This window comes from Methylomonas rapida (assembly GCF_024360925.2).
In the GTDB taxonomy this organism is placed as follows: domain Bacteria; phylum Pseudomonadota; class Gammaproteobacteria; order Methylococcales; family Methylomonadaceae; genus Methylomonas; species Methylomonas rapida.
On record NZ_CP113517.1, the window covers coordinates 3,740,413 to 3,798,083 of the forward strand.

The 57,671-nt window shown below is 53.4% G+C and carries 57 protein-coding genes (2 of these 57 only partly in view); 11 read left to right on the plus strand and 46 right to left on the minus strand.

Going from position 1 to position 57,671, the window contains the following annotated elements; genetic code table 11:
* Both NM686_RS17615 and NM686_RS17620 read left to right on the plus strand, forming a co-directional pair.
* A protein-coding gene (locus tag NM686_RS17615; RefSeq protein WP_255189161.1) for a CHASE domain-containing protein crosses the window boundary here: on the plus strand, positions 1-2,415 show its 3' portion. Its footprint begins 1,563 nt before the window's first position; 2,415 of the gene's 3,978 nt are visible here — the last part of the coding sequence; its start codon lies beyond the left edge, outside the window; its stop codon occupies positions 2,413-2,415.
* On the plus strand, positions 2,412-3,371 hold the full coding sequence (locus NM686_RS17620; RefSeq protein WP_255189162.1) for a diguanylate cyclase domain-containing protein: 960 nt from the start codon (positions 2,412-2,414) through the stop codon (positions 3,369-3,371). Before NM686_RS17615 ends, NM686_RS17620 begins: the two co-directional genes overlap by 4 nt.
* A gap of 241 nt (positions 3,372-3,612) precedes the next feature.
* Here NM686_RS17620 and NM686_RS17625 read toward each other — a convergent pair whose 3' ends face one another.
* The 15 genes from NM686_RS17625 to ade all read right to left on the minus strand — a co-directional run bounded on the left by NM686_RS17625 (position 3,613) and on the right by ade (position 23,108).
* Positions 3,613-4,023, minus strand: a complete 411-nt coding sequence (locus NM686_RS17625) for a bacteriohemerythrin (RefSeq protein WP_255189163.1) — start codon at positions 4,021-4,023, stop codon at positions 3,613-3,615.
* A 29-nt stretch (positions 4,024-4,052) separates the two neighbouring features.
* The gene (locus NM686_RS17630) at positions 4,053-7,523 is read right to left on the minus strand and encodes a hypothetical protein (RefSeq protein ID WP_269021878.1); all 3,471 of its coding nucleotides are present in this window, start codon (positions 7,521-7,523) and stop codon (positions 4,053-4,055) included.
* A gap of 139 nt (positions 7,524-7,662) precedes the next feature.
* A complete protein-coding gene (locus NM686_RS17635; RefSeq protein ID WP_255189165.1) occupies positions 7,663-7,833 on the minus strand; it encodes a hypothetical protein in 171 nt (56 codons plus the stop codon).
* A 2-nt stretch (positions 7,834-7,835) separates the two neighbouring features.
* Entirely contained in the window at positions 7,836-9,098 is a 1,263-nt protein-coding gene (locus tag NM686_RS17640; RefSeq protein WP_255189166.1) for a TIGR02270 family protein, read from the minus strand.
* A 161-nt stretch (positions 9,099-9,259) separates the two neighbouring features.
* Positions 9,260-10,156: a beta propeller repeat protein gene (locus tag NM686_RS17645; protein ID WP_255189167.1), complete on the minus strand. Its 897-nt coding sequence runs from the start codon at positions 10,154-10,156 to the stop codon at positions 9,260-9,262.
* A 36-nt stretch (positions 10,157-10,192) separates the two neighbouring features.
* Positions 10,193-11,275 (minus strand): PAAR-like domain-containing protein, encoded by a 1,083-nt coding sequence (locus NM686_RS17650; RefSeq protein WP_255189168.1) that lies wholly within the window; start codon positions 11,273-11,275, stop codon positions 10,193-10,195.
* Positions 11,275-12,315: a hypothetical protein gene (locus NM686_RS17655; RefSeq protein WP_255189169.1), complete on the minus strand. Its 1,041-nt coding sequence runs from the start codon at positions 12,313-12,315 to the stop codon at positions 11,275-11,277. The genes NM686_RS17650 and NM686_RS17655 overlap by 1 nt, the downstream gene beginning before the upstream one ends.
* Positions 12,312-13,421: a DUF2169 family type VI secretion system accessory protein gene (locus NM686_RS17660; RefSeq protein ID WP_255189170.1), complete on the minus strand. Its 1,110-nt coding sequence runs from the start codon at positions 13,419-13,421 to the stop codon at positions 12,312-12,314. Before NM686_RS17660 ends, NM686_RS17655 begins: the two co-directional genes overlap by 4 nt.
* 11 nt (positions 13,422-13,432) lie before the next feature.
* Entirely contained in the window at positions 13,433-13,906 is a 474-nt protein-coding gene (locus NM686_RS17665) for a DUF6484 domain-containing protein (RefSeq protein WP_255189171.1), read from the minus strand.
* A gap of 17 nt (positions 13,907-13,923) precedes the next feature.
* Entirely contained in the window at positions 13,924-16,113 is a 2,190-nt protein-coding gene (locus NM686_RS17670; RefSeq protein WP_255189172.1) for a type VI secretion system Vgr family protein, read from the minus strand.
* A gap of 242 nt (positions 16,114-16,355) precedes the next feature.
* Positions 16,356-17,306, minus strand: coding sequence for an XdhC family protein (locus tag NM686_RS17675; RefSeq protein WP_255189173.1), 951 nt, complete (start codon positions 17,304-17,306; stop codon positions 16,356-16,358).
* On the minus strand, positions 17,299-17,793 hold the full coding sequence (locus NM686_RS17680; RefSeq protein ID WP_255189174.1) for a hypothetical protein: 495 nt from the start codon (positions 17,791-17,793) through the stop codon (positions 17,299-17,301). The genes NM686_RS17675 and NM686_RS17680 overlap by 8 nt, the downstream gene beginning before the upstream one ends.
* Positions 17,768-20,035 (minus strand): xanthine dehydrogenase molybdopterin binding subunit, encoded by a 2,268-nt coding sequence (locus NM686_RS17685; RefSeq protein ID WP_255189175.1) that lies wholly within the window; start codon positions 20,033-20,035, stop codon positions 17,768-17,770. Before NM686_RS17685 ends, NM686_RS17680 begins: the two co-directional genes overlap by 26 nt.
* Positions 20,022-21,443, minus strand: a complete 1,422-nt coding sequence (locus tag NM686_RS17690; RefSeq protein WP_255189176.1) for an FAD binding domain-containing protein — start codon at positions 21,441-21,443, stop codon at positions 20,022-20,024. Before NM686_RS17690 ends, NM686_RS17685 begins: the two co-directional genes overlap by 14 nt.
* 3 nt (positions 21,444-21,446) lie before the next feature.
* Positions 21,447-23,108, minus strand: coding sequence for an adenine deaminase (gene ade, locus NM686_RS17695; RefSeq protein WP_255189177.1), 1,662 nt, complete (start codon positions 23,106-23,108; stop codon positions 21,447-21,449).
* Between the two features lie 214 nt (positions 23,109-23,322).
* Here ade and NM686_RS17700 point away from each other — a divergent pair, with 214 nt between their 5' ends.
* Positions 23,323-24,543 (plus strand): aspartate kinase, encoded by a 1,221-nt coding sequence (locus NM686_RS17700; protein ID WP_255189178.1) that lies wholly within the window; start codon positions 23,323-23,325, stop codon positions 24,541-24,543.
* Positions 24,544-24,606: 63 nt separating this feature from the next.
* Here NM686_RS17700 and NM686_RS17705 read toward each other — a convergent pair whose 3' ends face one another.
* The 9 genes from NM686_RS17705 to NM686_RS17745 form a co-directional block, all read right to left on the minus strand.
* Positions 24,607-25,407, minus strand: coding sequence for a Fic family protein (locus tag NM686_RS17705; RefSeq protein WP_255189179.1), 801 nt, complete (start codon positions 25,405-25,407; stop codon positions 24,607-24,609).
* A gap of 197 nt (positions 25,408-25,604) precedes the next feature.
* Entirely contained in the window at positions 25,605-26,714 is a 1,110-nt protein-coding gene (tgt, locus tag NM686_RS17710) for a tRNA guanosine(34) transglycosylase Tgt (RefSeq protein ID WP_255189180.1), read from the minus strand.
* A 32-nt stretch (positions 26,715-26,746) separates the two neighbouring features.
* Positions 26,747-27,259: a hypothetical protein gene (locus NM686_RS17715; RefSeq protein WP_255189181.1), complete on the minus strand. Its 513-nt coding sequence runs from the start codon at positions 27,257-27,259 to the stop codon at positions 26,747-26,749.
* 729 nt (positions 27,260-27,988) lie between these two features.
* Entirely contained in the window at positions 27,989-29,374 is a 1,386-nt protein-coding gene (locus NM686_RS17720; protein ID WP_255187523.1) for an IS4 family transposase, read from the minus strand.
* 167 nt (positions 29,375-29,541) lie between these two features.
* On the minus strand, positions 29,542-29,760 hold the full coding sequence (locus NM686_RS17725; RefSeq protein ID WP_255187821.1) for a hypothetical protein: 219 nt from the start codon (positions 29,758-29,760) through the stop codon (positions 29,542-29,544).
* 67 nt (positions 29,761-29,827) lie between these two features.
* Positions 29,828-30,058, minus strand: coding sequence for a hypothetical protein (locus NM686_RS17730; RefSeq protein WP_255187822.1), 231 nt, complete (start codon positions 30,056-30,058; stop codon positions 29,828-29,830).
* A complete protein-coding gene (locus NM686_RS17735) occupies positions 30,051-30,380 on the minus strand; it encodes a hypothetical protein (protein WP_255187823.1) in 330 nt (109 codons plus the stop codon). The genes NM686_RS17730 and NM686_RS17735 overlap by 8 nt, the downstream gene beginning before the upstream one ends.
* A 138-nt stretch (positions 30,381-30,518) precedes the next feature.
* Positions 30,519-30,680: a hypothetical protein gene (locus NM686_RS17740; protein ID WP_255187824.1), complete on the minus strand. Its 162-nt coding sequence runs from the start codon at positions 30,678-30,680 to the stop codon at positions 30,519-30,521.
* A 41-nt stretch (positions 30,681-30,721) separates the two neighbouring features.
* Entirely contained in the window at positions 30,722-30,988 is a 267-nt protein-coding gene (locus NM686_RS17745; protein WP_255187825.1) for a hypothetical protein, read from the minus strand.
* A 65-nt stretch (positions 30,989-31,053) separates the two neighbouring features.
* Here NM686_RS17745 and NM686_RS17750 point away from each other — a divergent pair, with 65 nt between their 5' ends.
* Positions 31,054-31,236, plus strand: a complete 183-nt coding sequence (locus tag NM686_RS17750; RefSeq protein ID WP_255188596.1) for a type II toxin-antitoxin system HicA family toxin — start codon at positions 31,054-31,056, stop codon at positions 31,234-31,236.
* Positions 31,237-31,255: 19 nt separating this feature from the next.
* The gene (locus NM686_RS17755; RefSeq protein WP_255187826.1) at positions 31,256-31,648 is read left to right on the plus strand and encodes a type II toxin-antitoxin system HicB family antitoxin; all 393 of its coding nucleotides are present in this window, start codon (positions 31,256-31,258) and stop codon (positions 31,646-31,648) included.
* Between the two features lie 24 nt (positions 31,649-31,672).
* On the opposite strand, the gene NM686_RS17760 is transcribed toward NM686_RS17755, so the two are convergent.
* Genes NM686_RS17760 through NM686_RS17790 form a run of 7 tightly spaced genes read right to left on the minus strand, consistent with a single transcriptional unit; the run spans position 31,673 to position 34,252 of the window.
* The gene (locus tag NM686_RS17760) at positions 31,673-31,969 is read right to left on the minus strand and encodes a helix-turn-helix domain-containing protein (RefSeq protein ID WP_255187827.1); all 297 of its coding nucleotides are present in this window, start codon (positions 31,967-31,969) and stop codon (positions 31,673-31,675) included.
* Between the two features lie 3 nt (positions 31,970-31,972).
* Positions 31,973-32,215, minus strand: a complete 243-nt coding sequence (locus NM686_RS17765) for a hypothetical protein (protein WP_255189182.1) — start codon at positions 32,213-32,215, stop codon at positions 31,973-31,975.
* Complete coding sequence (locus tag NM686_RS17770; RefSeq protein WP_255187829.1) at positions 32,190-32,396, minus strand: hypothetical protein; 207 nt, start codon at positions 32,394-32,396, stop codon at positions 32,190-32,192. The genes NM686_RS17765 and NM686_RS17770 overlap by 26 nt, the downstream gene beginning before the upstream one ends.
* On the minus strand, positions 32,393-32,941 hold the full coding sequence (locus NM686_RS17775) for a 3'-5' exonuclease (RefSeq protein ID WP_255187830.1): 549 nt from the start codon (positions 32,939-32,941) through the stop codon (positions 32,393-32,395). The genes NM686_RS17770 and NM686_RS17775 overlap by 4 nt, the downstream gene beginning before the upstream one ends.
* 2 nt (positions 32,942-32,943) lie before the next feature.
* Positions 32,944-33,129, minus strand: coding sequence for a hypothetical protein (locus tag NM686_RS17780; protein ID WP_255189183.1), 186 nt, complete (start codon positions 33,127-33,129; stop codon positions 32,944-32,946).
* A gap of 8 nt (positions 33,130-33,137) precedes the next feature.
* Positions 33,138-33,677 (minus strand): glycoside hydrolase family 108 protein, encoded by a 540-nt coding sequence (locus NM686_RS17785; protein WP_255189184.1) that lies wholly within the window; start codon positions 33,675-33,677, stop codon positions 33,138-33,140.
* On the minus strand, positions 33,674-34,252 hold the full coding sequence (locus tag NM686_RS17790) for a hypothetical protein (protein ID WP_255187833.1): 579 nt from the start codon (positions 34,250-34,252) through the stop codon (positions 33,674-33,676). Before NM686_RS17790 ends, NM686_RS17785 begins: the two co-directional genes overlap by 4 nt.
* Before the next feature lie 204 nt (positions 34,253-34,456).
* On the opposite strand from NM686_RS17790, the gene NM686_RS17795 reads away from it, so the two are divergent.
* Positions 34,457-35,842, plus strand: coding sequence for an IS4 family transposase (locus tag NM686_RS17795; RefSeq protein ID WP_255187523.1), 1,386 nt, complete (start codon positions 34,457-34,459; stop codon positions 35,840-35,842).
* A 214-nt stretch (positions 35,843-36,056) separates the two neighbouring features.
* Here the strand turns inward: NM686_RS17795 and NM686_RS17800 are convergent, their stop codons facing one another.
* The 5 genes from NM686_RS17800 to htpG all read right to left on the minus strand — a co-directional run bounded on the left by NM686_RS17800 (position 36,057) and on the right by htpG (position 40,960).
* Positions 36,057-36,476 carry a hypothetical protein gene (locus NM686_RS17800; protein WP_255189185.1) on the minus strand — a complete coding sequence of 140 codons (420 nt, stop codon included), beginning with the start codon at positions 36,474-36,476 and terminating at the stop codon, positions 36,057-36,059.
* A 162-nt stretch (positions 36,477-36,638) separates the two neighbouring features.
* Positions 36,639-37,385: an SDR family oxidoreductase gene (locus NM686_RS17805; protein ID WP_255189186.1), complete on the minus strand. Its 747-nt coding sequence runs from the start codon at positions 37,383-37,385 to the stop codon at positions 36,639-36,641.
* Between the two features lie 152 nt (positions 37,386-37,537).
* Entirely contained in the window at positions 37,538-37,828 is a 291-nt protein-coding gene (locus NM686_RS17810) for an REP-associated tyrosine transposase (protein ID WP_255189187.1), read from the minus strand.
* Positions 37,829-37,961: 133 nt separating this feature from the next.
* On the minus strand, positions 37,962-38,900 hold the full coding sequence (locus NM686_RS17815; RefSeq protein ID WP_255189188.1) for a DUF4268 domain-containing protein: 939 nt from the start codon (positions 38,898-38,900) through the stop codon (positions 37,962-37,964).
* A 125-nt stretch (positions 38,901-39,025) separates the two neighbouring features.
* On the minus strand, positions 39,026-40,960 hold the full coding sequence (gene htpG / locus NM686_RS17820) for a molecular chaperone HtpG (protein ID WP_255189189.1): 1,935 nt from the start codon (positions 40,958-40,960) through the stop codon (positions 39,026-39,028).
* A 270-nt stretch (positions 40,961-41,230) separates the two neighbouring features.
* Here htpG and NM686_RS17825 point away from each other — a divergent pair, with 270 nt between their 5' ends.
* Positions 41,231-41,830: a VPLPA-CTERM sorting domain-containing protein gene (locus NM686_RS17825; protein ID WP_255189190.1), complete on the plus strand. Its 600-nt coding sequence runs from the start codon at positions 41,231-41,233 to the stop codon at positions 41,828-41,830.
* 428 nt (positions 41,831-42,258) lie between these two features.
* On the opposite strand, the gene NM686_RS17830 is transcribed toward NM686_RS17825, so the two are convergent.
* Positions 42,259-44,379 (minus strand): RelA/SpoT family protein, encoded by a 2,121-nt coding sequence (locus tag NM686_RS17830; RefSeq protein WP_255189191.1) that lies wholly within the window; start codon positions 44,377-44,379, stop codon positions 42,259-42,261.
* A gap of 455 nt (positions 44,380-44,834) precedes the next feature.
* On the minus strand, positions 44,835-46,424 hold the full coding sequence (locus NM686_RS17835) for a lytic transglycosylase (protein ID WP_255189192.1): 1,590 nt from the start codon (positions 46,422-46,424) through the stop codon (positions 44,835-44,837).
* 86 nt (positions 46,425-46,510) lie between these two features.
* On the opposite strand from NM686_RS17835, the gene NM686_RS17840 reads away from it, so the two are divergent.
* The 4 genes from NM686_RS17840 to NM686_RS17855 are packed head-to-tail and all read left to right on the plus strand — an operon-like array spanning position 46,511 to position 48,263.
* The gene (locus NM686_RS17840) at positions 46,511-47,236 is read left to right on the plus strand and encodes a class I SAM-dependent methyltransferase (RefSeq protein ID WP_255189193.1); all 726 of its coding nucleotides are present in this window, start codon (positions 46,511-46,513) and stop codon (positions 47,234-47,236) included.
* Positions 47,229-47,672 carry a ribonuclease HI gene (gene rnhA, locus NM686_RS17845; RefSeq protein WP_255189194.1) on the plus strand — a complete coding sequence of 148 codons (444 nt, stop codon included), beginning with the start codon at positions 47,229-47,231 and terminating at the stop codon, positions 47,670-47,672. Before NM686_RS17840 ends, rnhA begins: the two co-directional genes overlap by 8 nt.
* A gap of 19 nt (positions 47,673-47,691) precedes the next feature.
* Positions 47,692-47,967, plus strand: coding sequence for a hypothetical protein (locus tag NM686_RS17850; RefSeq protein WP_255189195.1), 276 nt, complete (start codon positions 47,692-47,694; stop codon positions 47,965-47,967).
* The gene (locus NM686_RS17855; RefSeq protein WP_269021879.1) at positions 47,967-48,263 is read left to right on the plus strand and encodes a GIY-YIG nuclease family protein; all 297 of its coding nucleotides are present in this window, start codon (positions 47,967-47,969) and stop codon (positions 48,261-48,263) included. The genes NM686_RS17850 and NM686_RS17855 overlap by 1 nt, the downstream gene beginning before the upstream one ends.
* Positions 48,264-48,274: 11 nt before the next feature.
* Here the strand turns inward: NM686_RS17855 and NM686_RS17860 are convergent, their stop codons facing one another.
* The 8 genes from NM686_RS17860 to NM686_RS17895 all read right to left on the minus strand — a co-directional run.
* Positions 48,275-49,627, minus strand: a complete 1,353-nt coding sequence (locus NM686_RS17860; protein WP_255189197.1) for a tetratricopeptide repeat protein — start codon at positions 49,625-49,627, stop codon at positions 48,275-48,277.
* A 201-nt stretch (positions 49,628-49,828) separates the two neighbouring features.
* Complete coding sequence (locus NM686_RS17865) at positions 49,829-50,296, minus strand: papain-like cysteine protease family protein (RefSeq protein WP_255189198.1); 468 nt, start codon at positions 50,294-50,296, stop codon at positions 49,829-49,831.
* Between the two features lie 59 nt (positions 50,297-50,355).
* The gene (gene tssH / locus NM686_RS17870) at positions 50,356-53,061 is read right to left on the minus strand and encodes a type VI secretion system ATPase TssH (RefSeq protein WP_255189199.1); all 2,706 of its coding nucleotides are present in this window, start codon (positions 53,059-53,061) and stop codon (positions 50,356-50,358) included.
* 39 nt (positions 53,062-53,100) lie between these two features.
* Positions 53,101-54,165 carry a type VI secretion system baseplate subunit TssG gene (tssG, locus tag NM686_RS17875; protein WP_255189200.1) on the minus strand — a complete coding sequence of 355 codons (1,065 nt, stop codon included), beginning with the start codon at positions 54,163-54,165 and terminating at the stop codon, positions 53,101-53,103.
* The gene (tssF, locus tag NM686_RS17880) at positions 54,129-56,012 is read right to left on the minus strand and encodes a type VI secretion system baseplate subunit TssF (protein WP_255189201.1); all 1,884 of its coding nucleotides are present in this window, start codon (positions 56,010-56,012) and stop codon (positions 54,129-54,131) included. Before tssF ends, tssG begins: the two co-directional genes overlap by 37 nt.
* Positions 56,013-56,015: 3 nt before the next feature.
* Positions 56,016-56,519, minus strand: coding sequence for a type VI secretion system baseplate subunit TssE (tssE, locus tag NM686_RS17885; RefSeq protein WP_255189202.1), 504 nt, complete (start codon positions 56,517-56,519; stop codon positions 56,016-56,018).
* Positions 56,519-57,328, minus strand: a complete 810-nt coding sequence (locus NM686_RS17890) for a type VI secretion system accessory protein TagJ (RefSeq protein ID WP_255189203.1) — start codon at positions 57,326-57,328, stop codon at positions 56,519-56,521. Before NM686_RS17890 ends, tssE begins: the two co-directional genes overlap by 1 nt.
* 116 nt (positions 57,329-57,444) lie before the next feature.
* Positions 57,445-57,671 carry the end of an Hcp family type VI secretion system effector gene (locus NM686_RS17895; protein ID WP_255189204.1) on the minus strand. Its footprint extends 265 nt past the window's final position, so only the last 227 of its 492 coding nucleotides appear in the window; the start codon falls outside the window, past its right edge — the gene reads right to left on this strand; the stop codon is at positions 57,445-57,447.

A 57,671-nucleotide genomic window follows, 5' to 3' on the forward strand; every position in this document is an offset into this window, starting at 1 on the left:
AAAGCCGCTCAGCGCGAACAACTCTTCGTAGGCAAAAATGGGCGCACTTTCTGGGCGAGAGTCACGGCCCAATTATTGAGCCATTCCACGGAAGGGGATACCTTGATCGCCATCATCGAGGACATGACCCAGGAACGCGAAGCGACCGCCAGGCTCGCGGAACAAAAAGAATTGGCCGAAGCCGCCAGCCGCGCCAAAAGCGCCTTCGTCGCCAACATGAGCCACGAAATTCGCACGCCGATGAACGCCGTGCTCGGTTTGCTGCAGTTGCTGCAACACACCGACCTGAACCCACGCCAACTCGACTATACGCAAAAAATCAAGGCCGCCGCGCAGTCCCTACTGGCTATCTTGAATGACATCCTGGATTTTTCCAAAGTAGAAGCCGGCAAACTGGTGCTCGACAGCACCGCATTTCGCCTCGATGAATTGCTGCGCAATCTCTCGGTCATGCTGGCTACAAACCTGCATAACAAGCAGGTCGAGATATTGTTCGAGCTCGACCCGAAAGTTCCGCGTGCCTTGCGCGGAGACCCGCTGCGGTTGCAACAAGTGCTGCTGAATCTGACCGGCAACGCCTTCAAGTTCACCGAGCACGGCGAAGTCATCCTCGGATTGCACTTGGTGGAGGCCACGCCGGATTCCGCCCGGATCGAGTTTTCCATACGCGATACCGGCATCGGTATTCCCGCGGACCGCTTGAATGCCATTTTCGAGGGCTTTGCCCAGGCGGAATCATCGACCTCGCGCCGCTATGGCGGCACCGGCCTCGGTTTGCCTATCAGCCAGCGCCTGATCCGTTTGATGGGCGGCGAACTGATCGTCGAAAGTACGTTAGGCCAGGGGAGCCATTTTCATTTCATTCTCGACTTTGCCCGCGACGCCGAAACCCTGGCAACTGAACGAGAAGTCGTGCGCGGCATCGACCCTGACACCTTGTCGCGCCGCATGCATGTCTTGATAGTCGACGACAATGCCACGGCTCGCGAGGTGTTGGCGCACACCACGCAATCCTTCGGCTGGCGTACCGTAACCGCGGCCTGCGGCAACGAAGCCCTGGAGTTGATACGAGACCGGCTCAAGATCGGCGATCCATTCGATGTCATTTGCATGGATTGGCTGATGCCCGGCATGGACGGCTGGGAAACCGCTCAACGCATACGCGCGCTGCAACATGAATCTATTGGCGCCCCTATCATTCTGATGATCACGGCGCACGGCCGAGAATTCATCGTCGAACGCCTAGAACGTGAATCCATGCCGCTCGATGGCTTTTTGGTCAAGCCCATCACCCCTTCCATGCTATTCGACGCCATCGCCGAAGCCACCGGAGGCCGTTCGGTAACCCAGGAGCAGGTTGAAATATCCCGCCGGCCCGACGGCAAACCGCTCGCAGGCCTGCATCTGCTGCTGGTGGAAGACAATCCGTTGAATCAACAAGTCGCGCAAGAATTATTGACTCACGCCGGCGCCCACGTCCAAGTCGCCAACAACGGCGAGCAATGCATAAATTGCATCAATACGCTGCCTCGCCCCTTCGATGCGATATTGATGGACATCCAGATGCCTGGCATGGACGGTTATCAGGCCACCCACATCCTGCGGAAAGACCTGCATGTCAAAACCCCCATCATTGCAATGACCGCCAACGCGCTACCGTCCGATCGGGAGGCCTGCATGGCCGCCGGCATGAACGACCATATCGGCAAGCCTTTCGACATCGCCGAATTGATCGCCGCCTTGCTACACCATTGCGGTAAAAAAGTCAGCGGCTCGACTAACGCCGCCAAATCCATCACGGTCGACACCGGCCTGCCACCGCTGCCGGCCGGTTTCGACACCGCTCACGCCTTGGCCCGGCTAGGCAATGATCGCGGTCTGTATGCGCAAATGGCGCGGCGTTTTCAGAACGATCAACAAGAGATGCTGGCACGCATGGATCAGGCCATGCAGCAACAAGACCATGCCAGTCTGGCCCGGGAGCTGCATACCCTGAAAGGCCTGGCGGCGACGCTCGGCGCGCGGGCCCTCTCGGAACAAGCCGCGGCGGCGGAAACCCGCATCAAGGACAAGGCGGATCGGCCAGAGATCGAACAGCTCATCGCCGCCTTGCGCGAACGACTGCGGGAAAGCAATCGCCTATTGTCCGATTTAGCCGAGCGCTTGGATCCGCCCCGTCCTGCCGCAGCGGCCTACCCGGCCAATCCGGAACGGATACTGGAACTGCTGAAGCAACTCGAGCGGCTGCTGGTCGAACATAACATGCGCGCGCTAGAGGCCCATGCCGAACTCAAGCGCGAAGTCGCCGCCATGCCAAGCGCGCCCTACGCCGCCTTGGACGACGCCATCGGCAAACTTGACTTTGCAGCCGCGCATGAACAAATCCTTACTCTATTAGCCTTACATAATCCATGACTTTTAAGTATATACCGCCTTCCCAGTTAGCCCCCCTGCTTGTGTTACCGGAGCGGCCAAGGCTTTTGATCGTGGACGATCAGCCCATCAACATTCAAACGCTATATCGGATTTTTCAGAGCGACCACGAAATATTCATGGCCACCGATGGCCAGCAGGCTTTATCGTTGTGCTGGAATGGCGTGCCGCCGGATTTGATATTACTGGACATCGTCATGCCGGGCCTGGACGGTCTGACAGTGTGCCGCCAACTGAAAACCAACCCCCTGACATCGGACATCCCGGTTATTTTCGTCACCGCGCAAACCGATCCTAATGACGAAACCCGAGCCCTGGAAGCCGGCGGCGTCGACTTCATCACCAAACCGGTCAACCCGGCAGTCGTTCGCGCCCGCGTAAAAACCCATCTGACCTTGAAATTCCAAAACGACTTGCTGCGGGTCCTGGCTTTCATAGACGGTTTGACCGGCCTCGCCAACCGCCGCCGTTTCGATGAAACCTTGCAACTGGAATGGCGGCGCTGCCGCCGGAATGATTCGCCGCTGGCCTTGCTGATGATAGACATCGATCACTTCAAACTTTACAACGATCGCTACGGCCATCAAGCCGGCGACAGCTGCTTACAGGCCGTCGCCGCAACCCTGAAAGCCGCCTTTGGCCGCGCCCAGGATCTGGTGGCGCGTTACGGTGGCGAGGAATTCGTTTGCCTGCTGCCGGAATGCGATCATGCCGCGGCAAAACCGAAAGCCGATGCGCTGGTGCAGGCAGTGGCCGCGCTCGGACTGCCTCACGAGAGTTCACCGACGGCCGCCACCCTGACCATCAGCCTGGGGATTGCCGTGATCATTCCGAATGTCAGCCGCAGCCCGGAGGACTTGGTGATGGCGGCTGACGCGGCGCTTTATCAAGCCAAACAGCAGGGCCGCAACCAAGTCTGCTCGGCGCCGCTATCATGAAACCGTTAGCGGGCTTGTAATCGAAAAAGCTGAAGTTTTTTCACTCCAGAACGCGAATCCAGGAGTGCGATAGCTGAAGCTATCGCACTGGCCAAAGCGATTAGCCAATGTTTAGAAATGTGTGGGAAATAAGCTCGACAATGATAGGCGCGAATTCATTCGCACTGTGCGGATAAATCCGCACCTACACCGAATACTTGCATGGATTATTTCATGTTCATTCCTTACCGACGTTGGCAGCCTACTGAAGCAGATGCTCATTGCTCAGAAACTTGCCGAGCTTCTTGTCGGTTTGCGAGGTGTGCATCACGAACCAATCAAACAAGAACACAACCACCGCTTCCAGGTTGATGCGGTCCTGGGCATAAGCCTCCACCCGCTCGCGCAGGCTTTCCATCAATTCGACATGCTTGCGCTGATGGTCCAGATAATCCGGATAGCCGGTTTTCAACATCAGGTTTTCCTCGCTGTAAAAGTGAAAATCCACGAACTTTTCCACTTCCCGCAGCAAGCGCAGGCACCAATCCTTGGGCTCTTGTCGTTCGGATGCTTCCGACACATGGCGGATCAAGTCCAAAAACACCTGATGCTCGCTGTCGATGCGCGGGCGCCCTAACTCAAACTTCTTTTCCCATGGAATATCAATAGCCATGAATTGCCTCTAATGTTTTAAACAACGGACTAAGGTTTGGCCGCTCGATAAGGACCGAGCGGGTCGGCGCCCAAGGTGCCGACCAACAACTGTAAATAGTCCGGACTTTTGACTTGATTCAGCTTTAGTTTGGCCCGCTGCAAGCGTTGCGTCAGTTGCATGTTGCTGACATGGGCGTTCAAACGGGTGTCTTGTGCCTGTTCTTGCAGATAGTCGACATGGCGCTGCCACAAGGCGACATCGCGCCGTTGCTTGATTTCCAGTCTTTCATGATACCAATCCGAGTTCAGCAAATACTCGCGCGTAAACATACTTCGGATTTCGTGGTGATGCGCATCCATTCCCTTGTAATGACCATCGGCCATGATATGCAACAAGGCATACAGCGGCGGACAGGCATCCTCGATGCTGCCATCATCGAGGTATTGCTGGGCCACGCGCTGCTGAGTCTCGACGATGTTGTTCACGCCATCGACGAACACATCCAGATTTTGTACTTCTGGCTGCAAAATGTCGTCAGTGAACACCGCATAAGGATTGTCGAAAATCTTGCCCAACAAGCCATGCACGAAATGGCTGGTGATGCGATAACCCAGGCGACTGGCCAGCACCAGGCGGCCGTTATGCTCGAAATCGGCCAAAGGCTCCAGATAACCGTGTTTCAAAAGATAATCCGGGTGACGCTCTGTCGGAGACAGGCGGGCCCAGATTTCGGGAATCAACAAACTGATGTCGTGATCGACGCGAATATCCGGGCCGATATGGCCTGCCGAGCTGGAAAAACCGGGGTAACCCGTCAGGATGAACGATACCAGGGCATTGTTCAGATCGGCCGTCGGCCGCAGCGCATTGAAAGGTCCCTTGGTCAGCGCACCTTCGCTGCCGGCGCCGGTGGTTGACGGAGATTTGCCGGTCAACGAGCAGACGAAGTCCATGAACAGCTCGGGCAGTTCCTGGTAATGAATCGGGTTATACACCGCCAAGGCGCGAATCGGGCCATCGGGCGGATTGTTGCGACGCCCCGTCAGCACCGCATCGACCGGGTGACAAACCGGCTGATGCAACGGAATCTTGCGATGCAACCGCGCCCCCATTTCTGCCACGTATTTGCGTAGCGGCTTGATCAAGTCGCCGCGGGTTTCCAGATAACGCGGGTTTTTCGAGGGCTTGCCGTCCACCAACCGCGGATGAGCCGAGGACACCACATAAGGCTCCCGCTGCTGATAGGCCTCGTGCAACAGTTGCTGCATCGGTGGCGTGAATTTGGAAAACGTCATCACGTCTTCGACCACATTGGCGAGTTTTTCAGGGTCCAGTGGCTCGAAATTGGCCATGAAATTGCCCGGCGCCGACATGTTGGCTTCGGTTTGTTTGTCGTAACCGGGATGAATGGCATCGTCGGGGCGCTGGAACAGCCGGTATTCACAGTTGGTGACCAGCTTGACGCTATTGACGTGCGGATTGTCCACCGCCAGCCAGCGCCGGATGCTATCGACCGGGGTCACCACGGAGGCGCTGATATCGTCTTCCATCTGCACCTTTTCGCAGGCCAGATAATCCTGCCGTACCTTGAACGTACGCCAGCCGCCATCCTGATCGAAACCCACCCGCAAATAGGTGGCGACGATCTTGCGGTGGTGCAATTTGAGTTCATGGCCCGGCGCGCCGTCGATGATGTCGACCGACAAATGGTCGCGCCAGCGGTCGCCCCATTCGCTGCGATAGAAGCGTTTGATGATGAAGACCAAAGCCAAGATACTTGGGGGGATAGACTTGAGCCAGGCGTTGAATTCCGCCGTATAGGTCGGCGATGGAGTCAGTAGCTTGATCACGGAACCCAGGCTGCGTTCGGGGCTCAACGGCGGCCGGCTGATACCGGTCGGATGCGGCGTCAAGAAGCGGTCGGAATAGTCGCGATCGAAAATCGCCTGCACCTTATCCAGATCGCGTTGCAGATCGTCGACGAACAACGGGCCATAAATGACGGCGTCTTCGATGGACTTGGAAATTTCCGATTTGCCGCCGCCCGATACCGTGCAGGGCTTATGGCAAAAAGTGCCTTCGGCCACGGTGCCGACCAGGCGCCAGGACGGCGCGCCAGGATGTTTGCACATCTCGATTTTGTAGCCATTGGGCTGGATGTAAATCTTGCCGGGGCGCAGGCGTATGCTGTGGCTTTGGCCATTTTTGACCCAGGTGATCTTCTGGGAATTCAGATTCATGCGCAAATCCTGCGGCACGTAGATGATGTCCGGGAAATGCTTGTCGACCGCATAACCTTCGGGCTGCACATCCATCACAGGCCCATAGTGGTAGGCCATTTCGTCGAAATCGTAGCCCGGCTCGCGCGTTACGCTTTCGACGCCGAATTCGTCGCCGTGGTTATAGCGTCTGAACGCCAAGGCGCCGCCGGCATGTTCCTCTTCGGCCAGACCATAGAGATTGGCGGCGAAGCTGATCTGGGTTTTGACTTCTTTCTTGCAGTAACCGTAATAATTGTCCGCCAGCAGCGTGACGATGACGCCGGACGCATCGCGGGCCGTCAACTTGAAGGCCTGGCCGTTGTTGTACAACTCGTCTTCTTGCTCCCAGCACATGCCATCGGCGCGCTGCCGTTCCGTGGCGTCATCCCAGTGCGGCAGGCCGACATCCTTCTTGCGCAGTTTGGCCAGGTGCGGGGCCAGGATCACGCAACCACTATGCCCGCTCCAATGGTCGACATCCAACGCCGCGTCGCATTCGGGCAATGCCGGGTTGCCGCCGTTGCCGAAAATGCTCTCGACGAAATCCAGATTGCTGACTAGATTGCCGGGGGCGAAGAAACGAATCTCCATCGATTTCTCCGGCTCGATACCCGGGATCTCCGGACAAACGATAGGCCTGAGTAACAGCGAGGCAAACATCCGCGCGGGCTGAGGCTGATTGGCGGTAAACGGCACGATCAACATGTCAGCCGGCGGATTCAAGGCCTGCTCCAGCATTTTGGCGAAGGTCAGTTTGGGCACCAGTTTCTTGTCGCCCGGCACCGGCAAGCCGCCATCGGCGACATGAAACGAGCCTTCGGTGGTGCGCCGGTCGCTAGCCGGGTTGTGCAACACCCCTTGTTTGACTCGATAACTGGAGACGATTTCGGATTTGAACTCGTTGGCGCCCAATGGCAACGACAACTCGCGTGCCACCCCATGGCGATCCAGTTCAAAAGTCATCGTCGGCAAGGTTGGAATTTTGTCCAATCCCACATCAGCCAGGTAGCGATCCAGGAAATCCTGAATCCGTCGATCGGCCGGATAGAGCGAGGAACCGGCTAGCAGGCGATTTTTTTCCAGATAGCTATTCAGCAAATCCTGCGCGGTATCCATGAACGCCGCGGATTGGCCATCGTTGCAAGTCGGTTGTCCGCAAGATGCCAACTTCAGATTGATATAAAGATGCAAATGCTGCCTGATGCTATCCTGATCGCACTGTTTTTCCCCCAGGCCGAGTGCGCGTAACTGATCCATATTGCCCCCATGGTTGTTAATTTGTTTCTCCATGATATAGCAAAGCCGCGTTTTCGGCAGTAGTTAAACCCAGATCGAATACGGGGGATTTCGAGCAAAACTCAAGATACCGGCCGCCCTGGCAGGCAAACGAGGCCGTCTAGCTCATTATTGCTAACGATAAAGCTACCACGGCAAAAATGATGGCAATTTTTAGCCAGACGCGTGCGGCAATGGACAATGTGCGCTCTCCACGCAAATAATCACCGACGACGAAAGCCACGAAAATAAAAGACAAGACGCCCAATATCAGCGCGGTAATATTAACCATGACTACGAGTCCGCTTGCAGCTGCCCTTGTTGACGCCATCCCGGCGCGCGCGTTTCAAACAGCCTCTCATCGGGATTCATCAAGGCCAATTCCAGCGCAGCGGCGGAGCGCTGACGCTGGAATCCCTCATGCAATATGTTCCGGCATCGAGCTTCCGAAATCGGCGCCCCCAACAAATAACGGGCACTGTTTTGAAACCGATGCTGCCTGGCCGACCACCAGGATTGAATTTTGACCGGATCGGGCCAGGGCAAATCTTCGTCGCTATCGAGCTGAACGTTTTCATCTTCAGGATTCTCTGTCGGCCCCGATTCAAAGTTTTCTGGCTTATCGGCGTCCAAATCCTCATAGGCAATATCGGCACCGGTAATGAAACTGAACGATTCACCCGCCAGGCGCGCCAATTCGGGTGTTTCCATTTGCTTGATCAGCCAAGGCACATAAAATGGATCACCTATCATGCCGGTGCCTGCGACCAAATCGCGTTGGCGTTCTGGATACTGAGCCAGACCTTTCAATAAGGCGCCGGCTTGGTCGACAGGCAATGCGCGCAGCAATATTGGCAAGGCCTTTGGAAACTGTTTTGCGCCGGTGACAATAAAGGTTTTCAGCGCCTCCAAAGCTTCGTTACGGTTCCCCAGCATTACCACAGACCAAGCCGCCCAAAAGCGAACCGGCGCGTCTTTGCTCAGGAAGCAGGCGCGGAGGCCATGAATCAAATCGCGGCGTTTCAGCTCGCCGGCTGCTCTCAATGCGCGTGCACGCAACGGCACGGGGGCATCGGCATCCTGAATCAGATCATCCAGGATTTTGCCAGGATCGACACGATGAATCGAGCAGGCGGAAATGCCGATGAATTTGTGAAAATCTGACGCCGAAGCCAGCCATTGTTTTACCGTGCCTGAAAGTTTCGCGGGTTCCGTCCAACCCAAGGCCGAAATCAAACCTTTGCAGGCCTCAGGCGACGTTTCGGCGACGCCGAGCACCTTGACCAACTTTTGCGGGTCTTTGCTTTCCAGGGCCAATAAACCGGCCGCAAACACCTCGCCCGCCTCGCCGATTTCCAAGGCTTGCGCACACAGCTCCCAACCTTCCGCGCCGGCAATCCGCAAGCCGTCCAGATGCGCTTCGACGCGGTTGTCGAGTTTGGCCAAGTCTTTAAGGCGGTAATGCGGAGCATGCACGGCATAACTGCGGAGCACCCACAGAAAAGCCGCTTCTTCGGCGTGTTGTTCGATGATATGGGAAACGACGGCAGCGGACATCAACTATGGCCTAATTAAATTATTGTTGAAATCGTAGGGTGGTTTCGGGCCATTGAAGCGCCATTTCAAGACGCCCAGAAACGTTGGTATATATTGCGGCTTCATATCGGTCACGATGGATTGCCAGGCAAATCCCCCTACCTTAATCCATCGTACGCCGTTTACACGATCCTAACCCAGACCTTTCCATCAAAAGACATGATGTCGTCTTCACCGTTAGACCACATCACACCATCTGCGGTACTTAGCTGATAGCAAGTCTTAGGAGCATCATTTCCAAAATCAACTTTGACCAACCGCTGTCCTTCCAGTCTATATACCGAGCTCATGGACGAAACATAGACTGTATCCTCAAACCACTCGACATCCCAAAGATCCTCATCGGTGCTTTCATGATTTATAACTTCCCATGTTTCGCCCGAGCCGCACATTAATGTACCGTTGTGGCCGGCAATATATACTTTTCCATCAGCAGCACATTTAACGCTCGTTAAATGTGCGTTTGTTGGCATATCAAGTTTCACCCAAACTTGTCCGTCATAATGCCATACCTCCCCTTTACGACCGACAGCATAAATATCTTTTTCAGCAAACCCATGAATTGCTTGAATATTAAAAGTATTTGGCAATCCATCATCAATACGCATCCACAGATTCAATTCATCCAGCCGATAAACCAGACCACGTAGCCCAACGGCGAAAGCCCGACCAGCTATCTCTGAAACAGAACGAAAACCACCATAACGCGCTTCCTTTGGCGGTGGTTGACTGCTCTCTAATATATCGCCACTCATAAATCCATTGGCTGTATTTACGGAGTAATACCCCTGTTCAGATATATCTACCAATCCCGGTTCTGGTCTATTAATTAAACAAAGGCTATGCGCATTATAATTACGATCGCCCTGATTAAAATCCCCTCTATTCCATGTAAAAAAAATGGTATGAGGCTCCGCCATCTCTATCTTGGTATCTGCAGCAGCAATATATCCACGGTCCGGTAAACGTACTACGGCAGTTCGTATTGTCAGTCCTTCTAAAGGCAATCTATTATTCATGCGTATCTTTGCTCGATGGCTTTTTAATCTCTATCTCTAATACCCTGAACCTGTACCACTAGCGGGGCGAGTCGTTCTACCCGTAACAGTCGGACGTATATCATCCCCTGAATCTATACCCATGTCGGAATGCCCCGCACGCACTTGCGCTTCAATACAGTCTTTATCACAGCCAGTCACATCTGCGACTGCTTTGGCTCCTACCGCTTCAGACTCTCCTACCTTCCATTTGGCATCCTTTTTGATCGATTTTTTAGATTCAGTCAAATTAGGTTTAACCGACTCATGCTCGAGGGTAGCAATATTTGTTTCGGTATGAATGTCGCCATGTTTTCCTTCTGTTTGACTTGTCCCTTCTTCGCATATGCATGGCGCTTTATTTATTGAGTATTTGTTATCACCGTTTTCATCTTTAAGAAGTGCCCCTTTGTCTTGTTCGGCTTTACTACTTTTACCCGCAAATCCGGACTCATAAAATTGTGATTTTAGAACGACATGGTGCGGCGTCTTTTGTTCTCCATTCCTCCCATTACAACACTTATTAGGGCTATACGGGACTAGCATGCACTTGCGTGCTTCGCAGCAGCCCGCAGAATAATCGTCTTCCGGTGGATTATTACAGTTGTCGGTAACTTTCTTGGCATCGCCTGATTGATTGCAGGGATGAGATGATGTATCCAGCGCCATGCTGTCTAAAAAAGGCCATGGCGGCGTATTCGGTCCCTGAGACGCATGATTATGCGTCGTCATATCCAAATGCCGGACAACGTTTTCCCCCTCAAACTTCACATCCATCGACCAACTGGTAAAGTAAACCTTGCCCCGATTAACGCTGGTAATCACCCCTTTTTTTGCCGCGCATCCCGCCTCATCGCCATAACTGGTCTTGAAGTAGGATTTGTTTTTCAGCATGACTTCCTTGCCGGTTATCTTGACGTGCTTGGTGCCTTCCGTGGTATCCGAATCCTTGCCTGTATTCGGGTAAGGGATGGGAACGCCCGGTGGGGTGGCGGGGTTTTCTGGAGGGGTAAAACAGACGTCGGGAAAAGCGCAGATGGTATTGCCTGATCCCGATTTGCAGGAGACTTCCCGATTATTGGCGAATACGTTATTGGCCATCAATTCCTCGCAGCTTGATAAGACAAAATCAGCGCGCAGCGCTTGCCGTTGTCGTTACCCGTATGCTTTAAAATCCGGTGGCCGGGGGCGATGCCTTTTTTGAATGCATCCAACAACACGACTAAAATCGCAGGGCCAATGCCGGCACCCACTTCGCCAAAGCAATCGGCCGGGTGCCAGATGTCGTAGAATTCCTTGCGCTGTCTCAAGGTACGCGACAGTGCCAGAGCCGCCTCCTTGAAATAGTACTGTTCGCCAGACAGGTCGGTGATGCGGAAATCGGTCGAACCAATCGTACAACCGGCATCGGCTTCGGCCGATTTGATCGCGGCGGCAAGGCCATCCGCGCGCAAAGGCAGTTCGGCATCGACGGTTGCCTTTTCGATGGCAAAGCCCATACCGAGACAATGCAGCCTGGGTTTGTCATCGGCTATTGGTGCGCCGACGATGATCGCCGAAGCGGCTTCACCCGGAATGAAGCCATTCGAATTCTGACTGGTCAACAAGCGTTCCCGTTCCTGATAAGCCATCAGTGACGATGCATTCAAAAAGCCGTCAACGCCCACGATTAGCACTTGCTTGAAACCCTGATCGTGTATCAGCTTTCGGGCTTGGTATAACGCGACGGAACCGGCAACGCGGCCTTGCGGAATCAGAGAGGATTGTTCGTGAAAATCCATCCCCAATTCGGTTTGGACTGCGTGGAACAATTCGTGATCCAGCCCGTCCAATCTTCCTGGCCGCTCGCCTTCCGCGACGCATAACAAGACAGGTGTTTCCACCGGCACGATTTTGATTTCAGAATTGGCCATGCATTCCGCAATCGCCATGCACGCCATTTTTACCAGTTTGGTCAATCCCCGCCAGGGTTGAGCCAACGGAACTTCACAACCCATGATCCACTCACCGCCGGCATCCATGAAACGCGTTTCCTGGAAGTTGTTGATGCCGGCACGAATCGCGGCACACGCGGCGGCGGCATTCAGACCAACACCGCAGACCAGGCCGGTGCCATAGACAGTCAGAGCCTGTGTACTCATTCGATTTCCACGCTGGCTTCACGCCGCTTGCTTTTTACCACGGCATCCAGCGACGGATAATAGGTTTTGCCCAACTCCCTAGCCCGCCACCACGCCGGCGACATTTTGCCCACCAGAACCTGGGCAATCTCGAACATGTTGCGTTTCAACGGCAATCTGGCGCGCCAACACATTGTAAACACGCCGGCGTCGGGTTCGATGATCAAGGTATCGATCACCCCGGATGTTTCGTGTTTGCCGCCTTTTTTGTAAAAAAACACGATCGGCATGTCGATTCTGGGCAATTTGAACCGAATGTTTGATTGCGGGGCCAAATTTCCCAAGGCTACGTCTTCACCGCCTTGCAGATAAGGCAGTTGCTGATCGGGCGGAGCTGCCTGGAAATATTGGTTATCGAAGTCGTGCGGCAAGAACGGAAAAATATTGTCTATCCAGTTTTGATCGTAGGTGCCGGCAAAGGGAAAACGCGGCAGCCAGTTACGACCGATAACGCCAAACGACATCGGCCGATATTCGCCTTTTGGCGAGGTGATGGGACGGTCCATTTCTTCCGTATTCGGTAGCGGTTTGCCTTCGATTTCGATCAAGTGCCGGCGGTAGCCGCGGCCGACCGGGTTTTGCATGAACGCGCCGTGCTGGCCGGGATCGACATGGAAGTTGTCCTGTCCGCCATAAGCACGGTCGTAAGTGATCGGCATTTGTAGAAATGGCCGCGGTCGGCCGGGATTTGCGCCGAGTGCGTTGACTTCCCACTCCCTGTCGCCCACCACATTGAAGGTTTTGATCATGTCGCCTACCTTCAAGCCTACGGGCAATTTGCTGACCGGCTGGCCATTGGGGGCATGGGCGCTGCCGACCAGCAAAACGTCGCAGCGCGGCTTGATCGGGGCGAAGTCGGCTTCGTAAATGGGGGCGGAAAAACCCGGTTCACCGGTAAAGGTGTCGGCCATGATCAACGGCTTTTGTTCCTGCGCCAGTTTGGCGTCGCCGCCGTCGAGTGGAATATTAAACGTGCCCTTGACCACCACCACCAGACTGTCGCGTGCATCCTTATCGGTGCCCTGGGTATAGGTGGCCTGCATGTCGGTGGCGTTTAACAAGTCCATGTGAGTGTCTATTAGTTGATTTGCACCGAACCGCCCTTGATGCGGTTGACGCCGGAGGAACGGCTCAGGACATAGGCCCCGCGAAGGATGATCTTGCCGGCTTTGGTCAGCGTGATGCTGGCTTTGCCACATTTCAACACGATTTCTTCCTTGGCTTCGATGACATTGCGTTCTCCGTCGACGTCGACGATTTTGGCCTCGGACGGAAGCAGTACTTCGGTTTCCTTGGTATGGCGCAATCGTCCAATGATCATCGGCGCGTTTGGATCGCCGTTTTCAAACAGCAAGGCGACTTCCTTGCCTACATCGTCCTTGGTTAACACGGTCGTTGCCCGCGCGGTTAAAGAGGTATCGCTCGGGTTGCCTGGAAAAACCACCAGAGGATGCTGCTCGCCATCGAATCCGGTCAGCACCCCAATCACTACGCCATCGATACGCGTTTGAGCTGAAGTTTCGATTTGATTGTCGAATGCGGTTTCATTCATTGTCGCTACCACTCGCTTTAATTCTGCAATATATTCTTGCCCTTGATCACGACATCCTTGTTGGCCTTGGCGTTGATTTCTCCTGTCCCCTTGATCGTGATGTCCTTGCCGGATATCGTAATCGTGCCGTCCTTTTTCATCGTGATACTGGCCTTGCCGGTTTTGATGGTGACCGAATCGCCGGCATCGATGACCAGATTCTTGCCCACTTTCAGGCTGTCATCCTTGCCCACCGACCCGCTACGGTTTTCTCCGATAGTGGAACTCTGATTCTTGCCTACGCTGACGGTCTGATCTTTGCCAACACTTACCGAATGAGAATTGCCGATGTTGGTCGCCTGATTGGCGCCGACGTTGACCGTTCTGGCCGCGCCCACCACGACCTCTTGCGCCGCGCCGATCGCAATGGCTTCGTTGACGCCGACCGATCGCGTCCTATTCAGGCCAATCGTGATCGTTTCATTGGAGCCGACGGTTTCCGTGCGGTTGACGCCGATGGTGATATTCTCGTTACTCCCTACTTTTTCGGTCCGGTTGACGCCAATCGTGATAGTTTCGTTGTTGTCCACGGTTTCGGTGCGATCATGCTTGACGTGCGTGGTTTCGTCGTGATCGATGGTTTTGCTGCGATCGTGGCCGACCCAATGCGTTTCGTCGTTCTCGACTTCGATATCCTGATTCTTTTCGGCGTGGAGATAAACCTGCTCCGAGCCTTTTTTGTCTTCGAAGCGCAGTTCGTTGGCATTCGCGGAAGAACCACCCTTGGACGAGCGGGACAGAATGCCGGTTTGCGTCATATTGGCCGGCAACGCATAGGGCGGCATGTTGTCACCGTTGTAGACGCTGCCTACGATCAAGGGTTGATCGGGGTCGCCTTCCAGAAATTCGATCACCACTTCATGACCGATGCGCGGAATGGCAACCATGCCCCAGTTCTTGCCGGCCCAGGGATGCGCCACCCTGACCCAGCATGAACTGTCCTGATCCTTTTTACCGAAGCGATCCCAGTGAAACTGCACCTTCACCCGACCGTATTTATCCGTGTAGATTTCTTCGCCGGCAGGCCCCACCACGACGGCCGTCTGCGCGCCATGCACGAGCGGTTTGGGGCTGACTCTGGACGCGCGAAACGGATGTTTATTGTCTTGAGCAATGAAACTGCAATCGAACAATTTCCCTGCTCCCCCCCGCAGCGAACTGGAAAAATATTCTTCCAAAACCATGTGGTAGCTCGCGGAAACGATCAAATATTGTTTGTTTTGGTCATCGCGCGGATGATCCTGCAAGGTAAAAACATGACCTGTCGCCAACCCGCGCGCGTTGCCCTGCCCTTCGCTACGATCGAAGCGCGCATGCAGTTCTTCGATACGCTGGCGGACGAAATGATCGCCAGTGCTGGTTTCGGTGTAATGTCCCGGATAATCGAAGAATTCATGCTCCGCATGGGCATGCGATTCTTTGAGATTCAACTTGACCAGCAGATTGGCTTTGGGCTTTTTGAAGTCATAGTCGGTGATTTCGTAACGCCCCGTCTGCACTTCCCGCGAAAATCCCCACTGGAAAACATGATCGGCACGGGTTTTGTCCACGAGGCCCGTTTCGACATGATACGGAATCCTGGCATAACCGGGAAATGGGCCGAGAGCGGTATTGGCATCGACCAGATACAGCGTGTGTTTGTTCTGTTCGTGGCTAAAGTAATAAAAAATGCCTTCTTCTTCCATCAAGCGACTGACGAAATTGAAGTCGGTTTCCCTGTATTGCACACAGTATTCCCGCTTGGTGTAGCTGCCGGTGAGCTTGAGCTGAAAGTCGCTGAAGCCCTGGTCACGAAAAACTTGCGAGATAATTTCGGGCGCGGTTAGATTTTGAAAGATGCGGCAATTGGCGGTGCGCGTCAAAAACCACAGCCAGGGCCTTACTTCGGCGCGGTAATGAAAGTATTCATTGATGTTGCCATATTGACCGAAACGGCTGACATAGCCATTGAAATAGCGCCAGCTGCCATCGTCCAGCTGCATGCGAATCGTGAAGTTTTCGCCCAATAATGATTCGGGCGCGATGTCGGATTTTTCGCTTAATAAATCAAGTTGAAATTCGAAGGGCTCGCTTAGGCTTTCTTTGCCATGCATTTGATAAAACAGCAAAGTGTTTTCGCGTAACGGCGTAAACACTTGAATTTTGCGGTTTTCTTGGATGGCTGCCATCGTTTTTGATTCCTGGGAATGAAAGTTTCTGTATTGAGATCAGGCAGTTTGTAGTCCTGTACAAAAGTACCGATCAAAACCAATATCGTCGTTCCGGTGCATGCCAAAAAACCTGAAAATTTGAAACCGTAGCCCTGCCTTCGGCTATTGTCGATTCATCTAACACTACATTGGCCGGGTTTGTATACCATTTTTCGCTGGCTAACAAGGCATTTTTATCGTCACCGTGACGCCCGATCCGGCTAATGGGCATTGACGATTTGAATGACCTCCGCGGCAATACTGACCGCGATTTCCTCGGGGGTGTGGCTGTTGATCGACACCCCCATGGGCGCATGAATGTCCTGCCAATAGTGCAGCGGCAATGTATGACTCAGCCGCTGTTTTAGCAGTGCAATTTTATGCCGACTACCCAGCAAGCCAAGATAGGCAAAGCGTTTGCCGGCCAGCTTGGATAGCACCAGCTCGTCCGTGTAATGATCAGGCGTCATGATGAATACGAATACGTCCGAGCCTTCAGGAATATGCCCGGCAATATCGGCATAGGAAAGCCGTTTTTTGTGCTGGACACCATTGCCAAGCGGCAGCGAATCGAGCGGTTCACGTTCATCGATCACGCTGATATCGAAATCAAGCATAGTCAACACTTTGGATAACGCCAAACCGACGTGCCCGGCTCCAATGATATAGGCCCGTTTGCATTGTCCAATGGTTTCCCTATAAAGCCAATTTTCGCCGTCCACGAACTCGCCTGAGACAAAATCCGCCGCCGGCGCAAGCTTCATCCCCCGCGCGGAAACACACCAATTTAACGGCACACAGCTGCGGCAACTTGCCAATAAACGCTCAAAAGCTTGCCGGTCATTCGAACTGCAGGGATAAATCAGCACCGTCTGTTCGCCGCCGCAAATCATGCCGGAAGGCGCTATGTTGTCCGAGGGATGATGAGCGCGACGGCAGATTTTTGGCGTGGCTTCACCATCCGCCAACATACGCTGGGCTATTGCGATAGTCTCAGCTTCGATCAAACCGCCGCCTATCGTACCGATACACTCACTGGCTGTCAGCGCCATTTTGGCACCCACTTTGCGCGGCGTACTGCCACGGCTTTCGGTGACGATCAACAATACCGCGGACTGATGCGCATCGAATGCATCGAGCAGCCATCGCCAGATTGCGCCCGGCTCAGCCAAACCACACCTCGCTCAAGGCAAAATAAATCGCCATCAGGGCCGAATAGGCCGCACTCGCCAAAAAACGCCAAGTCAGCGGCACCCGGTTTTGTATCAAATAATTCATCAGCAGACCGACCGGCACGATATGCAGAAAAGAATCCAACCCTATGCTCAATAACTGCCAATTCAGCTCGGACCAGCGCGCGGAAAACAGACGGATGAACAGCAAATGCCGGGCGATCCATAGCGGATTGAAGAAAGCTTGCGCCAGCAAGGCCCTGTTCAGCGAATTCCAGCGTCCCGGCAGGCCAAACCGGCTATGAATCCAGCGGAAATAGGACGGAATTTCCGTCGCGTACACTGTCGCCCCCACAAGCAGCAAGCCCAATGCCCTAGACGGGGAAAACTCACCGACTATCAGCGTGGCTATCGTATCGCCAGCGGCATAGATCAAGCCACCGCGCAGCGCGGTACGCCAGTCAGGCAGGAGAAATATTTTTGCCATACAATGCAAGCAGCACTCGTTCCGGCGTCATTGGCGCATCAAAGTCGGCTTGCCACCCCGGATTGAAGGCCTGTATGGCCTTGGTCAGCGCAAAATAAACCGCAATACCGTACATTAAAGGCGGCTCGCCGACGGCTTTGGAATGCAGCAAGCCCGACGGATTGTCTGCATTCTCTAAAAAGTTTACATCTATTTCCGGAGCAAAATGCATGTCCGGAATCTTGTATACGCTCAATTTGCCGGTCTGCAGCCGGCCGCCGGCGTCGTACGCCACCTGTTCCAGCGTCATCCAACCCAATCCCTGCACGACCGCGCCTTCGATCTGGCCTCTATCGATGATTTCGTCCAAGGGTTTACCGTCGTCGTGCACGATGCTGACCCGGTCGATGCAATAGCGGCCGCGCAAACAATCGACGGTCACTTCGACCGAAGCACAACCATAAACATGGTAGACAAAGGGATGGCCCTTGTTGACCGTCCGGTCGAAGAATACATCCGGCGTCGCATAATGGGCGTGAGCGGACAGCGCCGTCCGCGCCAGGTAAGCCTGGCTGATCAGTTTGTTCCAGGACAGATCGGTCGGCTGGCCTTGGTAAACGACACGCTCGTTTTCGATGCTTAGTCGCGAGACCTCTGTGTTCTCCAATAAACCGGCCGCGACCGTCAATAACCTTTGTTTGATTTGCGAACAGGCCATGCGCGCGGCCTGACCGTTCATGTCGGCGCCGGTGCTGGCGGCGGTCGGCGACATATTTGCGATGCGGCCGGTATTGGTGCTTTCGATCTTGATCCGCTGCTCGGCAATGCCGAAGGTTTGGGCGACGACTTTGACGAGCTTGCTTTTGACGCCCTGCCCCATCTCCACCGCGCCGCAACTGACATTGACGCTGCCGTCGGCATAGACGTGCACCAGTGCGTCGGCCTGATTCAAAAACGTCGCGGTAAACGAGATGCCGAAGCAAATCGGCATGATCGCCATGGCTTTTTTTTCCAGGGTATGCGTGGCATTAAACGCGTCTATCTCCCGTTGGCGCTGGCGCCAAGCGAAATTCTGCTCGGCTTGCGCCCAACTGGATTCGGTCTGGCAACGTTGCGCCGGCATGCCGTAATAAAAGCTATCGCCTTCTTTCAGCAAGTTGCGCCGTTGCAGTTCGCTGGGTTCGACGCCCATGGCTTGGGCAGCCTTGAAAATCGCCGCTTCCAATGCAAACATCGCCTGCGGCCCGCCGAAACCGCGGAACGCGGTATTGGGCGGCAAGTGGGTGCGACAACTCACCGCACTGACTTGCATGTTCGGAGTGTAATAGGCATTGCCGGCATGAAACAGCGTGCGTTCCAGAATCGCCAGCGACAAATCGGCATAGGCACCGGCGTTTTGATAAAAATCCACCTGATAAGCCAGTATCTTGCCGTCCGCATCCAGGCCCAGTTTGAAATCCGCCTCATAGGGATGGCGCTTGCCGGTGATGTTGCAATCCTCGTCGCGGCGCAACGTCAGTTTGACCGGGCGCTGCAGATGTAAAGCCGCCAGCGCCACCATCGCCGCAAACGGCGTGGCCTGCTCTTCCTTGCCGCCGAAGCCGCCGCCCAATCGTAATACGTCAACTTCCACCTGATGCATGGCCAAGCCCAGCATCCGGGCGATGATGCGTTGCGTCATGCCGGGCGATTGCGTGGCCGAAAACACTTTCAATCCTCGATTTTCCAACGGATAGGCGATCGCAGCCTGGGTTTCCAGATACATGTGTTCCTGGGCGCCGGTCCGCGCCGAGCCTTCGACGATCCATGCGCATTCGGCAAAAGCGGCCTCGACATCGCCGCAAGCGAATAGCCGTTTGGGTGCGATGTGCAATCCTAAGCCGTCCGCTGCGCGGGCGTCGAAAACCGCCGGCAAAGGCTGATAATCGACTGTCACCAAGGCTGCGGCCTGCCGGGCTATGCTTGCAGATTCGGCCACGACCAAGGCTAAAACCTGGCCGTGGTAAACCACTTCCTTATCGGCCAGTAATACCTCGTCGGTGGCGACATTGCCGACCTGGTTCTGGCCAGGAATGTCCGCGGCGGTGAAGATTTTGACGACGCCCGGCAAGGCGTGCGCCGCTTGTGTATCCAGTTTCTCGATCAGGCCGTGCGCCAGCGTAGACAGTACCGGTTGCAGGAACAAGCAATCGGCTGGAGCCGGCAGATCGTCAGTAAACTGCGACGCCCCCATCGCGTGTAATGCGGCATCATCCAAGCGCATGCAAGTCCTCCCAGCGAATCAGCTCCGGAAACAGTTTCAAGAAATGCGCGAAGAACAGTTGCCTGAACAACAAGCGCTTATATTCGATGGAGCCACGCAGATCGCCAATAGGCGCAATCTCGGTTTGGGCGATTGCCGCCGCGGCAAGCACGGTTTTAGCGTTGATCGCTTTGCCGCGCAGATAATCGCAGACCGTCGCCAGATACAGCGGTAGCGGCGCCACGCCGCCTGCCGCCAAATGCACATGATCAATCACGCCATTGGCTAACCCAATCGACAGCGCGGAATTGACGCTGGCAATGTCCAAGTGCATGCGTTTGCAGACTTTTTCGAAACTGAAACTCGCCACGACATTGACGGCGATTTCAGCGATGCGCTCGCCGGACTGCAGGGCGGTTTGTTTGTAGGCCAGGAAAAATTCGCGCAACGGCAGGCGCCGGCGCGAACCTCGCTTTTCCAGGATCAATTCCGCATCCAGCGCCAGAAAAAACACCGCCAAATCGGCGATCGGCGAGGCATTGGCCAGATTGCCGCCCAGCGTGGCATGCTGGCGTATCGGTGCCGAACACAGCAGCTGCAAGTCTTCGGCGATGCTCGGCAGCAGCTCTTGCAATACCGGCGACGTCCGCAGTTGTTCGATAGTGGTCCCGGCGGCTATGCGGCAGCGCTCACCGTCCAGGCGTATACAATCCTGATCGGCAATCCGGGGTAGAAATTGCAGGTTTGCAGCATTTGCGGTTTTAGCTTGATGCACCATCAAATCGGTGCCGCCGGCTACCAAAATCCCTGTTTCCTTGGTTTGAGAGACAGCAGGCGTGGGCGCCGGTAAGCTCGCCAATTGAGCTTCGATATCGGCAAAATACGCGGGTAACAAGCGCCATTGCAGACAATCGTCTAGCCGCTTTGCCGGCTGCGATCGGGCCAAATCGAACTGTTCGCACAGTTGCTGAATCGCTCGTTTGATGCCGGCGTAACCGGTGCAGCGACAAAGGTTACCGGCCACCGCTTCGAGCGCCGCATCGACCTCCGAAGTCGGGCTATTCAGGAAAAACGCCGTCAGCGCGACGACGATGCCGGGCGAGCAGAAGCCGCATTGGATGCCGCCCTGCTCGACCAAAGCCTGTTGGATAGGATTTGGCTTAGTGCCGCTCAAGCCTTCTATCGTGACCACATGCCAGCCTGCCAGCGCGCCCAACGGCACCAGGCAAGCCGTCGCCGGCCGATAGACCAGCTTGCCGCTCTCGCGTGTGCCGAGCAAGACCAGGCAGGCTCCGCAATCGCCCTCGCGGCAACCTTCCTTGCAGCCGGTCAAATGCTGGCTGCCGCGAAGGATGTCCAACAGTGGCGTACTCTCTAAAGTCCGTTCGGTGACGACGGTTTGGTTCAGTAAAAAAGTGATAATGCTCATGGCTCACACCGCCAGCAGGGTGAATTCGAAGCGTTGACCGTCGAACAAGCCCTGGTCGCTGAGCTTCAGCTCCGGTATGACCAACAAGGCCATGAACGACAGAGTCATGAACGGCGCCCGCAACGGCGAGCCCATCTGTTTGGCCAGCTGGTCCAACTCGGCATAGCGATTTGCCACGCCGTCGCCGGCGGCATCGCTCATCAAACCCGCGATCGGCAACGGCAAGCTATGGATTTGATCGTCACAGACACAGGCGATACCGCCTTGGCTGGCGATGACGCTGTTTACCGCCCGGCAAACCGAATCGGCATCGCAGCCGACCGCGATGAGGTTGTGGGAATCGTGGGCGACGCTGGAAGCCAAGGCACCCTGGCGCAAGCCAAAGCCATTGATGAAAGCGACGGCCGGCTGGGCCGGTTGGTAACGGTTCACGACCACCAGCCAGAGCAGGTCTCTTTCCAGATCGGGTACGATGCAGCCGTCGCGGACTTTGGGCGCCAGCTGCAATTGCCGGGTCAGCAATTCGCCGTCCAGAGCCTGGATGACTCGAATCGGCTGACCGGAATCAGCAATTTGCAAATCGGCTGCTTGCACGGGACGGGCATTGAAGCAGTTGATGATTTGCGGCTTGCTCGATGGCAATAGCGATAGGCCATATTCTGCGACCAAGCGGCCTCTTATCCAGGTTTTGACTGGCTTGAGTGTGGTCAAATTGGCCAGCAGCACCGCGTCCATGCTATCGCCAGCCCGCAGTTGCCCGACCGGCAAATCATAATGATCAATCGGATTCAGGCAGGCGCATTGAAGTACGTCGAATACATCATGGCCGTGCGCAAGCGCGCGGGCCACCAATTGGTTGATGTGGCCGGCCTGCAAGTCGTCCGGATGCTTGTCGTCGCTGCACAGCATCACTTGGTCGGGATAGCGCCCGATCAAGGGATGCAAGGCTTCGAAATTGCGCGCGGCCGAGCCTTCGCGGATCAAAATCTTCATGCCGCAGGCCAATTTGGCTTCGGCTTCCTGCAAGCTGCTGCATTCGTGGTCTGTCGTGATGCCGGCTGCAGCATAACGCGCAGCCTCTTCCCCACTCAAACCGGGCGCGTGGCCGTCGATCGGCAAGCCGAAGCGGCGCGCCAAAGCCAGTTTGGCCAGCACCTCGGGGTCGCCATTCAGTACGCCGGGATAATTCATCATCTCCGACAAATAGCGGATTTGGCCACCTTCGAATAGCGCCTGGATTTGGTTGACATCCAACGTGGCGCCGGCGGTTTCGAACGGCGTGGCCGGCACGCAGGACGGCGCGCCGAAAAAGAACTTGAACGGGGTATCGCTGGCATCGTTCTGCATGAATTCGATGCCGGCGACGCCGAGCACATTGGCGATTTCGTGCGGATCGGAAACGCAAGCCACCGTCCCATGGCGGACTGCCAAGCGGGCGAATTCGCTCGGCGTCAGCATCGAGCTTTCGATATGCACATGGGCGTCGATGAAGCCTGGAATCAAATACGGCAGGCTGGGATCGGCCGGGCCGAGTTCGTTGATGACTGTTATGTTGCCGTCGCGCCAAGCCACTTCGGCGCGCGCAATGCGCCGTGCCTGGATTTGCACGACATTGGCTAGCAATGAACCGCTGGAGGAAGCGGGCGCTGAATTCGTTTCCGGCATGGTGCTAATCCGTTAGTGGTTATTTTTATGGATCGAGTATAGCCCAGCACGGAGGATAGCGGGTTTTATCAATGATGGGTTCTGTTACGGCGCCAACTCGCGTTAAAATAGCAGGCCGCTTAGGCGACATCATTTTCTTTGCTCGAAACAACTATCAGCATGACGCTGGTTAAAACAAAAAGTCTTTCATAGAGCCAACTAGGTCAATAAACACATGGCATTGTACGTTTTTAAATTCGGCGGCACGTCCGTCGGTTCGGTCGAGCGCATTAAAGCCGTCGCCGAGAAAGTCAAAAAGGCCCACGAGGCGGGCGATCAGATCGTGGTGGTGGTTTCGGCGATGAGTGGCGAGACCAATCGCCTGGTGGCGCTGGCCAAGGAGATGCAGCCGCAGCCGACCGACCGCGAGCTGGACGTATTGCTGTCCACCGGCGAGCAGGTCACCATCGCCTTGTTGGCCATGGCGCTGCATAACCTCGGCGTAGAAGCACGTTCCTATACCGGCGCCCAGGTGCGCATTTTGACCGACAGCGCCCATACCAAGGCCCGCATTCGCGAGATCGACGAAGCCAAGATGCGCGCCGATTTGAATGCCGGCCGGGTCGTCGTCGTGGCGGGTTTTCAGGGTGTCGATGAACATGGCAATATCACGACTTTGGGCCGCGGTGGTTCCGATACCACAGGCGTTGCGCTGGCCGCGGCGTTGAAGGCCGACGAGTGCCATATCTATACCGACGTCGACGGCGTCTACACCACCGATCCGCGCGTGGTGCCCAAAGCCCGCCGCCTCGATCGCATCACCTTCGAGGAAATGCTGGAAATGGCCAGCCTGGGTTCCAAGGTCTTGCAGATCCGCTCGGTCGAATTCGCCGGCAAATACAATGTCAAATTGCGCGTGTTGTCTTCGTTCATGGAAGGCAACGGCACCCTTATTACCTACGAGGAATCAGAAATGGAAAAAGCGTTAATTTCGGGCATCGCCTTCAACCGCGACGAGGCGAAACTGACCGTGACCGGCGTTGCCGACCTGCCCGGCGTGGCGTCGAAAATCCTGGGGCCGATCGCCGCCGAAAACATCGAAGTGGACATGATCGTGCAAAACATTTCCGCGCACGGCACCACCGATTTTACCTTTACCGTCAATCGCAACGACTTCACTCGCGCTAAAAACGTGCTGGAAGGCCTGTGCGCCGGCTTGGGCGACAACACCACAGTCATCGGCGACGACAGCATCGTCAAGGTGTCCATCGTCGGCGTCGGCATGCGCTCGCATGCGGGTATCGCCAGCACCATGTTCAAGGTATTGGCCGACGAAGGCATCAATATTCAGATGATTTCCACCTCCGAAATCAAGATTTCTGTGGTCATCGACGAGAAATACCTGGAGTTAGCCGTGCGCGCCTTGCACAAAGCCTTTGGCTTGGATCAGGAATAAGTTTCGACTCAAAAAATCAAGCCTCGGCAATCGGTTTTTGCCGAGGCTTTTTTTACAGGCTGGTCAAAGTTTTTGCTCGCCTAATAAAAAGTAATCGAGCGAATCGGCTTGAGCTTGTACGCGATCAAACAGCCGTTGCGCGTTGTGCAGCGCCTGTTCGGCGATAAAGCCAAACCATGCATTTTTGTCCGCATCGGATTGCGCGTTGGCGAGGGCTTGGCAATAGGCCGCACGGCCGACATCGTCGTCGTTGATGCTGAGCAAGGGATAACCTTCTTCCAACAAAATCAGATTCATCGCCAGCCTGGCGCAAAGGCCGTTGGCCGTCGGGAAAGGTTGCAAAGTTTCCAGGCGCAGCAGGATTTCGGCGGCGAAAACGATAGGATGTAAAAAAGCCCCCTCCAAGCGCGTCCAACGCATAAAGTCAGCCATTAATCCTGCCAAGTCTTCTGGTGGCGTGGCCGCTTGACCATTGGCCAGCGTAGCCGCCTGGGTACGATAACTGCCAGCTTGCTGCCGGTTTAACGCTTTCGATAATAGCGCATGCAGTTGCTTCAGCAATTCTTCGGATAACAAAGCATGTTCGCCGGCTTGTTCGCGTATGAACTGTATGGCTTGATAATGGTTTAGCGCCGCCAGGTTTTCCGCCATCGACTTGCCCGGCAGCATCAGGCCCGTGCGTATCACCAGTTCCGTTTCTCTTAGGCTCAACGAACTGCCTTCCAGATGGTTGCTGTGGTAAGTATTTTCGATCGCCTGAGCTTGCAGCCAGGCTTGCTCTTGCAAGCGGCTGTGCCATTGCAGTTCGGCTTTCAATAAGTCGATTTCGCTGAACAGCAATTCCAGATTGTCGATTTGCGCCATCTAAGCTCTCCTGATTCATCTTAAAAACGGCAGTAAGTCCACGAAAATCACGAAATACACGAAAGAAATCGTTGCGTTATGAAGCTTATCGATTATCGATTCACCTGTTCGGAGCTGCTATTAGTGCGATAACTGTTTGAAACTTTTCGTAATTTTCGCGTGCTTCGTGGACCAAATGATTTTTCTAGGCTCATCGCTCAATGCGGCATCGTCACACCGCGCAGTTCGTAAAATTCGCGTACGAACTCATCGAATTTGCCTGCTTCGATCGCATCGCGCATGCCTTGCATCAGTTCCAGATAATAGTGCAGGTTATGAATCGTATTGAGCCTAGAACCCAGCATTTCCTTGCATTTGTCCAAGTGCTTCAGATAAGACCTGGAATAATTGCGGCAGGTATAACAGCTGCAATCTTCGTCCAGCGGCCGGGTATCGAACTGGTATTGATTGTTTCTGATCTTGATGACGCCGTAACGGGTGAACAAATGGCCGTTGCGGGCGTTTCGGGTCGGCATCACGCAGTCGAACATGTCCACGCCGCGTCTGACCGCTTCGACCAAATCCTCCGGCGTGCCGACGCCCATCAGGTAGCGCGGTTTGTCGGTCGGCATGGCGGGCATGATCGCATCCAGGGTTTCCAGCATTTCGTGCTTGGGTTCGCCGACCGACAGGCCGCCGATCGCGTAGCCGTCAAAACCGATTTGAGTCAAGCCGTTGATCGATTCGCGCCGCAGTTCCGGATACATGCCGCCTTGCACGATGCCGAACAGTGCCGAATCGTTACCTTCATGCGCGCGTTTGCTGCGTTCGGCCCAGCGCAGCGATAAACGCATCGAATCGGCGGCCTGCTGGTAGGTGGCGGGATAAGGCGTGCATTCGTCGAAAATCATCACGATGTCCGAACCCAAATCGCGCTGCACCTGCATCGATTCCTCCGGCCCCATGAAAATCTTGCTGCCGTTGACCGGTGATTTGAAGGTCACGCCCTGTTCGCTGATCTTGCGCAAGGCGCCCAGGCTGAACACCTGAAAGCCACCGGAATCGGTCAGAATCGGTTTTTGCCAGCGCATGAAATCGTGCAGATCGCCGTGCGCCTTCATGACCTCCATGCCGGGCCGCAGCATCAAATGAAAGGTGTTGCCGAGGATGATTTGCGCGCCCAAGGCATCCAGGTCTTCCGGCGTCAGCGACTTGACCGCGCCGTAAGTACCGACCGGCATGAAAATGGGCGTTTCGATCACGCCGCGAGATAAGGTCAATTGGCCGCGGCGGGCCTGGCCGTCTTGGGTTTTGAGTTGGAATTGCATTAATAAACGGATGGAATGAGGTTGACCGGGAGTTAGATGTCCATCAGCAGCATCGGAATGCCGTAAGTCATCACGAAATAACCGAAGGCATATATCACGCTGACGCTAACCGGATAGGCAAAAAAGCGGCGAAAAATATAACTGACGATGGCGATATACCAGGTAACCAGAAACACCGCGCCACCAATGGCGATCTCCTCGCGGTACGGATAGTGCTTCATGACCAGCCACAAATCCAAAATTTCCGCCAACACCGCCAAGGTCATGATGAAGTTTTCACAGACGAAAATAGAGGTATAGAGCCGGCTGTAGTATTCCCATTTCTTTTCCAGCAACAGCAACAGCGCCACCGTGGTGAACGCCATGATGGTACGCCCGGTCACTTCCAGCGTGCCGTCGGCCGGATCGGCGATCAGGCCTTCGACGATACAGCCGGAAATGAAATAAAACGTCACGTTTTTCCACATGAACGATTTCGGCGGCACCAGTTCGGTAGGGTCTTTGATGAACCAGCAACTGGACAAATAGGCGAGCAATAGTTTCATGGTCGGGTATTTACTCAGTGAAAACAGGGGATTGGTCGGTTAAACAAACCGGCCATTATAATTGAGCCGAAAGGCGATGCGTTGAATTCTGTTTGGACGAAACAGAAAAGTTTCGGCGAGTCGCGCAAGTTGTAGGGTACGCATTGCATACCAAATAAAGGCTTATTCGCCCCCATCGACCGATTCGAACCGCTCCGCCAGATCCGCGCCCTAATGCGAAGGATAATGCCCCGCGCGAACGAAGCGATGAAAATTCATGTTGCGAATTGTGGAGGTGTTTAAATCAGTCGGCAATTCAGCGTAGGGTACGCATTGCGTACCAATTTAAGGCCGACCCGGTGCGCAAAGCAGAAGGTACGCGGTGCGTATCTACATGGCTTTTGGATGACCACGCCGCTCTGGTTCCCACGGTCCTCCGTGGGAACCCGTACTGCGTGTTGAAGGCTGGTATGCATTCCCACGCAGGAGCGTGGGAACGAGAAAACGTAAAAAAGTAAGAGCCGCCCGGTACATAGCAACGCCGATAATTCGCCATCGCAAACCCCGTTTGCAGAAATTCATGTTGCGAATTGTGGACGTATTTAAATCAGTCGGCAATTCAGTGTAGGGTACGCATCGTGTACCAATCGAAGGCCGAGCCGGTGCGCAAAGCAGAAGGTACGCGGTGCGTACCCTACATGGCTTTTGGATGACCACGCCGCCCTGGTTCCCACGGTCTTCCGCTCATCGTTATACACATCTCTGTGCGACAACCTGCTGAGCTTCCAATGCAATGACAAAATCGCGCAAACGCTGCAGTCCGATCCACATGGCTTTGGCACCCGGCGGCCCGTCATGCTTGCGTCCGAGATAACCGCCCAAGCTCGCCACCAAGAGAATCACTTCGCCCAAGCGAGGTGGCGTAAGCGGCGGCGGGCAAAGCTTAACCACAATGTAAGCAGCCCGCCACTCCTGTGGATCGAAGATAATTTCACAATCCATGTCCGGCGTAGTCCGTCCCAACATCAGCGTGAACAATACCCGCCAGGCAATAACCATGTACAACGCTAAACAAGGTAGCAGTCGGTCCTCGGTTTCCAGATGCAGTCGCTTAATCTGGCATCCGCTCTTGAGCACATGGAAGTACACTTCAATGCACCACCGCACGGCGTACCACATGACGATCGTTGCCGCCTGTTCGAAACAATCGATCGGCAAGCTAGTCAACAATAGCCATTCCAAACGTTCCACGCCAGACGGTGGTGCATCTTCGCGTGCCAGCACCGCATTGATGGTGAGTTCCGGTAGCCGATACCCTATCCGCTTAGGCGGTTTGAGGGTCACTGTAATGGCGCGTAACGTGATATGCGCCAGTCGCGCCGTGCGGTTCGGTCGCGGTTTGACGTTCACCTCAGAGTAACCCAATACAGGAGCTTGCTCCACGGCGGCCCACAGGCATTTCGTACCGTTCTCCGGCGAAGCCAACACTCGGTTTTGCGCCGCACGTACGATCCATTGAGCCCGTACCGCAGGTGCGTAGTCATGGTATTCGGCAAACCACTCGTAAATATCGCCCTCCCTGTCGGCAAGATTGATCAGCAGGGTGTCCGGCATTTGCGCCTGTAAAGCGCAACTGTCCTGGTAACTTTCCAGCCAATGGCGACTCTCTTTTTCGTCTACGCCTTTGTGAAGTCGTTCACTCCTTTGGCTTGGGATCTCTCGAGGCCAATACGATGCTTTCACGACACCCAAACAAATACGCGATGGCGTAAAGGCAACTGTCGGATGCAGGCGGCGCAAGTGTTTCTCCACGTCTTTCACTGTGCCAAGTCCCTTCGGCCCCAAGCAAATATTCTTATCGTCCTCGGTGGTGTCCTGTGCCAGCAGCACGATTGGGCTGCTCTTCATGCGCTCGATCGTGGCATCTCGATGCGGCGCCAGTATCTTCTCGAATGTCGTCTTAGCGTTATTGAAGAAGCGATAGGCTCCCATCGTCTCCTTCCAGCCTCCGCAGGCCGCCGGAATACTGAGTTGTGGATGCTCGCCCAATTGCTCCAATAGCAAGGCCAATCTCTTGTTTAGACGTTGATCTTCCAAATTGGCAGTTTGCACTTCTTCTTCGGCCCAGTTGCTCATCGCCTTTCTCCTGTTTCTGTGTCTCCTTGTAGTTTAGTCTTTGAGGGACTTGTGTATAACGATGAGCGGCGGACCGTGGGAACCAGGAAAATTAGATATGCAGGCAAATTTGCCCGATTTACCGGCTAATATCAAAATATTAGGCATATTTGCCTGCTAATCAATGGTTATGCGTTATCAACAATCGCTTTCTTTGCGTCTAAAATTTGCTCATCTGTAAGGTGTTCAAATTCTCCAATACCAAGTGTTTTCCTGCACGCTTGCCCAATTGGAGATTTTGCGCCCTGGTGGTGATACAAAATCCAAGTCAGTAGCCTTCTGATATGCCGCAATTCATTCTCGGCTTCTTCATTACCATATGTTGCTTCGTCTAATGCTGTCAGCATTGTTCAGCTCCCGCCGCATAACACGGCACTAAAGGCGACACCCGGAAGCATCGCGGTATTGTTTAATTTAGTCGGCGGCGCGCCTTAGTTCGGCGTTATGCGGCACATTTCCAGTTCCGCCGCATTTGTGGCACGATTCGCTCTCTAAACCGTACAAACGCAAATCGGCATAGTCTGTTTTGACTTCACCGCTCCCGGCACATGCCAGGCATTTCCGCATAACCACACGTTGCACCGGAACAGCTAAAGCTAAGTCGTTTTCGGTGTCGCCGTCTTCGTTAAAATTTATTTCACTCATATCGTTCTCCAGTTAATCCGCTGTCCGGTAAACTCTGCGCGTTAGGCGGCTCATTCTGGTTCGTCTTGTTGTAATCAAGTTGTGCCTTATAGGCACAACGCGCCAACAACAATACCGCCTCAGCTAATCCAACAACCTCTAACCTATCTTCTTCATTATCGCTTTGCGATAGCCTTATCAATTGTTCTGCGGTTTTCTTCATTGCCCAAAAATGAAGCATCACATTTATTTCATTGTTATCATCCACGCTTTGTAAATAACCGTCGCGTTTACCTTCTGCGTGCCCAGTGTAAAAACCGTGGCCCCATTGTTTACTACTCAAATTTTTCTCCAATAAAAACGCATAACCAGTCAGTCAACCCGACCGCTATCGCGGCGGGTTACTTTTTGCGTTATACGTCAAAATCATTTTCGTGAAATAATTCGATCGTTTCTTTTGATTTACTATTCGCAGTCAATTTTATGTACCACCATCCGGACGCAACAGAATTTTCACGATCAACAAATCCAACCCGCCCAGGATATTTGGGTTTTCCGAGACGATCCTGGTCTCGCCGTATCGTAACAATCTGTCCAGGCCGTATAACTCGGCGCTCAACCGGAGCGCGGAAGCAAGGTTCATTCATTTCTCAGTCTCCTGGGCCGCGCCCGGTTAGCTTTGCGTTATGCGGAATCTAATATTTGCTTAATTCTGCTAATGAACTGCTCTTTTGTTTCATGATGCGATGTACAAACATGTGTAATTTGTTCCAGTTTGTCAGTGGCAAAATCTATATCTAAACCAACTTGCTTCGGGTCTGGCTGTTCTGTATCGGCTCCTCGGCGCCATTCATTGAAATAGCGCAGCCTCATAACCACACGTTGCACCGGAACATCTGAAGCTGCGCGGTTTTCAGAGTCTTTGTCTTCGTCAAAATTCGTTTCACTCATGAATCTCTCCAGTTAATCCGCTGTCCGGTAAACTCTGCGCGTTATAAGTGGTTATAATAACCATCATGAACAGCAAGCAACTGATTAAGCAACTGGAACAAGACGGCTGGTATCTGGCGCGGGTCAAAGGCTCACACCACCAATTCAAGCACCCCACCAAACCCGGTTTGGTCACCGTCAAGCATCCAGACAGCGACATTCCAAAACCCACGTTGCACAGTATTTACCGGCAAGCCGGTTGGCGTTAATTGCATAGGAGAAGCACCCATGAAATTTACCGTTGTTTTGCATACTGATGATGGTCATCATTACGGGGTCATCGTGCCTGATCTTCCCGGCTGTTTTTCCGCCGGTGACGGCATCGATGAGGCGCTGTCATCCGTCATAGAAGCCATTGACCTGCATGTTGAAACATTGCTGGAAGACGGCGGCGATATTCCGGCACGTTTGCCCATCGATGCGCACAAAGACAATCCTGATTTTGCCGGCGGTATTTGGGCGGTCGTTGACGCGCCCATTGAAAAATACTTTGGCCCGGCGGAAAAAATCAACATTACCTTACCCAAGCTGTTACTGGCCAAGATCGATAGCTATGCTAAGGCGCATGGCGCTACCCGCTCAGGGTTTCTGGCCGATGCGGCGCGCTCTGCCATGCGGTAAGTGGTAGGGTACGCACGGCGTACCCTACAATTGGGCATTATCAGCGCCGGATAACGCCATTTGCTTTCGCTTGGCGTTGCTGCGGCTGGTTTTGCCGCCTTCCGCGCAATTGGGCGGCGGCAATAGATTGGATTCGGGGGCCGCCTCCAGGTGGTCTTTCAGCATTTGAAAGGGGATTCTGACGCTGCCGTCTGATACGAGCTTGCCAATCAGCTTACCCTGGCGCCGCAGTTTTTGAATGGTCGATACGGACACGTCTAGCAGCTTGGCGGCGGTTTCTTCGCTGACTGCCAGGGGTTCACAGGTAATAATCTCTTTCATGGGTTATTGTCCGTCGTTGAGAGGGTCAACCAAGTGTTTGGCCGCGCGATCGATGTCAGCGCGGTCGGCGTTGTATAACAGTTCGTACAGCCGGCGCATTCTGCCAGTGCGCCTATGGCGGGCGCGGCGGAATACTTCGCGCCAGTCGCCACCCAGTTCCATGGCCGTGCAGGCTTCGAGCAGGCGGTTATGCAGCTCGTGGATCTGGGTGTCGGTGAGTTTAGGCAGTTGTTTGGTTAGGCTCATCGTGTGCCTCCGCTTCAATTTCATCCGCCCATTCCGCCACCAAGCCAGCCGCGCCGGACAATTCGCGTCCATGCTGGCTGTATAGCGGGTTGAATCCGCCGTAGAAGTCCATTGCCGTTGCGATCTCGAGCATGTCGTCCTGGAGCAGGCGCAATTTATGGGCGATTTGTTGTTTTGTCATCGCGTTACACCGGTTTGCAGCAACTCAAAGGCTTTGCTGACGTACTTGGCTTGATGTATTGCGTCTGACAGGGCGTCGTGTTGGGTGCCGTCGAACGGGGTTTCTTTTTTGGCATCTATGCCGGTGATACGCTTGGCGATGTCTACCAACGTGCGGGTGTCGCGTTCTTGCCAATAGTGCCATGGGGTCGTTAGCCCGTGGCGTTCGTATGCGCTGCGCAATATAACCAAATCGAAACTAGCGCCGTTGCTCCAGATGTTATGCGCCATTCTTGACCAAGCCGAAAGTCTGTTCAATGCTTCGGCCAGGTAAATTTTTTCGCCATCCAGCAGTCTTGCCTGCGCTTCTTTTGGCTGTTTTAGCCACCACTCGACGGTATCCGCACTAATGTGGCCAAACCACGTCACATCTTCCATGTTGATTTTGGTTTGATAGCTTTGGCCTATTTTCCCAGTGGTAATGTCGAACAGGCAGAGTCCGATACTCAATATCGCCGCATCGTGCCGCGTACTCAGGGTTTCTAAATCGATCATGATGTCGTTCATGTTTAATCCTGTTGGAGGGTTTTGTCTTCGATAAACGTGTCGCAACCGCCTTGGTCATCAATCATGGTGCTGACGTAAGACAAGGCTTCGATGGGATCGAATTTGATGGTGATAAATCGCTGGCATTGGCGTTTGCGCGGGCAATGCATGCCGTAACAGCGGGTGATGTCGTTGGGGAGTGGTGTCATGTTGTGCATCACGCGACGTCCGTCGGCAAAAAGGATTCTGCGCGGTTGATCCATCCTGACAAAAACACGCGCTGGGTAGGATCTGCTTTGACCAAGCCCTCATAGAAAATCACTCTTCGGCGGACCAAGACTTTGATCAGCTCATTGCCCATGTGTTGGGCGGCTGCCGAGGCTGCGGCGGCGGTTTTGGGGCCGATGCGGCCGTCCGCTTTGCCGCAGGCGTAGCCGTGGCAATTCAGCGCGTCTTGCAAAATTTTGATGCCGCGCTTGCCGCTGTTGACCACCATGTCAAAGACGATGGGGCGGATCAGTTCGGGCAGGTCATCGATGCCGTGTTTGATGTAGTACTGGCTGTAATAGATGTCTCTGGCGGTTTGTTTGCTGAGCTTTTTAACGTCGGCTACGGTCGCTTCGCGTGCAAGCCAGTGCGTCAACGTCTTTTGGGTGATGCCCATGTTGGTGGGGCCGCCGCGGTCGGCGGAATGATTCACAAAGCCACCCTCGCGCTTGAGGATTTGCTCGATTTCGTGGTGGATGTTAAAGCTCATGCCGCCTCCAGTTTTTCCAGATCCATCCTGATGCCAAACAACAGCGACTTGACGTCGCCCGGCAGCAGGTCGTTGTTTTCCATCCGTTCCAGCAATTGCAGCTTTTCGGCCTTGCGCTCGATCATGGGTCCGGCGATGGCGTGGATTTTGTTGACCAGGGCGATGATGGCCGCGTCGATTTCATAGGCGGGATCGAGCAGCAGCGATTGCCCGGCGGGGGCGGTTTCCTGTTGCAGTGTTTCCAGCATGGCCGGGGGATAGGTTTTGATCGGCAGTTCCGCGGGCGGCTCGATGACGGCATTGTCATCGGCGGCTGGGTCATCGGCGTCATCGTGAAGAACCGAATAAGCCGCGCGGCCTTGCGGTGTTATGGTCCAACGGCAGCCGTCCATGCCTTGGCGGGCGCCTTTGCTGACGTGGCCAGCATTGAGCATGGCGTTGAGTGATCTGCTGATTTTTTCAGCGTCGTTGTTGCTCAGTTCCTGCGGTATTTTTTCCAGCAGTTGTGAGCGAAACAGGCCAATGGGCGATTCTGAAAGCTTGCGTGCGATGGCGCTTTGTAAATTATCTGCCATTTTTTTTCCTCTTCTGATAGTCGGCAACGGCTTGTTTTTTGATTTCCAAGCCGCATATCTGTGTTTCTCTCGTTCCCGCGCTCCGGCGTGGGAATGCATATCGGTCTTCCGCGTCGCATGGATTCCCACGGCGGACCGCTCATCGTTATACACAAGTCCCTCAAAGACTAAACTACAAGGAGACACAGAAACAGGAGAAAGGCGATGAGCAACTGGGCCGAAGAAGAAGTGCAAACTGCCAATTTGGAAGATCAACGTCTAAACAAGAGATTGGCCTTGCTATTGGAGCAATTGGGCGAGCATCCACAACTCAGTATTCCGGCGGCCTGCGGAGGCTGGAAGGAGACGATGGGAGCCTATCGCTTCTTCAATAACGCTAAGACGACATTCGAGAAGATACTGGCGCCGCATCGAGATGCCACGATCGAGCGCATGAAGAGCAGCCCAATCGTGCTGCTGGCACAGGACACCACCGAGGACGATAAGAATATTTGCTTGGGGCCGAAGGGACTTGGCACAGTGAAAGACGTGGAGAAACACTTGCGCCGCCTGCATCCGACAGTTGCCTTTACGCCATCGCGTATTTGTTTGGGTGTCGTGAAAGCATCGTATTGGCCTCGAGAGATCCCAAGCCAAAGGAGTGAACGACTTCACAAAGGCGTAGACGAAAAAGAGAGTCGCCATTGGCTGGAAAGTTACCAGGACAGTTGCGCTTTACAGGCGCAAATGCCGGACACCCTGCTGATCAATCTTGCCGACAGGGAGGGCGATATTTACGAGTGGTTTGCCGAATACCATGACTACGCACCTGCGGTACGGGCTCAATGGATCGTACGTGCGGCGCAAAACCGAGTGTTGGCTTCGCCGGAGAACGGTACGAAATGCCTGTGGGCCGCCGTGGAGCAAGCTCCTGTATTGGGTTACTCTGAGGTGAACGTCAAACCGCGACCGAACCGCACGGCGCGACTGGCGCATATCACGTTACGCGCCATTACAGTGACCCTCAAACCGCCTAAGCGGATAGGGTATCGGCTACCGGAACTCACCATCAATGCGGTGCTGGCACGCGAAGATGCACCACCGTCTGGCGTGGAACGTTTGGAATGGCTATTGTTGACTAGCTTGCCGATCGATTGTTTCGAACAGGCGGCAACGATCGTCATGTGGTACGCCGTGCGGTGGTGCATTGAAGTGTACTTCCATGTGCTCAAGAGCGGATGCCAGATTAAGCGACTGCATCTGGAAACCGAGGACCGACTGCTACCTTGTTTAGCGTTGTACATGGTTATTGCCTGGCGGGTATTGTTCACGCTGATGTTGGGACGGACTACGCCGGACATGGATTGTGAAATTATCTTCGATCCACAGGAGTGGCGGGCTGCTTACATTGTGGTTAAGCTTTGCCCGCCGCCGCTTACGCCACCTCGCTTGGGCGAAGTGATTCTCTTGGTGGCGAGCTTGGGCGGTTATCTCGGACGCAAGCATGACGGGCCGCCGGGTGCCAAAGCCATGTGGATCGGACTGCAGCGTTTGCGCGATTTTGTCATTGCATTGGAAGCTCAGCAGGTTGTCGCACAGAGATGTGTATAACGATGAGCGGTCTTCCGTGGGAACCCGTACTGCGTGTTGGAGGCTGGTATGCATTCCCACGCAGGAGCGCGGGAACGAGAAAAAAATTTGTTAATAGCCGCTTCGGGGTATTTGTACGGATGCCCCGATGAGTTTTCCGTTGCACTCGTCCGTTATTCGCGTAACGCGGTTGAGCGCAACGGTTTCTCACAAAACTATAGTGCCTAACGTTGAGTTAGGCGTTTGCATAGGACAAAAGATGATTAATATTTGTAATAGCAAGATTTCTAAGACGCTTTCTTTCTACAACGTCACCGCCGGAGTATTTTTCAAGAAATGGAAAAGGATGTTTTTTCATATCTTCGTGGTATGCGTACTTGTGCCAAGCCTCCAAGAATGCCTTGCGGTTGAAGCCAAGAAACCTACTGAACTCCAGCACAGCGGACTCGTGAGCGGGGAAGGAAGCCATAAGGATGTCGTAAGTGGCATTGACAGAGTTAGATTCGGAGTTTCTCAGGTCGGACAAAGTTAGATCAAAGGCAGCTCGGAAGGTAGCGGCGGCGTTGGCTTGCCTAGTTTTAAAGTTGTTACGCCACACAAAATACGCGCCGATACAAGCAAGAATGAGAAGCGCAATGAAGTATTCGAGAGTCAAATGTTTATCCTTCTTGGGTTTATATTTGCGGTACTAATACCACTGTTTAGCAATTACAATCAAAACGCAGCACGAAAGCCTAACACCCGCAGCACGCGCGGCTTTGTAGTGAAGGCGTAGCCGCAACGGAAAAGACGTCGCTGTGACTGCGATTGTTGGGCACTATTTTCCACCCGCCAAATCAATAAAGGTGCCTGTTGTATATGATGCTTCTTCGGATAGCAGCCAAAGGATTGCATTTGCCACTTCGATTGGCTGCCCGCCTCTCTTCATCGGCAAAGATTCTTTTATACGATCCACCCGCCCCGGCTCCCCACCATCAGCATGCATATCAGTATAAATAAATGCAGGGCGTACAGCGTTAACCCGAATTCCTTCTTCTGCAACCTCTCGGGACAAGCCTATAGTGAGCGTGTCAACCGCGCCTTTTGATGCTGCATAATCAACATATTCTCCCGCCGAGCCGAGTCTTGATGCGGCCGATGATACATTTACGATTGCTCCGCCATACCCGCCATGTTTTGTAGACATGCGCCTCACTGCCTCTCTCGCACACAGAAACGAGCCGAACACGTTCGCCGCAAAAATCCGATGAAGTCGCACTTCATCAATATCTTCGACTCTTATTTGCTTCTCAAGAATACCGGCGTTATTAACTAGCGCTGATACTTGCCCGAGTTCCTGATCTACGGTCTTGAATAGATCTTTTACATCCGACTCCCGCGAAACATCTGCCGCTACTGCAATCGCCTTACCTCCGGCTGACTTGATCTGATCGACAACGGCGTCAGCCGCTGTCTTATTCTTGTGATAGTTAATGCAAACGTCATATCCGCGTGCTGCCGCAAGAAGTGCGGTTTCCGCACCAATCCCGCGACTGCCACCAGTAACAACTAATACTTTACTCATGAAGAAGCATTGTCTCCCGATTCAGATGCCTAACAAGTAATTAAATGGTTCTGTATATCATCCCAAACTAACGGATATACAGGGCGACTTTAGCACAACACCCAACAAAAAAGGCCGGTTTCCCGGCCTTTTCCAAATCAAAACAACTTACTTCAACAACCCTTGCAACAAGCCAACCAGTGTTGAGTAAAGTATTTTTTGACGAAGCCCCAACGTTTCGAGTAATCGCAATCGCCCGGCGGCAGCGTCCAAATCGCGTGCAGATGATCCGGCAACAACACCAGCGCATCGACCGAGAACGGCCATTGTTGTTGGCAAGCCCGAATCGCCGAGCGTAGCAAATCCCGAGCGGCATCATTTGCCAAAATCAGCGCCCGCCGTTCCGTCACCAACGTAAAAAAGTAAGAGCCGCCCGGCACATAACAACGCCGATAATTTGCCATCGCATCACACGATTAAAAAAACAAAGTTTGAATTGTGGACGGATTTAATCCGGTCGCCAATTCCAAGGGTACGCATTGCGTACCATTTGGAGGTTGTCCCGGTGGTAAAAGCCAAAAGGTACGCGGTGCGTACCTACGGGGCTGCACATTGCTTGATATATTTCCCAAATACTTTCTGGAAACTGACTACTTTTTCAAGCATCCATAAATGATATTGTTCCCAGCTTTCCTGATTGGATAGATTGCCTTTGCTGATAAGCTTGATTCTGCTTGCTTTTTTTTCTGGCAATTCTTCCCACACCAATTGCTCCGCTAAGTCGCTTTCTATCTTTTCTTTCTGTTCGCGCAGGGCTGAAAACAGTTGCTTGGCATCAGGTATGTATATTTCACATGCCATTTGCTCTGACTGGCTATTGATAGTTAATGCAATGTGTGCATTTGAGAAGCCAAAGCTTATATCGTACCAATGCTGGGGATAAGCTTTACGTAATTTGATTTTTCCGTTTTTGTCCTGAACAAATTCTTTAAATTTTGTCCAGAATTCTAGTTGCAATAATTTGGTGTCAGAGAGTTCGCTCTGGGTAGTTGCTTTTTTTACTGCCTTTGCCCAATCATTCGGTTTGGCAATAACTTGAAATTTTGGCGCATATGGCGAGTTAGCAATCTTCCAGACTTCCATTTGAATTGCAAAAATATTAATGTTGGAGTCTGTATGCTCATTAAGCCAATCCACTGCTTGCTTATGTTCATCGCGCACACTTTTGACAATCCAGACAATGATTTCAGCATCAAAACCAGACGCGTAGGTAATGATTTTACCCAAGTGGTCATGATCGGTTGATTCGAGCTGATTTTCGATCACAATTTTTCTGCCCGTATTTTCTTCTTCAGCCAATATATCTACATTGAAGTTTCCGACGCTGGCTTCGGTCTGAATAAGTGCAATATCTATCCCGATTTCATCGCTCAACAGCTCAAGATTCTCTGGTTTGGCAAGCCAATTAGTAAAGTCCAGCGCTTCATGCTTCCAAACCTCTCTCAAATCGACTTTTTCAAGCTTCGATAATTGCACAGATTCTCCTTTTGATCGCTAACAAGTAATTGAGAAGATCTATATATCACCCAAGATGACATGATATACAAATCCAAATATAACAAAAAAGGCCGGTTTCCCGGCCTTTTCCAAATCAAAACAACTTACTTCAACAACCCTTGCAACAAGCCATTCAACTTGTGCACGAACGCTGCCGGGTCGTCCAGTTGGCCGCCTTCGCTGAGGATGGCCTGGTCGAACAGGATGTGGCTGATGTCGGCGAAACGGGCATCGTCTTGCTCGTTTTTCAGGGCCTTGACGATGGCGTGCTCCGGGTTGATCTCGAAGATCGGCTTGCTGCCGCCCATGCCCATCATGCTCATGGCGTGGCCTGCTTCCTTCATGATGCGCTCCATGTGCAGGCTCATGTCGTAGGCACCGGTGACCAGACAGGCGGGCGAGTCGGTCAGACGATGGCTGATTTTCACTTCGCTGACTTTGTCTTTCAGCACGTCCTGGATTTGTTTGACGACCGATTCGAAGTCTTTGCTGACTTCTTCCTGATGTTTTTTCTCTTCTTCGCTGTCGAATTTGTCCAGGTCCAGTTCGCCTTTGGCGATCGATTGCATGTGCTTGCCGTCGAACTCGGTCAGGCTGGACACCAGCCATTCGTCGATGCGGTCGGTCAGCAATAACACTTCCAGGCCTTTTTTGCGGAACACCTCCAGATGTGGGCTGTTTTTGGCCGCCGCATAGCTGTCGGCGGTGATGAAGTAGATTTTGTCCTGGCCTTCCTTCATGCGGCTGACGTAGTCGGCCAGCGACACGTTTTGGGTTTTGTCGTCAGTGTGTGTGGATGAGAAACGCAACAGGTTGGCGATGCGGTCTTTGTTTTTGTGGTCTTCTATCGGACCTTCCTTGATGACGTTGCCGAACTGTTCCCAGAATTTTTGGTATTTTTCGGCGTCGTTCTCGGCCATGTCTTCCAGCATGCCCAGCACTTTTTTCACCGCGCCGGATTTGATCGCGCTGATTTGCTTGCTTTGTTGCAGGATTTCCCGTGATACGTTCAGCGGCAAGCTGTCGGCATCGACGATACCGCGCACGAAGCGCAGGTAGCGCGGCATCAGTTGTTCGGCGTCGTCGGTGATGAAGACTTTCTTGATGTACAGCTTGACGCCGTGTTTGGCGTCGCGGTCCCACAAATCAAACGGCGCCCGACCAGGAACGTACAGCAGCAGGGTGTATTCGTTGGTGCCTTCGACCTTGCTGTGGACGTGAACTAGCGGGTCCTGGAAGTCGTGGGCGACGTGTTTGTAAAACTCGTTGTATTGTTCTGCGCTGATGTCGTCCTTGGATTTTGTCCACAAGGCCGAGGCGCTGTTGACGGTTTCGTCTTCGACACGGGCCGGCGCGGTTTCATTGCCGTCGTCGTCCTTCTCGGCCGGGATTTCCTTGCTCATGATGATGGGCAAAGAGATGTGGTCGGAGTATTTCTTGATGATGGAACGTAGCTTCCAGCTGCTCAGGAAATCGTCTTCGCCTTCTTTCAGATGCAGCACGATTTCGGTGCCGCGACCAGCTTTTTCGACGGTTTCGATGCTGTATTCGCCCAGGCCGTCGGATTCCCAGCGCACGCCCTGGTCATGCGGCGCGCCGGCCTTGCGGGTCGTCAGCGTGACTTTGTCGGCGACGATGAACGACGAGTAAAAACCGACGCCAAACTGGCCGATCAGCTCGCTGTCCTTGGCTTGGTCGCCGGTCAATTTTTCGAAGAATTGCTTGGTGCCGGATTTGGCGATGGTGCCGATATGATCCTGCACTTCCTCGCGGCTCATGCCGATGCCGTTATCGGTGATGGTGATGGTTTTTTTGGCTTCGTCGAAATCGACGCGGATTTTCAATTCGCTGTCGCCTTCGTACAGGCTGTCGTTGGCCAGCGCTTCGAAGCGCAGTTTGTCGGCGGCGTCGGAGGCGTTGGAAATCAATTCGCGCAGGAAGATTTCCTTGTTGCTGTATAGCGAGTGAATCATCAAATGCAACAGATGCTTCACTTCGGTTTGAAAGCCTAAGGTTTCTTTTTTTGCTTCAACAGTCATGTGTGGTCTCTTGAAAGTTAAAAATCGGACTGCTGCGATTTGGGGATAGCACTGGCGTTTTTCAAGGCCACATTTAAAAAAGCCGATGGATTACACGATTCCCGCTCTGCCCGTAAACAAATCTGACCCATTCTCTGAAATAGCTAACCTGCCCTAGGAGAATCGCCGCGATTTCAATGCAAAAATCATTCATACTATTGGGCAATAGTTCGCGTTTGGTTGAATCAGTAGACTATGGCGCAATCTTGTTTCAAAAGGAGAAAAACAAAGATGAAAACCAAGTCCATAACGGCATTGCTTTTTGCGATGAGCTGCGCAAGTAGTTCGGCATTTGCTTACACGACGGATATCGCGGACGCCACCCGAACCTTTACCTTTGATTCGACCAGTTTCTTTTCCGGTAGCGACAATGACGCCGATACACTGTTGTCTTACGGCAAAGGCAACATCACCGGTAATGTCAAAAACGGCAAAGGCAATGTTCCAGCAGGCTGGCAGGTGACGGTTGACGGCAGTCAGAGCACATATAGCACCAACGTATTTTCCGTGTCTTCGCTAGGCGCCAGCTCCGGCACGTTTTCATTGAGCAGTAATGTTTGGGATATCTATTCAAGAATTGCGATCGGTTTCAAGGTAGGCAGCAACAAATCAATAGATTGGGCGATATTCGAATTGGAACAATTTGCGCAATCCGGCATTTGGTCCACCGGCCCCAAACAAGGCGGCGGATTGTCACATTACATGGTCTACACAATCCCCAATTCGCCTGTGCCACCCAGCCAAGTACCACTGCCTGGCGCCGCCTGGCTATTTTTGACCGGCATCCTGGGCTTGATGGCTCGCAAAAAATCAGGACTCAAGGCGAGCTAAATTAACCTAGAAAAATCATTTGGCCCACGAAACACACGAAAATCACGAAAAATTTCAAACAGTTATCCCCCAAAGATACGCGCCGGCCAGGTGAGCCGATAACCGATAAGGACCGATAAGCTTCATAACGCAATGATTTCTTTCGTGCTTTTCGTGGACTTACTACCGGTTTTAGGATTAACGCGCTCCGCCATCGACAACCATCCAATAATCTGGCGCCAATATCGATATTGATCGAATTTGGCGCCAGGCATGCACATGCACCACCCGCCAATTCTGCTGGCCAATTAGCTTTCTGACGATCCGTTATTCAATGCCAATGGTCGGCACCAGCCCTTTCGGCAACAGTGAAATTATCCTGGTTATGAGTGGAATTGAGATTATGCGGCGTGTCCTGCAGGGTCAGCGCCGAATAGCTGAATACTGTTTCAGACCTTGCGTCTGACTTCCATGACATTGGGCAATTGACTGATGCGCCCAAGCACGAAACTCAATTGCGCGGTGTTTTCAATCTGAATTTGCATGGTCAAGGTGGCTGAATGGTCGGCATGGGTTTTCAACGAGGCATCGGTGATTTGTACCTTGGCATAGTGCAATAGCTGGGAAACCTCGATCAACAGGTTCTGCCCACTCAATGCCTCGATCACGATAGGCACATTGTGATGCGCTTTATGCACGCCGCTCCATTCGGCTTTGAGCAAATGCGTCTGTTGTTGCGGCGTCAAATGCTGGATGTTTTCGCAATCGATTCTATGGATGGTAATGCCCCGCTTATGCGAAACATAACCGATGATCTCGTCGCCTTTCACCGGGGAACAACAATGCGCCAGCGTGGTGACGACGTTATCCATGTCCTCCACGGTGACCACGGAATTTGGACTGGCTTTGGAAGGCGACAATTTAAAGGATACCGGCGCCAGTTCGGGAATTTTCAAGGCACTCGCCAATTGCCGGCTATTGATATCCCCCCGCCCCAGAGCCTGGTGGAAATGTTCCGCATCGGGCATCTTGAAATGCTTCAGCAATTCGGCCAGATCGACCTGCTTGAGCCCCAGGCGCCTGCTTTCCTTGTCCAATAAATTTTTGCCGGCGGCGATGTTTTCGCTGAGTTCCTGTTGCTTGAACCAGTTTTTGACTTTGCCGATCGCGCGCGGAGTTTTCAGATAACCCAGGTTTGGATCGAGCCAATTTCGGCTGGGCTGACCGTTTTTGACCGTAATGATTTCCACTTGCTCGCCGGATTTGAGCTCGTAAGTCAAGGGTTTGATCTGCCCATTGACCTTGGCGCCCCGGCAGCTGTGGCCGACTTCGGTATGAATCGCATAGGCAAAATCCAAGGGCGTCGCACCCTTGATCAAATCGACCAGCTTGCCGGTCGGCGTCAAGACGAACACCCGGTCCGAAAACAGCTCGGTATGAAAGCTTTCCAGCAGAGTGTCTCCGCTACGCTCTTCCAAAAGCATACGCAACGAGGTGATGTTTTTTTCCGAAGCCGCACTGTGCCTGCCGCCTTCTTTATAGCGCCAATGCGCGGCAACCCCGAGTTCGGCAAACTCATGCATCGCGCGGGTACGAATCTGTATTTCGATACGGTTGCCTTGCTTATCGACCACCACGGTATGCAAAGACTGGTAACCGTTTTCCTTGGGGTTGGCGATGTAATCGTCGAATTCCTTGGGGATATATTGCCACTGACTGTGCGCCAATCCCAATACGGTATAACACGCCGCCAAATCGTCGACGATCACACGCACGGCCAGTAAATCGTAAAGCTCTTCGATCGGCAGTTGTTTGCGGCGCATTTTGCACCAAATACTGTAAATATGTTTGGGCCGCCCGTAGACCTTGGCGCGTATCGCATGCACATCCAGTGCCTGGCGCAACTCACTCAGAAAAGTGTTTATACAGGTTTCGCGTTGCACGCGTGTATCGGCCAATGCCTTGGCAATGGCGCGATAACGTTCCGGTTCCAGATAGCGAAACGCCAGGTCTTCCAACTCCCATTTGAATTGACTGATACCCAGCCGATTGGCCAATGGCGCATAAATATCCAGTGTCTCGCGCGCGATAAAGCGTCGAATATCCTCTTTCTCCTGGCTCAACCCGCGCAAGCGCTGGATGCGATACGCAAGCTTGATCAGTACCGACCTCACGTCATGCGTCATCGCCAGCAGCATGCGTCGCAGTATTTCCGATTGGTCGGGCTGTTTCGCCATTTCCAGCTGATAAATACCGACGGTATTCAACCAGCGCACATCCTTGACCAAGGACGCCACCTCCGAACCGAATCGTGTCTTGATGCCAGCTTCGTCCAAGTAACCTTCCAGCCTGGAATCGCTGAGCACGGCTGCCAAGATGGAGTCCAAATCGATGTGAACGGCGGTCAGAATGCAGGCAACATCAATGCCGTGGGGCCGTTTGCTCTTGGAAATCGACGACGGCTGGGCCGCGGCTTGCCTGACCAACGCCAAGGCCTCATCAACCAACGCCCGGTCGGATTCAGAGAGCTCGGGGAATAATGATTTGACATCAACAGAGTGTTTATCCATCCCAACATTGTAAAACAGGAAGCGGAAGAATGGCTGTTATCGGCTCAAGAAGCCCGCAACAAAAGAGAAACACGCCACAAAAAAGGATAAGGCCTGAAAGCCTCCCTTGAAAGTATCCTAGGAAAAGACTGTGGCCCACGAGTAGTCCTAAAAACATCGGCAGTCCACGAAAAGCAAAACGGCGTAGCCACTAAAAATGGCTACGCCGTTTTGCGTAGTTCTCATATCAAAGCATCAGCTGGATTACGTGCAACACAACTTCCGCATTTTGCGCTCGTACTATTTGGCAATAGCCAACGCTATTGCACTCCTCATCTGAGAAACTTTAGCAGTTTTCAAACAGGGAAGTTATTTATAGCGAGATCCTTAACTCTGAAAGTCATTGTGGTAGCGACGAGGGCGTCGCTCCCACGAAAACCTTCATTTGCCGGAGCGATGCCGAGCCTTCATGAACGTTAGGATGAGGAATGCCCTGCCTCAACCGTGATTTTCAACTTGGAACCAGGTTTGATATCGGCGCGATTTTTAGGCACGTTGTTCCATTTACGCAGGTCGGTAACATCGACTTTAAATTTTTTGGAAATTTGCGCCAGCGTATCACCCGGTTTGACGGTATAGCTGATTTGCTTGAAACTCGGTGCAGTTGAAGCCACCTGGATATTGCCACCGGTCTTTTTGATCGTCAGCTTTTGCCCCGGTTTCAATCCAGACTTTTTAGACAATTTGTTCCAGGTCAAGATGTCGTCTTGATCCACCGAAAAGTGTCTGGCCACGGTCCAGAGTGTGTCGCCTTTTTTAACCGTGTATTCTTGCTTGCTGACCTGAGGCTTTGGCGGCGCCTTGGGCTCCACAGCGGCCACGACAGGCTCATCCTGACCTTTGATGGCCTTATACGACATCGGAATCAACAAGGTTTCGCCTTGCGCAACCTCATTACTCGCCATGTGATTGACTTCCTGAATCTGTTCTATCGTGGTGTGATGAGACTGGGCTATGGATTTCAGGGTCTCCCGCTTGCCGACCGTATGATGCTCCCATTTGATCAATTCATGTTCGGGCAATCCCGCCAGCTTTTCCTTGAAAGTATCGGCCTTTTCGACCGGAACCAACAAACGATGCGGGCCGTTGGGCGCGGTGCTCAAGCGGTTGAAGCCTGGGTTCAATTTGATGAACTCGTCCAAGGGTGTTTGCGCCATTTCCGCCGCCTTGCCTAAATCGATTTGCGACTTGACATCGACCAATTCGAAATAGGGTTCGTTGGCAATGCGATGCAAATTGACGTTGTATTTTTCCGGATTGGCGAAAATTTTCGCGATTGCCAATAATCTAGGAACGTAAGCCGAGGTTTCACTGTTCAAATCCAGCGACCAGTAATCGGTCGGCAAACCCTGGCTGATGTTTTTGTCCATGGCATGCCGGATGTTGCCCTTGCCGGCGTTATAAGACGCCAGTGCCAACAGCCAATCGTTATTGAATTCTTCACTCAGCTGCTTCAAGAACGTGGTCGCCGCCTGGGTCGATTCGATCACGTCGCGGCGGCCGTCATACCAGCTGTTTTGCTCCAGGCCATACAGGCGACCCGTCGGCGGAATGAATTGCCACAGTCCGGATGCTTGCGCGGGCGACTCGGCATCCGGTCTGAACGCGCTCTCGACAACGGGCAACAACGCCAGTTCGCCGGGAATGTTTTTCGCTTCGATTTCGTTAAGAATAAAAAATAAATAAGGTTCCGCGCGCTGTTGCACGCGGCTTAAGTATTCGGGATTTCTTAGATAAAAATTAACTTCGCGGTCGATTCTGGCATTATCGATTTCAGGCAACGCATACAGCGATAACATGCGGTCCCATACGGTGTCGTGCTCTTTCGACTCTCCTTTGTTGAATCGGTGATTTTTGTTGTGACTGCGGGTGAATACCGAGAATTTACTGCTCGAAGATTGCGACAACGGATCTTTGTGCGCGTTTTGGCTACAACCCGTTACCAGCAAAATAGGCAGCAGATAGGACAGATGTCGGGCCGATTTTTTTGAAATTGAGCGAGGCATTGTCTTTACTCTTAAAATAAAAAAATTAGATGGTACCATGGCTTACCCGTTAAAGCCAATAATCCTACCCTTTAGGGTGGCTACCCATGAAGAGAAATTTCCTATTTGCCTTATACCAAACCCCGCGCGGCAAGCTGCTGCAAACCATGGAGGCTCAATATCTAAAACGCTGCATCACCGTCAGTTGCAAGCAAAATCAACTGCAAATCGGCGGTCTGGATTGGGAAGCCGATTTTGTGGATTGCTCCTTGTATCGAAATTATGTGATTCTCGATGGCAAAAACATGGGGTGTCAGGATGCGCTAAAAGTGAACGCAAAAGCTTACAATCTCCCCATCCAAACCGAGTCGATGGATTTGGTCATCATCCCGCACATGCTCGAATTCGACGCGCATCGCTTCCGCACCATGCGTGAGGTACACCGGGTATTGAAACCGGGCGGTGAGCTGGTGATTTTGAGTTTCAATCCTCTGAGCCTTTATGTGCGTTTTCAGTTTTTGTGGGACAAGCAGAAAGGCGACTCTTGGCTCGCGCACTTTATGTCCAGGGCGCGAGTATCGGACTGGTTGAAACTGCTAAATTTCGAACTATTGACGACAGCGGAATTTGGCCTGGATACTTTCACGATCACGCAAGGCCAGTTTGCCTCGCCGCGCCGCGGCCTTTTTTCCATGGCCTATGGCTTGAAAGCCGTGAAACGACAATATTCACTGATTCCATTGACCCCTGTGACTCAAACCAAGACCAAGCTGGCGACCGCCAATTTTGGCGTGGAAGTCAGAACACACCAAATCGACAATCTACATGACTGAGATAGTAACCATTTATACCGATGGTGCCTGCAGAGGCAATCCCGGCCCTGGCGGCTGGGGCGTTTGCTTGCGATATAAGGACAAGGAAAAGGAACTCTTCGGCGGCGAAGCAGAAACCACGAATAACCGGATGGAATTGACGGCGGCGATACAAGCACTGGAAACGCTCAATCGCCCCTGCCAAGTCAAATTGCATACCGATTCCAAATATGTTCTACAAGGCATTACCGAATGGATGTCTAACTGGAAAAAACGCGGCTGGAAAACCTCCGCCAACAAACCAGTCAAAAACGAAGACTTATGGCGCCGCCTGGACCAGGCCATCCAGCGTCATCACATAGAATGGATCTGGGTCAAGGGGCATGCCGGTGATCCTGGCAACGAACGCGCCGACATCCTGGCCAATAAAGGCATAGACGCGTTAAAAAATCACTGACAAACGAGGAGAATCAATTATGTTAGGTGTGATTGCCGCCACATTGGTTGGCGTCTGGTTTTACAACACGGCACCCCGCTCGGGACGTCCAGCGTTTTCCTGGGCGGTATCCGGCGTGATCGTCTATTTTCTGGCCGCCTTGCTTTGGAGCCTGATCGTCACGCCGGGCATCAAGGACGCCGCGACCCATAATCAGAGCGGCTTACTGATATTCATCGTCCGCTACGCCTATATCGGCATTGGCCTGATCGCCGCCGCCATCGTGAACACCTGGTTGAATCAGTCCGCCGAGTGATGGCAATCACCAATGTGACCTGGTCGGTTTATATCATTTCGTGTAGCGACGGCAGCTTTTATACTGGCATCACGACCAATGTAAGCCGACGTTTTCAACAGCATCGACAAGGTCAAGGCGCGAAGTATTTCAGAAGCCGTCAGCCAAGCGAGATCGTTTTCATCGAATCGGGCCATTGCCGCAGTTCGGCCACGCAACGCGAAATAACCATAAAAAAAATGAAACGGAGCGACAAGCTCCGTTTGATTGCCGCGCATAAAATCCAGGACGCGGCGCCGGCAAAATTCGATTTCTAGCTTGCTCCCAGCTAAGGCGCGATCGATTGCGCCGTAACCACCAGCCCGGCCACTTGATCCGCTCTTTCCTTGCGCAATGTTGCGGTTTCCATGCTGTGCACGCGAAACCCCGCGTCATGCAAGGCCTTTCTGACATAAACTTCGGCATGACTGTAACGGCCATGCTCATGCAGGTAAAAACCTGAACTCACATCATCCGCCTCATGCTTTTCCAGGGTAAACACAAACCATCCATCGGGCCGCAACGCCTTAACGGCCGCTTGCACTACCCCGGTCAAATCGCCGAAATAGCATAAGGTGTCGACGCAGGTTATCGCATGATAAGCCGAAGCGGAATTCGCACAAAATTCCGTCAGTTCGGCTTCGAACAAGTCATCATATATCCCTCTAGCCTGGGCACGCTCGAGCATCTTCGGCGAAAGATCCATGCCAACCAGGCGCTTGGCTAAAGGCCTGATCAAGTCTCCGCATAAACCGGTACCGCAGCCGGCATCCAGAATGACCCAATGATTGGGTTCTGGCTCCAGCTTTTGTAAAGCCTGCTGAACCAGTAAAGGCGCCTGGTAATCCAGACGTTTAAGGACTACGTCAAACGAGGCCGCGAAACTGTCGAAGGTTTCCTTCACATAGGCATCACTGGCTCTTGTGGGCGTGTTGCTGCGGGTATAAGCGGCATACATGTGTAAGGCGGTCGGATTTTCCGGATCGTATTCCAGCCATTGCTCCAATACTTCGGCGCTACGCTCGATTTCGCCCATGATGAAGAAGGTACGGCTCAACCTTAGATAGGCTTCCGGATCGAAAGGCGCCAATTCCAGCGATTTGCGATACATCGCCACGGCTTCGCGGTATTGCTGTTGGTGCCGATAAACATTGCCCAGGTTTTGGTAATGCCGCGGCATATCCGGTTCCAACTCGATCGCCTTCATCAAATATTCGATGGCTTCCTGATAGCGTTCGAGGTCCTTAAGCGCTATGCCCAGATTTCCGTAGGCAGTGGCAAAATCCGGATTCCGCGCAATCACGTGGCGAAAACATGGCTCGGCCAATTCGACGCGCCCCGTCAACAAATAGATGTTGCCCAGGTTGTTTTCGGCGTCAATATAATCCGGAGCTAGCGCCAGCGCTTTCTTGATCCATGCTATCCCTTCCTCGGAGTGTCCGCGCTGGTGTCTGGCCAGCCCAAGAAAATTCATGACATTTGGGTCATCCGGATTCAGCTCGAGTAGCTTGCGGTAAAGCGCCTCCGCATCTTCGACCCTATCGTTTTGATGCCAATGAATCGCGAGATGCAAGGCTTGTTCAGGACTAAATTTCCGGGGGGTCGATTGGTTCAAATTCGCTTCACCAATAGCGTTATTCATGCGTGCAATCTCACTCAATCATTCTGGCCTACATCAACTTCCAAGACCATCGGGCAAAGATGCGATGACGTAACCAGCCAAGACGAAAACAAAATCCTTCACTGGGTATAACCGACTTGGCTGGCTCAACCTGACATGTCACCGTTCAAGGCAGGCGGAATTTCAGCGATCTTGGCCAATCGAATCACCTTGATCACTCTATTAATAGGCCGCTGGGTCCTTCGCCATTATGCAACCATCAAGCCCATTCATGAGTTTTTCGTTGAACCAAGCCAACGTTCCGGTTTTACGCTGGGCACCATCGGGATCATTGAGATACACGGTACCGCCGTCGATTCCGGTAAGCACGATGACATGTCCAAAACCGTACCATAAACCAGCACACCAAAGCGGTCCGTTATCTCGCAAAAGTTTGAACAAATCCATGTTGGAATAGGTGTTTTGCGACGGCAAGCGTTTGAGTCCGGTGGTTTTTGCCAACGTTATGAAAGATTGAACGTTCACGGACAAGCCTGTATTGTCCTGATATACAGGGCCGATGGTATTCATTGGCCCCTGCCTACCCGTCTGCTGTTGCCAATAAAGCCAAATCATCATTGCGCTGGTATGCCAGCAGCACATGGATTTTTCTTGTGCAAGCACGGGTACGGTCATTTTAATTAACGCCATAACAAACTCCTCTCTAAAGAAAACGTCTATCGGACTGAATGATTCATCGTACCGACCGACTAATCAAATAAATAATTAAACTCTCCATCTTCCACACTGACATGGACACGCTGAATGAGCATGCCTTCTACCATCCTTGTCAATAATTCCTCGCTGATTCTCGGTAATACGGTGTTGGTCAATATCGAGTCTATCATGCGGCCGCCGCTTTCCAGTTCGGTGCAACGACTGACGATCAGCTTGACCACGTCGTCATCGTAGCTGAACGGCACGCCGTGGCTTTCGGCGACACGCTTCCTGATGCGGCCAAGCTGCAATCTGGCAATGTTGCCGATGACTTCATCGGTAAGCGGGTAATAGGGAATCACCACCAAGCGCCCCAGCAAAGCCGGTGGAAACACCTTCAATAGCGGTTCGCGCAGGGCTTTGGCGATACCCTCCGGTTCAGGCATCAGTTCCGGGTCTTTGCAAAGGTTCATGATCAGATCGGTACCGGCGTTGGTCGTCAGCAGAATCAAGGTGTTCTTGAAGTCGATCACCCGGCCTTCGCCGTCTTCCATCCAGCCTTTGTCGAAAACCTGGAAGAAAATCTCGTGCACATCGGGATGCGCCTTTTCCACTTCGTCCAGCAACACCACGCTGTAAGGCCTGCGGCGCACGGCCTCGGTCAAGACCCCGCCTTCGCCGTAACCGACATAGCCCGGCGGCGCGCCTTTGAGCGTCGAAACCGTATGGGCTTCTTGATATTCGCTCATGTTGATCGTGATCACGTTTTGTTCGCCACCGTACAAGGCCTCGGCCAACGCCAATGCGGTTTCGGTTTTACCGACACCGGAACTGCCGGCCAACATGAACACACCTATGGGCTTGTTGGGATTGTCGAGTCCGGCGCGTGAGGTTTGAATGCGCCGCGCGATCATTTCCAAGGCATGGCGCTGACCGATGATGCGCTGCTCCAATAAATCGGGCAGTTTCAAAACGGTTTCGATTTCGTTTTTGACCATGCGCCCGACCGGAATGCCGGTCCAATCCTGCACTACCGAAGCGACGGCTTGATGATCGACGGTGGGCAAAATCAGAGGCGATTCACCTTGAAAATCGCGCAAGGCGTCCTGCAGCGTTTTCAATTCCGACAACAGCGCATTTTGATCCTTCGGCGGTTCGCTTTCAGTTTGCACTTCGCCGCCCTGCTCACCGGCTGTTTGATCCACGGCGTGGCCTTCGACCCTGAGCTGGGCTCTGAGGTCGAGAATCTTTTCGACCATGCCCTTTTCCCGATTCCAGCGTTCTTCCAGCTCGGCCAGCCGGGTTTTTTCGGCTTCGAGCTTTTCCATTGCCTCTGGTTCGCGCTCGCCGACTTCGATGCCTACAGCCTTTTCTCGGCCGATGATTTGCAATTCGGTTTCCAATGCCGCTATGCGTTTACGGCAATCGTCTACTTGGGCCGGAACGGCATGTTGGCTGATGCCGACCCTGGCGCATGCGGTGTCCAACAAACTCACGGCCTTGTCGGGCAACTGTCTGGCCGGAATGTAACGATGTGACAATTTGACGGCGGCTTCCAACGCTTCGTCGAGGACCATGACCTGATGGTGCTTTTCCTGCACCGACACCACGCCGCGCATCATCCGGATGGCCTTTTCCTCGCTGGGTTCCTGCACCTGTACCACTTGAAAGCGCCGGGTCAAGGCCGGATCTTTTTCGATGTGTTTCTTGTATTCGGCCCAAGTGGTTGCTGCGACGGTGCGCAAGGTTCCGCGCGCCAAAGCCGGCTTCAATAAATTGGCGGCGTCGCCGGTGCCGGCCGCACCACCCGCACCGACCAGAGTATGGGCCTCGTCGATGAACAGAATGATGGGCTTGGCCGACGATTGAACTTCTTCGATCACATGGCGCAAACGGTTTTCGAATTCGCCTTTCATGCTGGCACCCGCCTGCAGCAAGCCGACATCCAAGGTGCGCAAACTGACGTCGCGCAGCGAGGGTGGCACGTCGCCGGCGACGATCTTTTGCGCAAAGCCTTCCACCACGGCGGTTTTGCCGACGCCGGCCTCGCCGGTCAGAATCGGGTTGTTCTGGCGGCGGCGCATCAGAATATCGATGACCTGGCGAATTTCTTCGTCGCGGCCCACAATGGGGTCCATCTTGCCTTGGCGGGCCTGTTCGGTCAGGTCCACCGTGAACTGTTTCAGCGCCTCCTGTTTGCCCATCGCAGCCGGGGCAATCGCACCACTGGCTTCGCCGGGCGCAGCCGCTGTTTGAAAGCCGTCGGTCGCCGCCAAGCCCTCTTCAGGCGAACCCGATACGATACGCGCGAATTCATCCGACAACGAGTCTGGTTTGATCTTTTCGAATTCCCTGGAAATCCCCACCAGCTCGTTGCGCAAAGACTTGGTTTTCAGCAAACCGACCAGCAAATGTCCAGTCCGGATCTGACTTTCGCCGAACATCAAAGTCCCGTATACCCAGCCGCGCTCGACGGTTTCTTCGATATGCGGGGAAAAATCGGAGATAGAAGTAGAACCACGCGGTAACCGTTCCAGGGCTTCGGTTACGTCCTTGGCCAAGCGCGACATATCCAGACTGAAATGTTTGATGACGCGGTGCAAATCAGAATCCTGCAATTGCAATAATTGATTCAGCCAATGCACCAACTCGACATAGGGATTGCCCCTGAGTTTGCAAAACACCGTAGCGCCTTCGATCGCCTTGTAGCAGACACGGTTTAATTTTCCAAACAGTTTGACTCGACTGATTTCTGCCATAGCATTATCTCTATTATTATTTTTTGAAATGAAAAACGTTTAGCCCGAACCAAGGGCAAAAAAAGGATTCAAGGTCAAATCGGCGGCATCGTCCTCGGTAAGCCTGGGTCCCAGCCACGTCGTCCAACCCAAGCGCGCTTCCCCGTTCATGCAAGAAGGATGAGCGTGGATTGGCTCGCCTAAGGATAGCTCAGAAGGCACTTCTTGCTTTTTTAACACCAATTGCGCATCCCAAACCAATTCGTCGCCGATATGGTTGCGCACGATCGCCGTCAATTGCGCCAAGGCTTTGCCGCCGGGCAGTAACGACAGGTACCGGGTCAAATTCAGCGGGCCTAAAACGATTCTGAATTTATGCTGGCACCCCCAGACAAAGGCGCCCAGAAACGTGGAGTGGCCGAGCGTCGCCAATTCCGGCGAGTGTCCTAAACGGCTTTGATCGCTTTGCTGGATTTCCATCCATTCGCCGACGAACTCCTCGATTCGGATATCGATTGACAACAAATCGGCGATGATGGCCTGCAAGCCATCGGCATACTTGGTCTGGGCCGCGAAATGCCCGGCATAGAACAGCTTGGCCCTATCATCCAGGGCATCCCGATGACGAAAGGCGTCGCCGCTGATGCCAAACAGACTGCCCACGTAAAACGCGAAGCGATCGGATTCCGGCCGGTCGTAGCAGACCGTAGGCCGGACGTTCGCCCACGCCCGGTAAAACAAGCTGATCATGCGGTGGTGAAAAATGTCGGCGAAACGCACCAGCGTCGGATCGCGGTAATGCCGCCGCCGCTCTCTGGCATACTCGGTCAAATGCAGGGGCAACGGCCCTTGCGGGCCGAATAGACCGAAAAAATTAACCACCAATCGCGGCATGCCGGATGCGCCGATTTCATAGGAAGACAAACTCGAAGGCGGAAACTCCAATCCCGGCTCTTGAGCCAAACGTACTGGATCGTCGCCGGCTTTGACGCTGGTTCCGAGCCTGGGTTTGTCGGAGTTTAGCGCTTCCAATAAGCGCAGGGTTTCGAAAAAATCGAAACGGTAGGCGGCTTTTTCCAGCTCGGTTATCAAAACGTGTGGCGTTGGCCTATTTTCACCGGCCATCGGGCCACCTCACCATGATCGGTTGTTCGAATGACGGTTTCGACAAAGGAATTGATCGAAACATAACGGGTAAAAAATTGTTCCAATACGGCGCCCAATAAAAAATACCCTCCCCCTTCGAACGCGGACTCATCGAGCAACACCGTGATTTCCAAGCCCCGACCGAAAACCATGGGTCCTTTGGCATCTATCCGCCTGACCACGTTTTTTGCCGATACCGAAATCACGCCTTCGATTTGTTTTTTGATTGCCGGCTCCCGATTATCGGCGTAAAGCCCCAGCAACTCCCGCAAGGCCGTCGCGCCTTGCTTGGCATCGGTATCGATTAGGGACAGGTAATTCAAGGAAAGATGGTTGATCAAGCGCCAGACGCTCTCGCCTTCGTAGGCGGCCGGCAGGGGTCGGGTGGGCCCGGCTGCACAACGGATAGACTTGACTGGCGCGCTGATTTGCAAGGTGAAATCCGTTTCGCCCAGACCGACCGGCATCACCAACGGCAAATCCCGATTGGTGCAAAGCGTCTCCAAACCCAATTGCGCAATATCCGATGAATAAGGCGCCTGCTGGGCATCGACCAGGGAAACGAAACATTCGCTGCCGATATAACTGGAGCGGACCCCATGGCGGCGCTGCTTGGTCGAAAGCACCCGCTTTTGTTTCCTGGTCATATAAAAAGCGGTTTCGGCAGGGGTTTGATATGCGCTTTTCGAACCGTAAAACGGCAAAAAAACCTGTTCCGTCCGCGAGTCGCCAGCGTAGCCCACCACCTGATTGACGGTGGAAACCTCGTAATCCATTGGCCTCGTGCGATCGACGACGACATGATATTCCGACTGCCTATGGTCGACATGTATCCGATCCGTGCGCTTGGGAAACAAATTGATGGCCGGCACGCAAAACAAGGATAGGTTGGATTTATCCAGGGTATTGATCAATTGGGCGTCGCTGCGATCCAACAAAACGAACAACTCGACTTCGCTCGCATCGCATTGAGCGATTAACGGGGCTAAATGGGCTAATTCGACGAACAGATAGCGCTCGGGGAAGGCAAAATATTCCTGCAAGATTCGATAGCCTTCGAAAGAACGGGGCGTCTGTTTCAACAAGGCCTCTTCTTTTTCAAACCCCAAACCTCTAGCAATGTTCCCCGCGACATACTTGACCTCGGCCGAATCGTTGCCGAATTTGCACGCCAATGCCTTGGCATTGGCCAGAAATTGTTCGTACAAACGATACGGAATGGCGCCGGTTCCCCGCAAATACAACGGCAGCTTGTTCAATGCAAGCTGACTGAACGTCACGCCGGCCGTGGTGCGCAACACGATACGGAAGGCCGCCTTGGTCGAATTCAGATATTTGCCATCCGCCAAGCCATGGCTGGACACGGCGGCCAAGGTCGATAAATATTCGAACTTGGCAATTTCCAACGGCCACAATTGCAAGGCATGCGCTGTACGATATTCGCAGGCCGTTTGCTCGCCTTTGGCGATTTGACTGCGCAAGGCCGTGTCTCTCGGAATTGAAAAGCCGCCCACCAGGCCTTCTTCGCTCAGATCCGGCTTGAACTCGACCACCGCCATCGATGGCGTCGAGGCTAAATAATGCGGATAAACGATTTCCAGCAAATGCTGGGAAAAATTGGGGAATTCGGCATCGATTTTCAGTTGGACCCGAGCCGCCATGAAGGCAAAACCCTCGAACAAACGCTCGACGTAAGGATCGGAACATTCAAAGGTATCCAAGCCCAGGCGCGCCGCAATTTTCGGAAATTCGCTGGCAAACTCGGCCCCCACCTCCCGGACATGCTGCAACTCGCGGTTGTAATATTTCAGTAGCCGAGGGTCCAAGGCTTATCCTCCCAAGTCCTTGATGGTGGCTTCTCCCGTTTCCAAATCCAATTCACTACGAATATACAAATGAACCGGCAAAGGCTGTGCCCACAAATCGCCTTCTATTTTGAAGGACATCGCATGCTGATTCATGTGCTCTTCGGAACTGATGACTTCGACTTTCAAGGAGCCGGGCGTGATGCGCGGCTCGAAATCCATGATGGCCTGTTTGATTTTGCGCTCTATTTTAGGCAGGTCGGCCCCCGTCAAGTGAGCGCCCGAAAACGTCAGGATGCCGTAGTTAATCACGGAGTGCTCGGCATCAGGCAGTTCCGATAAATCGACACAGGAATCCAGCGCGGCCGTATTTAACAGCCAGGTCAAATCTCTGAGTACCGATTGCCTGAGCTGACGACCCGACAAAACCCGTTGCTCTCTGGACTCCACCTGTTTGTCGGGATTGTTATCGGTCAGTCGGTCCAGCAAGGATGGTTGTAGGCGCTCGGTATAGAGTAGCTCCGCCATTATGGGGTTCCGCCCGTCGCATTCAAGGCGATCTTACGGATATCCATCAGCGCATAATCATCGACGTTGGTTGCCAGCAAGCGCTGCCCCATGCCGGTGAGACAGCCTTCGGCCAGTTCCTTCCAATCGGTCATGCGCGCCATTTGCAACCTGAAATCGGTGGCATGATCCGAGCCCGGATAGCGGGTAGGAATCAAACAACTGGCCGCACCGCCATTGACCCAGGCCAGTTGCGCGGGCATCCAGACGACATCGCGCAAATCGGCGGGCTCGTCAAATTCTATTCTGCTAACTTGTTGAAACGGAATCCAATAATAACGGCCATTGACGATAGCCTCCAACGTTGGCCCCAAACGGTTATCCGCATCGGCTATCCACTCGAAACCGACGCCATCCAGGCTTCCCGAGGTGGCGGGCGCCAACTCCAACGCTTCTCGACGCAAGCTCGCAGCTTCCGCAAAATGCCCCTCGGCATCCAGGCGCAAAGCCTCTATCAGTAAAGCGACCCAGCGTTGCGGTTCTCCGAAAATCAACGGGGAACGCTTTCCAGCAAAAACTTCTGTCCGTAATGCTTCGCACAACACCGCGGCGCGATAGGTTTGGGTCATCAGCAACTGAGAAGCATCCAAGTCTTCGAGAACTTGAAGCTGGGTCAATGCTCGCTGCCATTCCCCCAACACGACCAACAATTGAAACAGAAAAACCCTCAATTTTGGATTCGCCGCATCTTTCCTGATTTGTTCCTGCAAATTTGCCAAGGCCTCTTTCAAATTGCCTTGGTGAAGATACTGCTCCGCATCCAACTTCATTACTCGCCCCTTTTGATGGCCAGAAAACTCGATGACTCTTCGATGGCTCAACCACCTTCGATGATGCTCTGAGTCGGCGCCGTCCGCTAACAGGAAGGCGCCTATCAGGCAGGTCTTTATTTCTTTTTATTGGCAGCGATATCCCACCCCGTTTTCTTGGAGGCGTCTGGCGTGCCGTCTGGTTTTTGCGGTGTATATTCGATCTCGTATTCCGCGAAATTCAACGTAACATTCTCGGTCAAACGATCTTCGCCGCCGGAGCCGCCCATGCTATAGGAAGTAATCAGCACCTCTGTCATGTGAATTTTCAAATATTCGACCGGATTGTCGCCACCGGCTTTTC

Coding starts and splice junctions, on each gene's coding strand:
- NM686_RS17740 (WP_255187824.1), bottom strand. CDS start 30,680: ATGAACCTTGCTTCCGCGCTCCGGTTGAGCGCCGAGTTATACGGCCTG.
- NM686_RS17665 (WP_255189171.1), bottom strand. CDS start 13,906: ATGAATGAAACCGCATTCGACAATCAAATCGAAACTTCAGCTCAAACG.
- NM686_RS17745 (WP_255187825.1), bottom strand. CDS start 30,988: ATGAGTGAAACGAATTTTGACGAAGACAAAGACTCTGAAAACCGCGCA.
- NM686_RS17685 (WP_255189175.1), bottom strand. CDS start 20,035: ATGCGCTTGGATGATGCCGCATTACACGCGATGGGGGCGTCGCAGTTT.
- NM686_RS17785 (WP_255189184.1), bottom strand. CDS start 33,677: ATGAGCTTTAACATCCACCACGAAATCGAGCAAATCCTCAAGCGCGAG.
- NM686_RS17630 (WP_269021878.1), bottom strand. CDS start 7,523: ATGGATCAGTTACGCGCACTCGGCCTGGGGGAAAAACAGTGCGATCAG.
- tssG (WP_255189200.1), bottom strand. CDS start 54,165: ATGGCCGGTGAAAATAGGCCAACGCCACACGTTTTGATAACCGAGCTG.
- NM686_RS17660 (WP_255189170.1), bottom strand. CDS start 13,421: ATGGACTTGTTAAACGCCACCGACATGCAGGCCACCTATACCCAGGGC.
- NM686_RS17790 (WP_255187833.1), bottom strand. CDS start 34,252: ATGGCAGATAATTTACAAAGCGCCATCGCACGCAAGCTTTCAGAATCG.
- NM686_RS17765 (WP_255189182.1), bottom strand. CDS start 32,215: ATGAGCCTAACCAAACAACTGCCTAAACTCACCGACACCCAGATCCAC.
- NM686_RS17750 (WP_255188596.1), top strand. CDS start 31,054: ATGAACAGCAAGCAACTGATTAAGCAACTGGAACAAGACGGCTGGTAT.
- NM686_RS17640 (WP_255189166.1), bottom strand. CDS start 9,098: ATGTCCGCTGCCGTCGTTTCCCATATCATCGAACAACACGCCGAAGAA.
- NM686_RS17670 (WP_255189172.1), bottom strand. CDS start 16,113: ATGGCAGCCATCCAAGAAAACCGCAAAATTCAAGTGTTTACGCCGTTA.
- tssE (WP_255189202.1), bottom strand. CDS start 56,519: ATGGCGGAGCTACTCTATACCGAGCGCCTACAACCATCCTTGCTGGAC.
- NM686_RS17810 (WP_255189187.1), bottom strand. CDS start 37,828: ATGGCAAATTATCGGCGTTGTTATGTGCCGGGCGGCTCTTACTTTTTT.
- htpG (WP_255189189.1), bottom strand. CDS start 40,960: ATGACTGTTGAAGCAAAAAAAGAAACCTTAGGCTTTCAAACCGAAGTG.
- NM686_RS17835 (WP_255189192.1), bottom strand. CDS start 46,424: ATGCCTCGCTCAATTTCAAAAAAATCGGCCCGACATCTGTCCTATCTG.
- tgt (WP_255189180.1), bottom strand. CDS start 26,714: ATGCAATTCCAACTCAAAACCCAAGACGGCCAGGCCCGCCGCGGCCAA.
- NM686_RS17890 (WP_255189203.1), bottom strand. CDS start 57,328: ATGAAGTTGGATGCGGAGCAGTATCTTCACCAAGGCAATTTGAAAGAG.
- NM686_RS17780 (WP_255189183.1), bottom strand. CDS start 33,129: ATGACACCACTCCCCAACGACATCACCCGCTGTTACGGCATGCATTGC.
- NM686_RS17755 (WP_255187826.1), top strand. CDS start 31,256: ATGAAATTTACCGTTGTTTTGCATACTGATGATGGTCATCATTACGGG.
- NM686_RS17805 (WP_255189186.1), bottom strand. CDS start 37,385: ATGAGTAAAGTATTAGTTGTTACTGGTGGCAGTCGCGGGATTGGTGCG.
- NM686_RS17690 (WP_255189176.1), bottom strand. CDS start 21,443: ATGAGCATTATCACTTTTTTACTGAACCAAACCGTCGTCACCGAACGG.
- NM686_RS17855 (WP_269021879.1), top strand. CDS start 47,967: ATGGCAATCACCAATGTGACCTGGTCGGTTTATATCATTTCGTGTAGC.
- rnhA (WP_255189194.1), top strand. CDS start 47,229: ATGACTGAGATAGTAACCATTTATACCGATGGTGCCTGCAGAGGCAAT.
- NM686_RS17795 (WP_255187523.1), top strand. CDS start 34,457: ATGAGCAACTGGGCCGAAGAAGAAGTGCAAACTGCCAATTTGGAAGAT.
- NM686_RS17860 (WP_255189197.1), bottom strand. CDS start 49,627: ATGAATAACGCTATTGGTGAAGCGAATTTGAACCAATCGACCCCCCGG.
- NM686_RS17635 (WP_255189165.1), bottom strand. CDS start 7,833: ATGGTTAATATTACCGCGCTGATATTGGGCGTCTTGTCTTTTATTTTC.
- NM686_RS17770 (WP_255187829.1), bottom strand. CDS start 32,396: ATGACAAAACAACAAATCGCCCATAAATTGCGCCTGCTCCAGGACGAC.
- NM686_RS17725 (WP_255187821.1), bottom strand. CDS start 29,760: ATGCTGACAGCATTAGACGAAGCAACATATGGTAATGAAGAAGCCGAG.
- NM686_RS17655 (WP_255189169.1), bottom strand. CDS start 12,315: ATGAGTACACAGGCTCTGACTGTCTATGGCACCGGCCTGGTCTGCGGT.
- ade (WP_255189177.1), bottom strand. CDS start 23,108: ATGCCGGAAACGAATTCAGCGCCCGCTTCCTCCAGCGGTTCATTGCTA.
- NM686_RS17705 (WP_255189179.1), bottom strand. CDS start 25,407: ATGGCGCAAATCGACAATCTGGAATTGCTGTTCAGCGAAATCGACTTA.
- NM686_RS17730 (WP_255187822.1), bottom strand. CDS start 30,058: ATGAGTGAAATAAATTTTAACGAAGACGGCGACACCGAAAACGACTTA.
- NM686_RS17700 (WP_255189178.1), top strand. CDS start 23,323: ATGGCATTGTACGTTTTTAAATTCGGCGGCACGTCCGTCGGTTCGGTC.
- NM686_RS17760 (WP_255187827.1), bottom strand. CDS start 31,969: ATGAAAGAGATTATTACCTGTGAACCCCTGGCAGTCAGCGAAGAAACC.
- tssH (WP_255189199.1), bottom strand. CDS start 53,061: ATGGCAGAAATCAGTCGAGTCAAACTGTTTGGAAAATTAAACCGTGTC.
- NM686_RS17840 (WP_255189193.1), top strand. CDS start 46,511: ATGAAGAGAAATTTCCTATTTGCCTTATACCAAACCCCGCGCGGCAAG.
- NM686_RS17850 (WP_255189195.1), top strand. CDS start 47,692: ATGTTAGGTGTGATTGCCGCCACATTGGTTGGCGTCTGGTTTTACAAC.
- NM686_RS17865 (WP_255189198.1), bottom strand. CDS start 50,296: ATGGCGTTAATTAAAATGACCGTACCCGTGCTTGCACAAGAAAAATCC.
- NM686_RS17680 (WP_255189174.1), bottom strand. CDS start 17,793: ATGGCAAAAATATTTCTCCTGCCTGACTGGCGTACCGCGCTGCGCGGT.
- NM686_RS17650 (WP_255189168.1), bottom strand. CDS start 11,275: ATGGCCAATAACGTATTCGCCAATAATCGGGAAGTCTCCTGCAAATCG.
- NM686_RS17620 (WP_255189162.1), top strand. CDS start 2,412: ATGACTTTTAAGTATATACCGCCTTCCCAGTTAGCCCCCCTGCTTGTG.
- NM686_RS17825 (WP_255189190.1), top strand. CDS start 41,231: ATGAAAACCAAGTCCATAACGGCATTGCTTTTTGCGATGAGCTGCGCA.
- NM686_RS17625 (WP_255189163.1), bottom strand. CDS start 4,023: ATGGCTATTGATATTCCATGGGAAAAGAAGTTTGAGTTAGGGCGCCCG.
- NM686_RS17720 (WP_255187523.1), bottom strand. CDS start 29,374: ATGAGCAACTGGGCCGAAGAAGAAGTGCAAACTGCCAATTTGGAAGAT.
- NM686_RS17830 (WP_255189191.1), bottom strand. CDS start 44,379: ATGGATAAACACTCTGTTGATGTCAAATCATTATTCCCCGAGCTCTCT.
- NM686_RS17715 (WP_255189181.1), bottom strand. CDS start 27,259: ATGAAACTATTGCTCGCCTATTTGTCCAGTTGCTGGTTCATCAAAGAC.
- NM686_RS17775 (WP_255187830.1), bottom strand. CDS start 32,941: ATGAACGACATCATGATCGATTTAGAAACCCTGAGTACGCGGCACGAT.
- NM686_RS17645 (WP_255189167.1), bottom strand. CDS start 10,156: ATGAATAATAGATTGCCTTTAGAAGGACTGACAATACGAACTGCCGTA.